Origin of the sequence: Chitinibacter sp. ZOR0017, assembly GCF_000799095.1 — a bacterium.
Classification (GTDB): domain Bacteria; phylum Pseudomonadota; class Gammaproteobacteria; order Burkholderiales; family Chitinibacteraceae; genus Chitinibacter; species Chitinibacter tainanensis.
Map to the genome: position 1 here is coordinate 1 of NZ_JTLG01000044.1, position 56775 is coordinate 56775.

The 56775-nt window shown below is 53.6% G+C and carries 55 protein-coding genes and 1 tRNA gene (1 of these 56 only partly in view); 33 read left to right on the forward strand and 23 right to left on the reverse strand.

Translation table 11 applies throughout. The features are described 5' to 3' along the window. Positions 1 to 2: 2 nt before the first annotated feature. Both L991_RS13090 and L991_RS13095 read right to left on the reverse strand, forming a co-directional pair. A tRNA-Val gene (locus tag L991_RS13090) sits at positions 3 to 75 on the reverse strand. 191 nt (positions 76 to 266) lie between these two features. Beyond that, complete coding sequence (locus tag L991_RS13095) at positions 267 to 485, reverse strand: hypothetical protein (RefSeq protein ID WP_028450859.1); 219 nt, start codon at positions 483 to 485, stop codon at positions 267 to 269. 150 nt (positions 486 to 635) lie between these two features. Here L991_RS13095 and L991_RS13100 point away from each other — a divergent pair, with 150 nt between their 5' ends. Together L991_RS13100 and L991_RS13105 are read left to right on the forward strand one after the other, a co-directional pair. Further along, positions 636 to 953, forward strand: a complete 318-nt coding sequence (locus L991_RS13100; RefSeq protein WP_047396364.1) for a PilZ domain-containing protein — start codon at positions 636 to 638, stop codon at positions 951 to 953. 61 nt (positions 954 to 1014) lie between these two features. After that, entirely contained in the window at positions 1015 to 1908 is an 894-nt protein-coding gene (locus L991_RS13105) for a hypothetical protein (RefSeq protein ID WP_028450858.1), read from the forward strand. Between the two features lie 99 nt (positions 1909 to 2007). Here L991_RS13105 and L991_RS13110 read toward each other — a convergent pair whose 3' ends face one another. The 3 genes from L991_RS13110 to nadB form a co-directional block, all read right to left on the reverse strand. Continuing rightward, complete coding sequence (locus L991_RS13110) at positions 2008 to 2940, reverse strand: exopolyphosphatase (RefSeq protein WP_028450857.1); 933 nt, start codon at positions 2938 to 2940, stop codon at positions 2008 to 2010. A gap of 213 nt (positions 2941 to 3153) precedes the next feature. Further along, positions 3154 to 4428, reverse strand: a complete 1275-nt coding sequence (gene serS / locus L991_RS13115) for a serine--tRNA ligase (protein ID WP_028450856.1) — start codon at positions 4426 to 4428, stop codon at positions 3154 to 3156. Positions 4429 to 4588: 160 nt separating this feature from the next. Further along, entirely contained in the window at positions 4589 to 6181 is a 1593-nt protein-coding gene (gene nadB, locus L991_RS13120; protein WP_047396368.1) for an L-aspartate oxidase, read from the reverse strand. Between the two features lie 190 nt (positions 6182 to 6371). Between nadB and rpoE the strand changes: the two genes are divergently transcribed. The 14 genes from rpoE (at position 6372) to L991_RS13190 (ending at position 18620) form a co-directional block, all read left to right on the forward strand. Continuing rightward, positions 6372 to 6995, forward strand: coding sequence for an RNA polymerase sigma factor RpoE (rpoE, locus tag L991_RS13125; RefSeq protein ID WP_028450854.1), 624 nt, complete (start codon positions 6372 to 6374; stop codon positions 6993 to 6995). Positions 6996 to 7016: 21 nt separating this feature from the next. Then, the gene (locus L991_RS16620) at positions 7017 to 7505 is read left to right on the forward strand and encodes a sigma-E factor negative regulatory protein (RefSeq protein WP_052190878.1); all 489 of its coding nucleotides are present in this window, start codon (positions 7017 to 7019) and stop codon (positions 7503 to 7505) included. 40 nt (positions 7506 to 7545) lie between these two features. Continuing rightward, complete coding sequence (locus tag L991_RS13135; RefSeq protein ID WP_197053894.1) at positions 7546 to 8484, forward strand: MucB/RseB C-terminal domain-containing protein; 939 nt, start codon at positions 7546 to 7548, stop codon at positions 8482 to 8484. Between the two features lie 32 nt (positions 8485 to 8516). Further along, positions 8517 to 8987, forward strand: a complete 471-nt coding sequence (locus L991_RS13140; RefSeq protein WP_052190879.1) for a SoxR reducing system RseC family protein — start codon at positions 8517 to 8519, stop codon at positions 8985 to 8987. 18 nt (positions 8988 to 9005) lie between these two features. After that, complete coding sequence (locus tag L991_RS13145; protein WP_047396372.1) at positions 9006 to 10427, forward strand: DegQ family serine endoprotease; 1422 nt, start codon at positions 9006 to 9008, stop codon at positions 10425 to 10427. Then, positions 10424 to 10666, forward strand: a complete 243-nt coding sequence (locus tag L991_RS13150) for a glutaredoxin family protein (protein WP_047396375.1) — start codon at positions 10424 to 10426, stop codon at positions 10664 to 10666. The genes L991_RS13145 and L991_RS13150 overlap by 4 nt, the downstream gene beginning before the upstream one ends. Positions 10667 to 10750: 84 nt before the next feature. After that, positions 10751 to 12544 (forward strand): translation elongation factor 4, encoded by a 1794-nt coding sequence (lepA, locus tag L991_RS13155; protein WP_028450850.1) that lies wholly within the window; start codon positions 10751 to 10753, stop codon positions 12542 to 12544. A gap of 21 nt (positions 12545 to 12565) precedes the next feature. Beyond that, the gene (lepB, locus tag L991_RS13160; protein ID WP_028450849.1) at positions 12566 to 13525 is read left to right on the forward strand and encodes a signal peptidase I; all 960 of its coding nucleotides are present in this window, start codon (positions 12566 to 12568) and stop codon (positions 13523 to 13525) included. 14 nt (positions 13526 to 13539) lie between these two features. Continuing rightward, on the forward strand, positions 13540 to 13905 hold the full coding sequence (locus tag L991_RS13165) for a DUF4845 domain-containing protein (RefSeq protein ID WP_047396379.1): 366 nt from the start codon (positions 13540 to 13542) through the stop codon (positions 13903 to 13905). A 22-nt stretch (positions 13906 to 13927) separates the two neighbouring features. Next, entirely contained in the window at positions 13928 to 14638 is a 711-nt protein-coding gene (gene rnc / locus L991_RS13170; RefSeq protein ID WP_047396383.1) for a ribonuclease III, read from the forward strand. Beyond that, positions 14635 to 15576, forward strand: a complete 942-nt coding sequence (gene era, locus L991_RS13175; protein ID WP_052190880.1) for a GTPase Era — start codon at positions 14635 to 14637, stop codon at positions 15574 to 15576. Before rnc ends, era begins: the two co-directional genes overlap by 4 nt. 3 nt (positions 15577 to 15579) lie before the next feature. Then, a complete protein-coding gene (recO, locus tag L991_RS13180) occupies positions 15580 to 16314 on the forward strand; it encodes a DNA repair protein RecO (RefSeq protein WP_047396388.1) in 735 nt (244 codons plus the stop codon). A 200-nt stretch (positions 16315 to 16514) separates the two neighbouring features. Next, on the forward strand, positions 16515 to 16880 hold the full coding sequence (locus L991_RS13185; RefSeq protein WP_028450845.1) for an STAS/SEC14 domain-containing protein: 366 nt from the start codon (positions 16515 to 16517) through the stop codon (positions 16878 to 16880). A gap of 27 nt (positions 16881 to 16907) precedes the next feature. Next, positions 16908 to 18620 carry a hypothetical protein gene (locus tag L991_RS13190; protein ID WP_047396390.1) on the forward strand — a complete coding sequence of 571 codons (1713 nt, stop codon included), beginning with the start codon at positions 16908 to 16910 and terminating at the stop codon, positions 18618 to 18620. Positions 18621 to 18698: 78 nt separating this feature from the next. On the opposite strand, the gene L991_RS13195 is transcribed toward L991_RS13190, so the two are convergent. The 4 genes from L991_RS13195 to yjgA are packed head-to-tail and all read right to left on the reverse strand — an operon-like array spanning position 18699 to position 21241. Then, complete coding sequence (locus L991_RS13195; protein WP_047396393.1) at positions 18699 to 19367, reverse strand: alpha/beta hydrolase; 669 nt, start codon at positions 19365 to 19367, stop codon at positions 18699 to 18701. Beyond that, positions 19367 to 19990 (reverse strand): molybdopterin adenylyltransferase, encoded by a 624-nt coding sequence (gene mog, locus L991_RS13200; protein ID WP_052190881.1) that lies wholly within the window; start codon positions 19988 to 19990, stop codon positions 19367 to 19369. Before mog ends, L991_RS13195 begins: the two co-directional genes overlap by 1 nt. Positions 19991 to 20011: 21 nt before the next feature. Then, positions 20012 to 20659: an HAD-IA family hydrolase gene (locus tag L991_RS13205; RefSeq protein ID WP_047396397.1), complete on the reverse strand. Its 648-nt coding sequence runs from the start codon at positions 20657 to 20659 to the stop codon at positions 20012 to 20014. 3 nt (positions 20660 to 20662) lie between these two features. After that, entirely contained in the window at positions 20663 to 21241 is a 579-nt protein-coding gene (gene yjgA / locus L991_RS13210; RefSeq protein WP_028450840.1) for a ribosome biogenesis factor YjgA, read from the reverse strand. A 95-nt stretch (positions 21242 to 21336) separates the two neighbouring features. Here yjgA and pmbA point away from each other — a divergent pair, with 95 nt between their 5' ends. From pmbA to L991_RS13225, 3 genes are read left to right on the forward strand one after another with little or no spacing between them, the layout of a single operon-like run. Next, entirely contained in the window at positions 21337 to 22668 is a 1332-nt protein-coding gene (gene pmbA, locus L991_RS13215; protein ID WP_047396717.1) for a metalloprotease PmbA, read from the forward strand. Then, positions 22668 to 23303, forward strand: a complete 636-nt coding sequence (locus L991_RS13220) for a DNA-3-methyladenine glycosylase (RefSeq protein WP_047396399.1) — start codon at positions 22668 to 22670, stop codon at positions 23301 to 23303. The genes pmbA and L991_RS13220 overlap by 1 nt, the downstream gene beginning before the upstream one ends. 27 nt (positions 23304 to 23330) lie before the next feature. Continuing rightward, positions 23331 to 23846, forward strand: a complete 516-nt coding sequence (locus L991_RS13225) for a hypothetical protein (protein ID WP_156129082.1) — start codon at positions 23331 to 23333, stop codon at positions 23844 to 23846. A gap of 83 nt (positions 23847 to 23929) precedes the next feature. Here L991_RS13225 and L991_RS13230 read toward each other — a convergent pair whose 3' ends face one another. Further along, on the reverse strand, positions 23930 to 24880 hold the full coding sequence (locus L991_RS13230; RefSeq protein ID WP_047396405.1) for a dihydroorotate oxidase: 951 nt from the start codon (positions 24878 to 24880) through the stop codon (positions 23930 to 23932). A gap of 346 nt (positions 24881 to 25226) precedes the next feature. Here L991_RS13230 and thiM point away from each other — a divergent pair, with 346 nt between their 5' ends. From thiM to L991_RS13250, 4 genes are all read left to right on the forward strand, one after another. After that, positions 25227 to 26033, forward strand: coding sequence for a hydroxyethylthiazole kinase (gene thiM, locus L991_RS13235; protein WP_047396407.1), 807 nt, complete (start codon positions 25227 to 25229; stop codon positions 26031 to 26033). Then, positions 26030 to 26725 carry a thiamine phosphate synthase gene (gene thiE / locus L991_RS13240; protein WP_052190882.1) on the forward strand — a complete coding sequence of 232 codons (696 nt, stop codon included), beginning with the start codon at positions 26030 to 26032 and terminating at the stop codon, positions 26723 to 26725. The genes thiM and thiE overlap by 4 nt, the downstream gene beginning before the upstream one ends. 23 nt (positions 26726 to 26748) lie before the next feature. Further along, positions 26749 to 27567 carry a bifunctional hydroxymethylpyrimidine kinase/phosphomethylpyrimidine kinase gene (gene thiD / locus L991_RS13245; RefSeq protein WP_304413149.1) on the forward strand — a complete coding sequence of 273 codons (819 nt, stop codon included), beginning with the start codon at positions 26749 to 26751 and terminating at the stop codon, positions 27565 to 27567. Between the two features lie 91 nt (positions 27568 to 27658). After that, a complete protein-coding gene (locus L991_RS13250) occupies positions 27659 to 29275 on the forward strand; it encodes a methyl-accepting chemotaxis protein (protein WP_028450833.1) in 1617 nt (538 codons plus the stop codon). 16 nt (positions 29276 to 29291) lie between these two features. On the opposite strand, the gene modB is transcribed toward L991_RS13250, so the two are convergent. From modB to L991_RS13265, 3 genes are all read right to left on the reverse strand, one after another. Further along, complete coding sequence (gene modB, locus L991_RS13255; RefSeq protein ID WP_028450832.1) at positions 29292 to 29966, reverse strand: molybdate ABC transporter permease subunit; 675 nt, start codon at positions 29964 to 29966, stop codon at positions 29292 to 29294. Next, a complete protein-coding gene (gene modA / locus L991_RS13260) occupies positions 29966 to 30709 on the reverse strand; it encodes a molybdate ABC transporter substrate-binding protein (protein WP_047396409.1) in 744 nt (247 codons plus the stop codon). Before modA ends, modB begins: the two co-directional genes overlap by 1 nt. A 244-nt stretch (positions 30710 to 30953) precedes the next feature. Then, positions 30954 to 31163, reverse strand: coding sequence for an FmdB family zinc ribbon protein (locus L991_RS13265; protein WP_047396412.1), 210 nt, complete (start codon positions 31161 to 31163; stop codon positions 30954 to 30956). A gap of 130 nt (positions 31164 to 31293) precedes the next feature. Here L991_RS13265 and L991_RS13270 point away from each other — a divergent pair, with 130 nt between their 5' ends. From L991_RS13270 to L991_RS16625, 5 genes are all read left to right on the forward strand, one after another. Then, the gene (locus tag L991_RS13270; RefSeq protein WP_304413150.1) at positions 31294 to 33000 is read left to right on the forward strand and encodes a sensor histidine kinase; all 1707 of its coding nucleotides are present in this window, start codon (positions 31294 to 31296) and stop codon (positions 32998 to 33000) included. Then, positions 33000 to 33713, forward strand: a complete 714-nt coding sequence (gene btsR / locus L991_RS13275) for a two-component system response regulator BtsR (protein WP_047396415.1) — start codon at positions 33000 to 33002, stop codon at positions 33711 to 33713. Before L991_RS13270 ends, btsR begins: the two co-directional genes overlap by 1 nt. A gap of 294 nt (positions 33714 to 34007) precedes the next feature. Next, positions 34008 to 36071 (forward strand): carbon starvation CstA family protein, encoded by a 2064-nt coding sequence (locus L991_RS13280; protein ID WP_028450827.1) that lies wholly within the window; start codon positions 34008 to 34010, stop codon positions 36069 to 36071. Further along, complete coding sequence (locus L991_RS18065; RefSeq protein ID WP_028450826.1) at positions 36064 to 36447, forward strand: YbdD/YjiX family protein; 384 nt, start codon at positions 36064 to 36066, stop codon at positions 36445 to 36447. Before L991_RS13280 ends, L991_RS18065 begins: the two co-directional genes overlap by 8 nt. 138 nt (positions 36448 to 36585) lie before the next feature. Beyond that, entirely contained in the window at positions 36586 to 37650 is a 1065-nt protein-coding gene (locus L991_RS16625) for a GyrI-like domain-containing protein (protein ID WP_052190883.1), read from the forward strand. A 436-nt stretch (positions 37651 to 38086) separates the two neighbouring features. Here L991_RS16625 and L991_RS13295 read toward each other — a convergent pair whose 3' ends face one another. After that, positions 38087 to 38728, reverse strand: coding sequence for an SRPBCC family protein (locus tag L991_RS13295; protein WP_047396417.1), 642 nt, complete (start codon positions 38726 to 38728; stop codon positions 38087 to 38089). Positions 38729 to 38903: 175 nt separating this feature from the next. On the opposite strand from L991_RS13295, the gene L991_RS13300 reads away from it, so the two are divergent. Further along, positions 38904 to 39362 carry a cache domain-containing protein gene (locus tag L991_RS13300; protein ID WP_047396420.1) on the forward strand — a complete coding sequence of 153 codons (459 nt, stop codon included), beginning with the start codon at positions 38904 to 38906 and terminating at the stop codon, positions 39360 to 39362. Between the two features lie 76 nt (positions 39363 to 39438). After that, entirely contained in the window at positions 39439 to 41055 is a 1617-nt protein-coding gene (locus L991_RS13305; protein ID WP_197053895.1) for a methyl-accepting chemotaxis protein, read from the forward strand. A 47-nt stretch (positions 41056 to 41102) separates the two neighbouring features. Here L991_RS13305 and L991_RS13310 read toward each other — a convergent pair whose 3' ends face one another. From L991_RS13310 to L991_RS13320, 3 genes are all read right to left on the reverse strand, one after another. After that, a complete protein-coding gene (locus tag L991_RS13310; protein WP_047396427.1) occupies positions 41103 to 41996 on the reverse strand; it encodes a cation diffusion facilitator family transporter in 894 nt (297 codons plus the stop codon). A gap of 232 nt (positions 41997 to 42228) precedes the next feature. Next, positions 42229 to 42477, reverse strand: a complete 249-nt coding sequence (locus L991_RS13315) for a hypothetical protein (RefSeq protein ID WP_047396430.1) — start codon at positions 42475 to 42477, stop codon at positions 42229 to 42231. After that, positions 42461 to 43027: a sigma-70 family RNA polymerase sigma factor gene (locus L991_RS13320; RefSeq protein ID WP_047396722.1), complete on the reverse strand. Its 567-nt coding sequence runs from the start codon at positions 43025 to 43027 to the stop codon at positions 42461 to 42463. Before L991_RS13320 ends, L991_RS13315 begins: the two co-directional genes overlap by 17 nt. Before the next feature lie 867 nt (positions 43028 to 43894). Here L991_RS13320 and L991_RS13325 point away from each other — a divergent pair. Continuing rightward, positions 43895 to 45127, forward strand: a complete 1233-nt coding sequence (locus L991_RS13325) for a hypothetical protein (protein ID WP_047396433.1) — start codon at positions 43895 to 43897, stop codon at positions 45125 to 45127. A 324-nt stretch (positions 45128 to 45451) separates the two neighbouring features. Here L991_RS13325 and L991_RS13330 read toward each other — a convergent pair whose 3' ends face one another. The 6 genes from L991_RS13330 to L991_RS13350 all read right to left on the reverse strand — a co-directional run bounded on the left by L991_RS13330 (position 45452) and on the right by L991_RS13350 (position 54805). Further along, the gene (locus L991_RS13330) at positions 45452 to 46510 is read right to left on the reverse strand and encodes a hypothetical protein (RefSeq protein WP_047396438.1); all 1059 of its coding nucleotides are present in this window, start codon (positions 46508 to 46510) and stop codon (positions 45452 to 45454) included. 834 nt (positions 46511 to 47344) lie between these two features. Further along, positions 47345 to 47683, reverse strand: coding sequence for a hypothetical protein (locus L991_RS13335; protein ID WP_047396442.1), 339 nt, complete (start codon positions 47681 to 47683; stop codon positions 47345 to 47347). 122 nt (positions 47684 to 47805) lie between these two features. Beyond that, positions 47806 to 52719, reverse strand: coding sequence for an AAA domain-containing protein (locus L991_RS13340; protein WP_052190885.1), 4914 nt, complete (start codon positions 52717 to 52719; stop codon positions 47806 to 47808). Further along, positions 52703 to 53245, reverse strand: a complete 543-nt coding sequence (locus tag L991_RS17360; RefSeq protein ID WP_156129084.1) for a hypothetical protein — start codon at positions 53243 to 53245, stop codon at positions 52703 to 52705. The genes L991_RS13340 and L991_RS17360 overlap by 17 nt, the downstream gene beginning before the upstream one ends. 215 nt (positions 53246 to 53460) lie before the next feature. Then, the gene (locus L991_RS13345; RefSeq protein ID WP_052190919.1) at positions 53461 to 53793 is read right to left on the reverse strand and encodes a helix-turn-helix domain-containing protein; all 333 of its coding nucleotides are present in this window, start codon (positions 53791 to 53793) and stop codon (positions 53461 to 53463) included. Between the two features lie 163 nt (positions 53794 to 53956). Then, positions 53957 to 54805 (reverse strand): YafY family protein, encoded by an 849-nt coding sequence (locus L991_RS13350; protein WP_197053896.1) that lies wholly within the window; start codon positions 54803 to 54805, stop codon positions 53957 to 53959. 74 nt (positions 54806 to 54879) lie between these two features. On the opposite strand from L991_RS13350, the gene L991_RS13355 reads away from it, so the two are divergent. Both L991_RS13355 and L991_RS13360 read left to right on the forward strand, forming a co-directional pair. Next, entirely contained in the window at positions 54880 to 56349 is a 1470-nt protein-coding gene (locus L991_RS13355; RefSeq protein WP_052190886.1) for a Wadjet anti-phage system protein JetA family protein, read from the forward strand. After that, positions 56346 to 56775, forward strand: the 5' portion of a protein-coding gene (locus L991_RS13360) for a DUF4194 domain-containing protein (RefSeq protein WP_047396449.1). The gene runs 242 nt beyond the window's last position; 430 of the gene's 672 nt are visible here — the first part of the coding sequence; the start codon lies at positions 56346 to 56348; its stop codon lies off the right edge, out of view. Before L991_RS13355 ends, L991_RS13360 begins: the two co-directional genes overlap by 4 nt.

Consider the following 56775-nt stretch of genomic DNA (forward strand, 5'->3'; position numbering starts at 1 on the left):
GGTGGGTCGTGACGGGATCGAACCGCCGACATTCTGCTTGTAAGGCAGACGCTCTACCAACTGAGCTAACGACCCTTTCGCTGCAGAGCTATTCGCCCCTCGCTTGAAAGAGGCAGCATTAAAACATGCCCCTAATTTTGCGTCAACACCTTTTCTGGCGAAAACCTAAGAAAAAAGCGCCTTGGCCGGCGCTTTTTGGCTAAACCTATGAATCAAAAAGAAAACAAAAATACAGTTTTTTGCGATCTTTTGCTGCTCAGTGGGCTTTAGGCGTAGGTGTCGATCTTGTTGCGGGTTTCATCCATGCGCTGGGCGGTAGCTTGGCGCTCCTGCATGGCTTGCAAACCTTGCTGCGAGATATTCTCTTTTTTGCGGTCTAGCCGCTCCGCGCCTTCATTAATGGCTTTGGCCGCTTGCTGGGAGCCCTGAAACATGGTTTGTGAAACGGTGGTGCTGAAATTCATTGCAGCGCTGATGGATGACATGATGGCAACTCCTGCGGCAAAACGGTTTATTAATTCAACTATATAGCTGACTATAACATCAATCACACTTTGGCTGATGGTCGGTACTTTGCGCAGTAGGGGCAAGCAGTTAAGATGACCGCGGTTTATTAGCATTTGATGGAACAGGTCATGGGTGTGGGTTTGCGCGAGCAGGATCAGCGGGGTGCCTTGCGGGTGCCTGTGAATTGCAAAGTTAAAATTCGCCCAATGGATCTGGGTTTGCCATTTTATGGTGAATGCACCGATCTCAGCGTGACCGGCATGACGGTACAAACTAGCTATGTGCCGCGCCCGGAAGAAGAATTCGATATCTATGTGATGCCGGCCAAAACGGCGGGGCGGCCGCAGGCTCCCTTTGCGGCGCGAGTGAGAGTGCGACGCAGTCATCAACTGAAGATGCACGCTTTATACGAATTGGGCCTCGAGATTATTCAGGTTCACAATTAATCCAGTAAAATAGCGGCTTTATGCCCACCGCCGGTGGGTGTTTCCTGTTTCAAGTGGATTCATGAAGCTGCTTGCCCTCAAGATTGACGTCGATACGGCCAAGGCCGTGGCGGCTGTACCCCATCTGGCTGAACTCCTGCGTAGCCATCAGGCTGGCGCCACTTTTTTCTGGTCTCTGGGTGAAGAACGCAATGGCGTCTGGCTGCGGCCAGGCTATGGTTTGCGTCAGATGCCCGGTTCTAGCTATATACCGTTGCGTGAACGCTACGCTCGTAGCGAGCTGATTCTGGGTAGTCTGCAACCGGTGCGCGGGCTATTTAAATTGGCCAAACGCTATCAGGATGAGCTGACCGAAGCCGGGTTTGAGCATGCACTGCGCCCGCTCTCGCGTTATCACTGGCAACTGGAAATCGCTCGCTGGGATGCCGAAACCACCAAGGTTGAGATGTATCGTGCACGCGATGCGCATACGCGCTGCTTTGGTGTGCCGGCGCGCGGGCATTCGGCGTTTGGCGGGCAGATGAATCGCCAGGCCTTCCGTTATTTGCAAATGGCCGGCTATGCCTATAGCTGCGATACGCGTGGCGTGGGGCCGTACTGGCCGATTGTCGAGGGGGAATATGTGCGCGTGCCGCAATTGCCAGTGACCCTGCCGATGCTGGAAGAGCTGGTGCAGCGCATGTCGGCCGAAGATGCGGTTTTACATATTCTTCATTTGAGCGAACAAGCCCAGCAGCCACAGGTGTTTAATTTTGCCGCGGATTTTGATAGCCGTTATCCCGAGGCGATCGCCGCCTTGCTCACCGGATGGTTGCTGCAAGGCTATCAGCTCGTGGGCCTGGATCAGCTTTTGCTGCAACTGGATGTCAGCAAACTACCTTATCACCATGTGGTGAAGGGCGAGGTATCGGGCCGGAAAGGTCAAATGGCCTTGCAGGGGGCTGTATACCCATAGAGGGTATTTCGAGCAGGGTGTATGGGTTAGTCCTAGCTACTCTCAGCAAATTAAAAAAGCCGACTTCGGTCGGCTTTTTTGTTGGGCGCTCGGCGCTGTTTAACCATCCGAGGTGATTTTTAGGGTGAGCTCGCGCAATACTTCATCAACCTGATCGTTCTCCACCTGGCAGGTGCCGGCATTTTCATGCCCGCCACCACCGTATTCCAGCATTAGCGCGCCGATATTGGTTTGAGATGAACGATTAATAATCGACTTGCCTGTGGCAAACACGGTATTGCGCTTTTGTACGCCCCACATCACGTGGATGGAAATATTGCACTGGGGAAACAGCGCGTAAATCATAAAGCGGTTGGTGGCGAAGATGGTTTCTTCTTCACGCAAATCCAGAATCACCAAGTTATCGTAGAGGCGGCTGCAACGTTTGAGCTGTTCTTTGGCCAGCGCCGCATGCTCTTGGTATAACTCGATCCGCTCTTTCACATCGGGCAGGGCTAAGATTTCCTCGATGCCATGATTGCGACAATACTGGATCAGATCCATCATCAGCTGGTAATTGGAGATGCGGAAATTGCGAAAGCGCCCCAAGCCGGTGCGCGCATCCATCAGGTAATTTAAGAGCACCCAGCCATCCGGGTGCAGAATTTCATCGCGGGTAAATTCGGCGGCGTCGGCTTTATCCACCGCCAACATCATGTCTTCGCCAATATTCGGAAAGCGCTCTTTGCCACCGTAATATTCATACACCACTCGCGCGGCCGAAGGGGCATCGGGGACGATGATGTGGTTATCGCGCTCGCCCGTGTTGCGAATGGTTTCGGAGAGGTGGTGGTCAAAAGCCAGATAGGCGCCGGGCACATAAGGCAGATTGGTGGTGATATCGCGGGCGCTAATTTCGATCTTGCCATCCTGCATGTCTTTGGGGTGCACAAACAGAATCTCATCGATCATTTCCAGCTCATTGAGTAGCACCGCGCACACCAAGCCATCGAAATCACTGCGGGTAACCAAGCGGTATTTGTTTTCAGCCATGACAAACTCCTAGAAGACCTGATTCAGCTTAGGCGTTTTTCGGCATTTTGCCGGCTGGCGGGGCGATTTATTTCTGGGTGACCCTATGCTGGAAATGGCCGTGACGTGCGCCATATTAAGCTAGGACAAACGCTGGGAAGTGCGGCGAATTTTGATCGATCTGACAATAAAAAAGCGCACCCGCAGGTGCGCTTTGGCTGTCGCCGTATGAGCTTAGGCCGCCAGTTTTTCCAGCCCGCCCAGATAGGGGCGCAACACCGTCGGTACGGTGATGGAGCCATCGGCGTTTTGATAGTTTTCCAGCACTGCTACCAAGGTGCGACCCACGGCAAGGCCGGAACCATTCAGCGTATGCACCAGCTCGTTTTTACCGGCTTCATTTTTGAAGCGGGCTTGCATGCGGCGAGCCTGGAAGCTGCCCATATTCGAGCAGCTGGAAATCTCGCGATAAGTATTCTGTGCCGGCAGCCAGACTTCCAGGTCGTAAGTCATTTGGCTGGAAAAGCCCATGTCGCCGGTGCACAGCAGCACTTTGCGGTACGGCAGCTCTAAGAGCTGCAGAATGCGCTCGGCGTGGCCGGTGAGCTCTTCCAGTGCGGCCACCGATTGCTCGGGGTGGACGATCTGGACCAGCTCCACTTTGTCGAACTGGTGTTGGCGAATCATGCCGCGCACATCGCGCCCATACGAGCCGGCTTCGGAGCGGAAGCACGGCGTATGGGCGGTGAATTTCAGTGGCAGCTCGTCAGCTTTGAGCAGCGTATCGCGCACGAAATTAGTCACTGATACTTCGGCGGTAGGGATCAGGTACAGCGAATCATCGTTGTGTGGCACTTTGAAGAGGTCTTCTTCAAACTTAGGCAGCTGGCCGGTGCCGTGCATGCTGGCCGCGTTCACTAGGTAAGGGGTGTAGACCTCTTCGTAGCCATGCTCATTGCTATGGGTGTTGAGCATGAATTGCGCCAGCGCGCGATGCAGCTTGGCGATATGGCTTTTCAGTACGGTAAAACGCGCGCCAGAGAGCTTGGCGCCCGTTTCAAAATCCAGGCCCAGTGGCGCGCCCAGATCCACGTGATCTTTCACTTCGAAATCAAACTGCCGCGGAGTGCCCCAGCGCAGGATTTCTTTATTTTCGCTTTCATCTTTGCCCACCGGTACAGATTCCAGCGGCAGATTGGGAATGCCGGCCAGCAGGGCTTCCATTTTGCCTTGCAGCTCGCTCAGTGCCGTTTCACTGGCGGCCAGCTCGGCTTTCAGGTTTTCAACTTCGGCCATGATGGGCGCGACATCTTCGCCGCGGGCTTTAGCCTGACCGATTGATTTGGAGACGCTATTGCGTTTGGCCTGCAGATCTTGCGTGGTGGTTTGCAGGGTTTTGCGCTCGGCTTCCAGCGCGGCAAAGGCGGCGGTGTCGAGGTCGTATTTGCGGGTTTTCAGGCGTTGGGCAACGGCATCAAGGTCGTTGCGGAGCAATTGGATATCAAGCATCGTGGCTCAGCAGCAAAGGCAATAAAAAGAATAGCCCGATTCTAACATCAAGCGCCGCAGCTGGCGCGCTTGCGGCGGGATTGTGCTTCGGGCGCTCGAGATGGTATGGGGTATTGGGCTGTAGGCTTTGTTTGATAATGCCTTTGGCCCTATACCTCGCTTATTTTTTCAATGGGCGTTCCGGCGTGAGTAGGGTTGGGCGTGATTCGGTCTCAATGCCCGGATAGTCGCGGCTGTAGTGCAGGCCACGGCTTTCCTTGCGCGCCATCGCGCAGCGCACAATCAGCTCGGCAGTGATGACCAGATTGCGTAGCTCTAGCAAATCGTTGGAAACGCGGAAGTTGCGATAAAACTCGTGGATTTCGCTTTTGAGCAGCTCGATGCGGTGCAGAGCACGTTCTAGCCGTTTATTGGTGCGCACAATCCCGACGTAATCCCACATAAAGCGGCGCAATTCATCCCAGTTGTGCGAGATCACGACTTCTTCATCCGGGTCGGTAACGCGGCTTTCGTCCCATTCCGGCACCTGCGGCAGGGCTTGCGGCGCTTGCTGCAAAATGTCTTCGGCGGCTGCTTTGCCTAGTACCATGCATTCCAGCAGAGAGTTTGAGGCGAGGCGGTTGGCGCCGTGCAGCCCGGTGCAGGCCACTTCGCCCACTGCATAGAGGTTGGCTAGGTCAGTGCGGCCATCCAGATCGGTGACCAGTCCGCCGCAGGTGTAGTGGGCAGCAGGGACGACTGGAATGGGCTCTTTGGTAATGTCGATGCCCAGCTCCAGGCAGCGCTGATAGATATTGGGGAAATGCTCTTTCACAAACGCCGCAGGTTTGTAGCTGATATCGAGGTACACGCAATCATAGCCGCCACGCTTCATTTCAAAGTCGATCGCGCGGGCCACGACATCGCGGGGTGCTAGTTCGGCGCGCTCATCGTGATGCGGCATAAAGCGGGTGCCATCAGGGAGGCGCAAAATCCCACCTTCACCCCGCACGGCTTCGGTAATCAGGAAAGACTTGGCATGCGGGTGATACAGGCAAGTGGGGTGGAACTGGATAAATTCCATATTCGACACCCGGCAACCAGCACGCCAGCCCATCGCGATCCCGTCGCCGGTAGCGACGTCAGGGTTGGTGGTGTAGAGGTACACCTTGCCCGCGCCGCCGGTGGCGAGCACGGTAAACGGCGCCAGAATGGTTTCGACCCGATCAGTAAGTTTGTCGTACACATAGGCGCCGACGCAGCGCGCTCTTTCGCCTTGGCGCTCGGTGATCAGGTCAACCGCAATATGGTCTTCTAATAGCGTGATATTCGGGTGCGCAGCGACCTTGATGGCCAGCGTGTCGATCACGGCAGCGCCGGTGGCATCGGCCGCGTGGATAATCCGCCGGTGGCTATGCCCGCCTTCGCGGGTGAGGTGATAACCCTGATAGCTGGTGTCGCCCGATTCATCTTTGGTGAACGGCACGCCCATGCTGATCAGCCAGTCGATAGCGTCTTTCGAGTTTTCGACGATAAACCGTGTGGCGGCCGGATCGCACAAGCCAGCGCCCGCGACGTGCGTGTCTTTGATGTGCAGTTCGATGCTATCGGCATCATCCAGTACGGCGGCAATGCCGCCTTGCGCCCAGCCACTGCCGCCGTCGCGCAATTCCCGCTTGGTAATCAGACCCACTTTCAGTTTTTCGGCCAGCTGCAGGGCAATCGTCATCCCGCCCAGGCCACTTCCTAAAATCAGCACATCAAACTTTTGCATCCGGCGTGGTTCCTATCCAGTGTTGCTACGCTATCCATTTCAGAGCGCCAATACTAGCAGAGCTCAAATGCTTATGCCGATAGGCAAATCAAAGCGCGGCGCGAAATCTGGCGCTGGGCTTGTAATTGCCTAGACCGCCCATAGCTAATCAACCTAGAATCCATGTTCCATCCGCAAAGGAAGAGTAGGCTTGAAAACCGGTGTAACCCAGGGTAGTGATCGCGAACTCGATCAGGAGCTCGTACGGCGGGCGCAGGCCGGGGATCAGCGTGCTTTCGAATTGCTGGTCATGAAGTATCAACGCCGGATTGCCCGACTACTGTCGCGCATGATTCGCGATCCGGCCGAGCTCGAAGACGTCAGCCAAGAGGCGTTTATCAAGGCTTATCGCGCCTTGCCCTCGTTTCGCGGCGAGAGCGCGTTTTATACTTGGCTGTATCGCATCGCGATTAATACGGCGAAAAATTACTTAGCTTCCCTAGGGCGCCGGCCGCTGATGGCCAGTGATTTCGAGGATGAAGACGGCGAAACCCTTGATGCGGTGGCACAAGTACCAGATTATCACACGCCGGAAACTGAACTATCCAACCGGCAGATTGTCAGTACTGTGAACGAGGCGGTAGAAGCGCTACCGCCCGATTTGCGCGAAGCAATCACCTTGCGCGAAATGGAAGGGCTGAGCTACGAAGACATCGCCGCAGCGATGGATTGTCCGATCGGAACTGTGCGCAGCCGCATTTTTCGCGCCCGCGAGGCCATCGCCAACCGCTTGCGTCCGCTCTTGAATGGCGTGGGCAAGGATAAGCGCTGGTAGGCCGTATGGGAGTACATCCAAATGAATGAAAAACTATCTGCATTGCTTGATAACGAGCTCGACCCGGCCGAATGGGCCGCGGTGCTGGATGCCGTCAAGCAAGATCCGCAACTGCAGCAGCAATGGCAGGAGTGGTACATTGCCCGGGATGCTTTAAGCGGACATGTGCCGCTGTCGGGCGACTTTATGCAGCGCTTCTCGGCGCGGCTCAGTGCCGAGCCGGTGGTGATAGCGCCGCAACGGCTGGCTGCGCCTAAAGGCAAGCGCTGGCTGGTGCCGATGGCGACGGCAGCTTCGGTGGCCTTTGTGGGCCTTGCCGTGTGGCAATTCTCGTTCCGCCCAGCGGCCCAGTCGCTGCCGCAAATGGCCAGTGTGAGTGTGCCGGCGCATGCGCAGGTGAATGCGGCCGAAGTGCGAGCGTATTTGGCGGCGCATCGCAATGGGGTGGCTGATCCACTGGGCGGCGACCATTTGACTACCGTATCGTTTGAAGTCGGAGAGCAACGCTAGCATGCGGCGATGGAGTGTGAATCAAGTCAGTCGGTGGGCTGTGTCGTTACTGCTGATGCTGGGTGGCGCGGCCCACGCTGCCGAGCAGCTAGATCGAGATAGTGCGCAAAAACTTCTGGAGCGTGCAGCGGCGGCGGCCAAACAGGAAAACTATGCCGGTACCTATGTGTATCAGTATGGGGATGAAGTTGCCACGTATCGGATGATTCACCTCAATGATGGTCAGCTCGATGCCGAGCGGCGCGAATCGCTCGATGGCCCGCCGCGCGAGTATTACCGCGCTGGCACGCAGGTGAGTATTTATCCAGCCGATCAGGCCGGCGGCTCGCTCGATCGGCGCTACACCGCCAAGCTATTCCCACGCCAGCTGCCAGAGCAGCCCGAAAAACTCTTGAATGTGTATGGCATTAAACGCCTAGGCCATGAGCGCGTGGCCGGCTTGCAGTCCACCGTGTATCAGCTTGAGCCGCTTGATCAGTACCGCTATCCACATCGTTTCTGGATGGATGATCAATCGGGGCTGCTTTTGAAGTGGATTGTAATGGGTATGCGCACCGAGGCTATGCAGACCTTTGCGTTTACCAATATACAGCAGGGGAGTAATGTGGATCGCCGCTGGTTGAAACCGACCCGCACCCTGCAGCCCGTCACGATTGATTCCAGCGTGGGTACCGCCAAAGTGGCGCAAGAGCCTGGTTGGGATATCAAAGCACTGCCCAATGGTTTTCGTTTGCTCAAGCAAACCAGCAAAACCTTGCCCGGTAAAAACCGCACGGTGATTCATCATTTGTATAGCGATGGCCTCACCACGGTGTCGGTGTTTATTGAGCCTTACCATCAGCGTTTGCCGCTGGGGCTGGCGCACCAAGGCGCAACGCATTTATTTGTGCGCCAAAGTGGTGGCGCGCTGGTGATGGCGCTGGGTGAAGTGCCGGCAGTCACGGTCGAGGCATTTGCCACTGCCTACAATGCGCGGTAAGGTGGCGCATCGTTTAACCCGCAGCTTTTATCATGATCGAAACTCAAGCCCAAGTGGTGCGCACTGACGGCGATTACGCCTGGATTAAAATCCGCCCCCATACCCCCTGTGGCAATTGTGACTCGGAAAAAGGCTGTAAGTCGGTCGCGATCACTCGCTTATTTGGTCAGGCGCAGGATCAATACCGGGTGCGCAACCCGCTGGCAGCGCAGGCGGGCGAGCTGGTGACCGTGGGTTTGGCTGAGCAGGCTTTGCTCAGCTCGGCCTTATGGGCCTATGGCTTGCCGATGTTGCTGTTGCTGCTCGGCGCCTTTCTGGGTAGCTGGTTGCCGCTGGCTGGTGAGGCGGGCACCTTGGCCGGCGCCGCGCTTGGTTTTATTACCGGTTTTCTGTGCTTGAAAAAGCAGGCGAAGAACCCCATTCACAGCAACGAACCGGCGATTATCGCCAAATTGCCAGCCAGTGCGGCTGGTTCTTCCTGTCCTTCATCACGCACTATTTGATCTCGGGAGCTCTGTCCGATGTTGAATTCCAAACTGAACCGTTTCTTGCTCGGTAGCGTACTGCTGGGCGCCAGCTGGGCTGCGCAAGCTGCGCCGGCGGGCTTGCCCGATTTCACCACCATTGTGGAAAAAGAAGGCAAAGCGGTGGTAAATATCTCGACCACCGCCACTGTGCGCGACGATGAAGGCCCTGCCGCCAATGGCTTTGACCCTGATACCCTCGAATTTCTGCGCCGCTTTGGCTTCCCGGTGCCACCCGGTGGTGGGCGCGGCATGCAGCCACGCCAGCATCAGGCGCAATCGCTGGGCTCAGGTTTTATCATCGATAGCAATGGTTATATTTTGACCAATGCCCACGTGGTGGCCAAGGCGGATGAAATTACCGTCAAGATGGTCGATAAGCGTACGTTCAAGGCCAAAGTTGTGGGTGCTGATGCTCGCACCGATGTGGCGCTGTTGAAAGTCGAGGCCAGTAATCTGCCCAAAGTGGCGCTTGGAGATGTGAATAAACTCAAGCAAGGCGAGTGGGTGCTGGCGATTGGGCAACCATTTGGTCTGGATAACACTGTGACCGCGGGCATTGTCTCAGCCAAAGGGCGCAATCTGCCGGATGAAAATTTTGTGCCGTTTATTCAGACCGATGTGGCGATTAACCCCGGTAACTCGGGCGGGCCACTATTTAATCTGAACGGCGAAGTGGTGGGGATTAACTCCCAGATCTATAGCCGCTCTGGTGGCTATATGGGCCTATCATTCTCGATCCCGATTGATGTGGCCATGAAAGTAGCCGATGAGCTCAAGGCCACGGGTAAAGTGACTCGCGGCCGGATTGGGGTGGCCATTCAGGATGTGAATGAAGAGCTGGCCAAGAGCTTTGGCCTGAGCAAGCCGACCGGAGCGCTCCTGAGCTCGGTGGAAAAAGATGGCCCTGCTGACAAAGCCGGCCTGCGTGCCGGCGATATTCTGTTGAAATTTAATGGCCAGAGCATTGCCAATTCGGGCGAGTTGCCACGGGTGGTGAGTGCGGTGAAGCCGGGGAGCAAAGTGCCGGTGCAAGTTTGGCGCGACAAGGCTAGCCGTGAGCTGATGATTACCGTGGGTGAGCTTGAATCAAGCGATAAAGCTAGCGAAGCTCGCGAGTACAAAGGCAAAGCGGATGACAGCGGCAAATTTGGGCTGGTGGTGCGCGAACTGAACCCGCGTGAGCTCAAGCAGCTGGGCATTACCGCCGGGCTCTTGGTGCGTGATGTGCAAGGCGAGGCGGCCAAGGCGGGTCTGCAGCCGGGCGATGTGATTGCCGGTGTGGGCGGACAAGAGCTGACTTCGGCGGCGCAACTGCGCAAAGCACTCAACGAGGTGAAAGCGGGGCAAAGTATCGCGCTGCGGATCATTCGCAATGGTAACTCGGCCTTTATCGTGCTGAAGGCGCCGGCGCAATGAGGCAGTTAACGCTGTATGGCCGCGAATATTGCGGCCTTTGCCATGTGATGCGGGATGCGCTCTTGGCCCAATCGGCCGGGCGCTTCACCGTGCAATGGATTGATATTGAAGATATTGATGAGTTGGAAGCGCGCTATGGCGAGTTGGTGCCGGTATTGACCGACGAAGCCGGGCAGGAAATCTGCCATTATCATCTCGACCAAGCTGCGCTGGATGCTAGGCTGGCCAATTTAGGCTAAAATCGCGCACCAACGCAATTCTCGGGCACGCGTAACGTGCCCGATTTTTTATAGAATTGCCCTGAAACACGATTGGCTGGACACATGGATCATATTCGTAATTTTTCTATCATTGCCCACATTGACCACGGCAAGAGCACCTTGGCTGACCGCTTTATTCAATTTTGCGGTGGCCTGGAGATGCGCGAGATGAGTGAGCAAGTGCTCGACTCGATGGATATCGAGAAAGAGCGCGGAATTACCATCAAGGCGCAAACCGCTGCGCTCAATTACAAGGCGCGTGATGGCAAAGTCTACAACCTGAATCTGATCGACACCCCAGGGCATGTGGATTTCAGCTATGAAGTGAGTCGCTCGCTCGCTGCCTGCGAAGGCGCGCTGCTGGTGGTGGATGCCTCGCAAGGGGTGGAAGCCCAGACCGTCGCCAATTGCTACACGGCCATCGAGCAAGGCGTAGAAGTGCGCCCGGTACTTAATAAAATCGATCTGCCTGCGGCTGAGCCAGAGCGGGTAGCGCAAGAAATCGAAGACATTATCGGGATTGAGTCCACCGGTGCCGTGCATGCCTCGGCGAAGTCGGGTATTGGCATCGAAGACATTCTGGAAGAGGTGGTCACCAAGATACCCCCCCCGAAAGGTAATCCAGACGGCCCGCTGAAAGCGTTGATTATCGACTCATGGTTTGATAACTATGTGGGCGTCATCATGCTGGTTCGGGTGGTGGATGGCGAGCTGCGCCCGAAAGACAAAATTCTGTTTATGTCGTCCAAAGCCCAGCATCTGTGTGAGCAGGTTGGGGTGTTTACGCCTAAATCGGTGCAGCGTGAAGTCTTGCGCGCGGGTGAAGTGGGCTTTGTGATCGCCGGGATTAAAGAGCTGGCCAGTGCCAAGGTGGGCGACACCATCACCAGTGCCAAAGAGCCTGCCGCCGAGCCGCTGCCTGGTTTTAAAGATGTGAAATCCCAGGTATTTGCCGGTTTGTACCCGGTAGAAAGCCATGATTATGAAAAGCTGCGCGATAGTTTGGAAAAACTGCAGCTCAATGATGCATCGCTGCATTTCGAGCCGGAAGTGTCTTCCGCGCTGGGTTTTGGTTTCCGTTGTGGTTTCTTGGGCTTATTGCACCTGGAAATCGTGCAGGAGCGCCTAGAGCGCGAGTTTGATATGGACCTCATCACCACCGCGCCGACGGTGGTCTATGAGCTGGTGCTGCGCAACGGCGAAGTAGTGCAGATCGAAAACCCGTCCAAACTGCCTGATCCATCAAAATACGACGAAGTGCGTGAGCCGATCATCACTGCCACCATCCTGGTGCCGCAAGATTACGTGGGACCTGTGATGACGCTGTGTAATCAAAAGCGTGGCGCGCAAGTCAATATGCAGTATCTGGGTCGGCAAGTGATGTTGACTTACGATTTGCCGATGGCCGAAGTGGTGATGGATTTCTTCGATAAGCTCAAGTCGGTATCGCGTGGCTATGCCTCGCTGGATTACGAGTTTAAAGAATTCCGCACCGGTGACTTGGTGAAGCTGGATGTGCTGGTGAATGGCGAGCGAGTGGATGCCTTGAGCTTGATCGTACACCGAGCTAATAGCGTGTATCGCGGTCGTGAGCTGATTGCCAAAATGCGTGAGCTGATTCCGCGGCAGATGTTTGATATTGCGGTACAAGCCGCAATCGGTAGCCAGATTATTGCCCGCGAAACGGTGAAGGCCATGCGTAAAGACGTATTGGCCAAGTGTTACGGTGGTGATATCACCCGGAAACGCAAACTGCTGGAAAAACAAAAAGCAGGTAAGAAACGCATGAAGCAGGTGGGCAATGTGGAGATTCCACAAGAAGCCTTCCTGGCCATTTTGCAAGTGTCAGACAAATAACATCATCGGTTGGGGTAAAGCATGAACTGGCTGTTGCTAGGGGTAGCGCTGTTGATTTTGGGCCCGGTACTGATCGGGGCTGGCGCCAAGCATGAGCGCAAAGGCAAGGAGCCGCCACAATTGGTGCAGTATGGCTACCTCGCCTTGGTGGTGGGCTTGTTTGTGCTGATGGTGCAGTTTTTGTCGATCTCCACCGCCATGCTGTTGTTTGTGCTGATTACCGGCGTGGTGTGGGCGCTGGATAAATTTGTGCTGCAAAAGAAACGCGGCGATGCACAGGTGGAAGACTGGGTTGAGTATGGCCGTGGTTTTTTTCCGGTGATCTTGGTGGTGTTTTTGCTGCGCTCGTTCTTAATCGAGCCGTTCCAGATTCCATCTTCATCGATGCGCCCTGGTCTGATTGTCGGCGACTTTATTCTGGTGAATAAATACGCTTATGGCTTGCGCCTGCCGGTTACCAATTCCGTCGTTGTGCCTGTGGGCACGCCGCAGCATGGCGATGTGATGGTGTTTAATTATCCAGTCAACCCTAGCGTGAACTACATTAAACGCGTCATTGGTTTGCCGGGCGACACCATCGAATATCGCAATAAAAAATTGACCGTTAACGGCGTGGCCGTGCCGACCGACAGTGTGGGTGAGCATACTTACGTTGAGCAGGGCGTTTATCAGATCAAAAATGCGCAGTTCACTGAAAAATTAGGTGAACACGTGTACGCTACTTTAAATATGCCCGAAGCACCGGTGCTGAGCCTGAGCGAAGTGGCTGACTTCCCTGGGCGCGAAAATTGCCGCTATGATGAGAGCGGATTTACCTGCAAAGTACCCGCAGGGCAGTATTTTGCCATGGGTGATAATCGGGATCACAGTGCAGATAGCCGTTATTGGGGCTTTGTGGATGACAAATACATCGTCGGTAAGGCTTTCCTGATCTGGATGAACTTCGGGCATCTGAATCGGATTGGTTCGCTGATTAAATAAAGAGGGAGATCAGGATGCATAAGCAGCGTGGATTGTCTTTTTTCGGTTTTATCATCGTGGCCATGGCCGTGGCGATGGCGATGATTACTGCGTTCAAGGTGGTGCCCGCATATATTGAATATTTCAATATCAAGCAGGCTGTGACGACGATTGCAAAACAAAATACGGGTTCTACACCAGCGGCGATCAGAGATGCCTATGCTCGTCATGCGGATATCAGTAACATCAAAGCGGTGACTCCTGCTGATTTAGTTATTAATCAAGTAGGAGGCAGTACAGTTATCCGTGCCGACTATGAGAAAGTAGTGCCGCTGGTGGCAAATGTGAGTTTTCTGTTCCAGTTTCAAGTGGAGCAAAGTTCTGGTGCTGCTGCACCCTAATCCCAGATAGTAAGGATTTATTTTGGCGGTTGTACTTCCTGCCGAGCGCCTGCAACAGGCGCTCGGTTATGTTTTTTCTGAGCCTAAGTTATTAAAGCAGGCGCTGACCCATCGTTCATTCTCCAGTACTCACAACGAACGTCTGGAGTTTGTGGGTGATGGTATTCTCAATTCGCTGGTGGCCCGGCAGCTGTTTTTTGCTTTTCCACAATTCAGTGAAGGCGATTTGTCGCGGGTACGTGCGCATTTCGTGCGGCAAGATTCATTGGCGGTGATCGCCAATGAGCTGCAGCTTGGCGATTACCTGTGGCTGGGTGAGGGCGAGCTCAAAAGTGGCGGTCATCGCCGCCCTAGTATTCTGGCCGATGCACTTGAAGCGGTACTGGGCGCCATCTGGCTGGATGGTGGCTTTCCTGAAGTTGAGCGCGTGGTCACGCAGTTATTTGCGGCGCGGATCGCGGCGGTTGATCCGACTAGTGCCATGAAAGACGCCAAAACCGCATTGCAAGAGTGGCTGCAAGCGCGCAAGTTGGCCTTGCCGCAATATGAAGTGATTCGCCAAGTGGGTGAATCACCCGACCAGATTTTTGAAGTGGCCTGTACCTGTGTTGAGTTAAAAACTGCCACACGGGCAGAGGGCGCAAGCCGGCGAGCGGCCGAACAGGAAGCCGCTGGCAAATTATTACATCTGCTGCGCGAGCAGCACCCGGGCAAAAAGGTGGTCCGCAAATGAAAGAACTTGAACTGAATGATCTGCTGACCCCGACTGTACCCGATGATTACCGCTGTGGGTTTGTGGCGATCGTGGGCCAGCCCAATGTCGGTAAATCCACACTGATGAACCATCTAATTGGCCAGAAGCTCAGTATCACCTCGCGCAAAGCCCAGACCACCCGCCATCGGATTAATGGCGTTTTAACTCGCGAGGACGCTCAGTTTGTTTTTGTGGATACCCCAGGCTTTCAAACCAAGTATCGCAATGCGCTGAATCAGGCCATGAATCGCAGTGTGACCACCACGCTTGCTGATGTGGATGCGATTTTGTTTGTGGTTGAAGCGGGCCGTTATGGCCCGGCTGACGAAGCGGTACTGAAACTCTTGCCCAAAGATCGCCCGGTGATTCTGGTCATCAATAAAGTCGATTTATTGGCCGATCCTGCGCGTTTGCTGCCGTTTATGGAGCAAGTAGCGGCGCAGTTTGAATTTAGCGCCATCGTGCCGGTGGCCGCGAAGAAAAATCAAAAGCTTGATGTGCTGCTGGATGCGATTTTGCCGCTGTTGCCAGAGTCGGTGCCGATGTTTTCGGCTGAGCACCTCACCGATCGGAATGAGCGCTTTTTAGCTGCCGAACTGATCCGTGAGAAGATCTTCCGTTTGATGGGCGAAGAATTGCCCTATGTGATGGCGGTAGAAATTGAAAAGTTTGACGACGAAATTCGCAAAGACGGGAGCGAGCTGCGCCGGATTTACGCCGCCATTATGGTCGAGCGTGAAAACCAGAAGGCCATCCTGATCGGGAAAAATGGCGAAAAACTTAAGCGCATCGCCACCGAAGCCCGGGTGGATATGGAGCAGTTGTTTGATGCCAAAGTTTTCCTGCAGGTGTTTGTGAAAGTGAAGAGTGGTTGGGCGGATGACACCCGCTTGGTACGGCAACTCGGCTACGAATAAGGCATGGCGCGCAGTACGCCCAAACAGAAAATCAATGCGCAGCCGGCCTTTGTGCTGCACCAGCACCCCTATCGGGAAACCAGCCGCTTACTGGATGTGTTCACCCGTGATTATGGCCGTCTGACCATCTATGCCCGGGGGGTGCAACGCCCCGGCTCACAGGTGCGCAGTGTGTTGCTGGGGTTTCAGCCGCTGCTGCTGTCCTGGTTCGGTACGGGCGAAGTCAAAACCTTACACGCGGCGGATTGGCAGCCGGGGCTGCCGCAGCTGAGTGGTTTGCCCTTGCTGTGCGGCTTTTACCTGAATGAATTGCTGCAACAGCTGCTGGTGCGGGACGAGCCGCACCCGGCGCTGTTTGTGGCCTATTTTGATGCCATCAAGGCATTGGCGCGCTTACAACAGCAAAGTGCCCCCGATGTGGAGCCGATTTTGCGCCGATTTGAGCGGCACTTACTGCAAGAATTAGGCTTAAGCCCGGCTTGGCATGTGCAGGCCGACAGTGGTGAGGCTTTGGCTGCGGATGGCTATTACCACTTCGTCCCGCAGCAGGGCTTTGTAGCCAGTACGGCGACAGAGGGCTGCCCCAGCCACTTGATCCATGCCTTTGCGCGCGATGATTGGCAAGATGAAGCGCTCAAGCCATGGGCCAAGCTGTGGATGCGACAATCATTGGCGCATGTGTTGGGCGAGCGGCCCTTGCATACTCGGCAACTGTTGATCGATTTGCAGCGTATCTAGGGTATATCCCGCGTTATTAGATCAATAAACGCTCTGGTACATATACCCGCAATGGGTATGTTGCGTGGGTGACTTCTTCACGAAGCTGCAACGAATGGCGAGGTGTTTCGGTCTAACTACTGGTGGAGAAATCAGCAAAAAGGCGGGTTTCACACTATGTTGACAGAAAGCAGGCGCGTCAGTGCGCGCGGGGAGGCCTTATGATCAGTATTTCACACGAAAGCCAGTATATTCATGTGGTGATTTTTGGTGATTTCACCCTGCAGGATTATCGGGAGTTTGAAGAGAATGTCTTGTATGACATTCGTTTTCATGGCCCCAGCCGTTTATTGTTCGATTTAAGCGAAATGACTGGCTATACGTTGGATATGGCGCTTGAAGAACTTGATTTCAGCATCAAGCACAAGCAAGATTTCGAAAAAGTCGGTATCGTCACACATGATCAGTGGATTGTCTGGTCAGTCTGGATCAATCGCGCCCTGAGCGATGCGAATGTGATGGTATTTGATACCCTTGATGGGGCGATTGCTTGGCTGACCGAGCCCACGGCAGAAATGGTTGGATGACTACAATAACAACAGGCTGGATGAAGCATGCTTGATCGGATTACTGCACTTTTTGCCAAAGATAAATCACCGCTGGCCAATGTCAAAATGGCCTCACAGTGGTGCAAGAATCTGGATCTGGTCGATCCGGCCACCCGCAGCTCGCGCGTGCACGGGATTGTCAGTGATTTTATTGCGGGCAATCAGCCGCCCTCGCTCGATAGCCTGCAAGCCTTGATGCTGATCGATGAGCATGTGCAGGAAGCTTACGATGCCGTGCGCTACCAGTACATTGCAAATCCACGTATGTCCAAAGAGATTGAGCAAAAACTCTGGAAAGACATCGTTTCTTATGCACAGGATATGGTGGCGGCCTACCAGCGTTTTGTCCAAGCCGAATCGAATGAAGCCTTGCAGGCACAATTCGCGCCACTGATGCCGCTGGTTTTGGCCCGCAGTCTGCGTTATCTGGCCATTCAGGCCAAATGGCATTACTTCCGCTTTGAAAAAGTGCCGCCTAAGCTTTGGACCAGTGCCCATCAGCTTTATCGTCTGTCGGAAATTGGCGGGTTTGATAGCAATCCATTTGCGGTGTACCCATCGGATGGCAGTGAAGTTTCATCCTGTGCCGATGAATATATCCAGATGCTGATGCTCAATACCTTGGCGAACAATAATCTCTCTGTTCGCCAGCTTGATCTTGTTGATCAGTGGCTGGAGAAATGGTCCAAACTAATCCAGATTTCACGCAAATATGTGATCGAGCGGCATCATTTCTGTGTCAATTTACAAGAGCCGCATGGTGCGCAGAAACTCAACCCCGAATTAATGGGGGAGCCATATCGCTATTGGGGCTTGAATGAGCTAGTGAATCAGGTGCAGGAGATTTTGGGCCGCCTGATGACTGGCGCCAGTCATGCTTCGCTTGATCTGGGCCCAGATGCGCGTGGCCCAGCAGTCACTGAGCTTTTGAAGCACTTGGACGTGTTCTGGACCATGTGCATGCGCAATAGCCAGGTAAAGCGCAGCGAGCGCACCAAGGTCACCAAGGCGGCGGATGTGATCTACGGTCTGGATCGTATTTGCGGCTTTATCAAGGAAGACAACGACAAATTCATGCGCCAAAGCCGAGATGCCAAAGAGCAAATCGATTACGACGAAATCATGGATATGCGCCTGTACGGTTTTGTGTCATCTCGCACCAAGCAAAAAACCATGGGTGGCAATCCGTATGCGGTGAATAAAAAACAAAACGATTGGCATACTTGGGCGATTGATAATGAGAGTAACGGCGGCTTTGGCGCCGTGCTGCGCTTCTCCGAAAATGAATGGATACGCCCCAATCTATTACTCGGTTTGCGGCTCAATACAGGCGAAAACTGGCAAATTGGCGTGCTGCGCCGGATTGCGCGCCTAAGCGATGATGAAATTTCCGCCGGGATTCAGATTATTACTACCACCCCGGTGATGGTGGGGATGCATTCCGAGCAAAATGACCGCATTGAAAACATGACCGTCACCGAACTGGGTTTCACGGGCGGGCTGGAGTTACCAAATGTGAAAACGGCGTTGTATGTGCCGCATCAGATTGATGGCAAAAGCGTAAATACGCTGATCATGCATTCGGCAGACTATGGTTTGGATAAAATTTATCAAATCCGCGCGCGGGATAAGAAATTTTCGGTGAGTTTGGGCCTGGTGCTAGAGAAAGGCGTCGACTGGATCTGGGTGGCGGTGAATGTGCTGCGGCAGGATAATTAAGCTTAGGTCCTTGAACTAGTTAGCAATAAAAAACGGCGCAATGAGCGCCGTTTTTTATTGCTGCATGTCACTCCACCATCAGACCAGCCGGGCGGTTAAAAATGCACCAATCCGCTGAATTTCCGGTAAGCACACCGAATGCTGAATCGGGTAGGTGTGCCATTCGACGTTCACGCCCAATTGCGTGACTGCCGCGCGTGCTTGTTCACCCAGCGTGAGGCCAACTACCGGGTCATGACTGCCATGTGCGGCTAGCACCGGCGTGGCCTGATTGGCGGCGATGCTCTGCGGCGTGAGTAATTCCGGCGTTGGCAGGTAGGTGGACAAAGCCACAATGCCAGCCAGCGCTTCAGGGTGGGTTAAACCCGCGGTGTAGGCAATCGCCCCACCTTGCGAAAAGCCCGCCAGCACGATGCGCTCGCACGCAATGCCTAGCGCATTTTGTTCCGCAATCAGCGCGCGGATGTGGCCCACACTGGCCTCCACACCGGCGCGGTCAGCCTGGCGGCTAATCTGGTCAAAATGCACGATGTCATACCACGCGCGCATCACATAACCGTTATTGCAGGTGATGGGCATGGCGGGAGCGTGCGGAAAAATAAAGCGGACAGCCAGCCCTTCGGGTAGGCCTAATTCGGGTACCACCGGGGCAAAATCATTGCCATCGGCGCCCAGACCATGTAGCCAGATTACGGTGGCGGTGGGGTTCGGGCCCGTTTCAAGGGTGACGCAGGGTAGGGTGCTCATTAGCTTTCCTTAGGCGGGCGGCGGGCAGCTTTGGGGCGAAAAGCTTCAACCACCGCGGGGTCAGTTTCAATATACGGGCCATCCAGCAATTGAATACAGTAGGGAACGGCGGCAAAAATGCCGGGTACTAGCACTTTACCGCTGGCATCTTGCAAGCCGGCCAGTGTTTCGCTAATCGCTTTGGGTTGGCCCGGTAAATTTAAAATCAGGCTCTGGCCGCGAATGCCGGCCAGCTGGCGCGATAAAATCGCAGTGGGCACAAATTGCAAGCTAATTTGCCGCATTTGCTCGCCAAAACCCGGCATTTCCCGGTCGATCACTGCACGAGTGGCTTCCGGGGTGACATCGCGTTTGGCTGGCCCAGTCCCGCCGGTGGTCAGTACCAATTGGCAGCCCTGCTGATCAATCAAGTCAATCAGCGTGGTTTCGATCAGCGCCTGCTCGTCGGGGATCAGCCGCTCGATAAAATTCACCGGGCTCGTGATAGCGCGCGCGAGCCAGTCGCGCAGGGCTGGCAAGCCTTGGTCGGGATACACCCCGCCACTGGCGCGATCGGAGATTGACACGAGGCCAATGGTGCAAAGGTCTGGGGTGTCGCTGGGGTGAAGTGCTAGATCATTCATCTCTATCAGGGCTTTGATTAATCAAGCATCCGCAAATGTCAGCCGCAACTGAGCATGCTCTTGAGTAATGCCCAGCAGGGTATAGTCTGCAATCGTCCATTGATGGAGGCTTTGATCGCAATACCCACCGGCCGCAGTGACTAAGCAGACCGCTGCGCCTGCGTGATGCGCACTGGCAATACCTGCGCCGGCGTCTTCAAAGGCAATGCAGTCGCTGGCCGCCAGCCCCAAGAGGGCCGCGCCATGCTGATAAGGCGCCGGATGCGGCTTGCCCTCGCGGACATCGTCTGCGCCAATCAGGTATTTGGGCAGGGGCAAGCCAGCATAGGCTAGCTTGGACAGTGCCAGCTCGCGCGGGGCCGAGGTGACCACTGCCCACTGCTCGGGGGCCAGCTGCTGCAATAATTCCGCCGCGCCTGCAATGGCCACTGTGCCATCGAGCTGGCGCATTTCCTTGGCGATCAGGGCGGCTACTTCGGCGTTGGCATCCAGATGGGGCGCCACAATGCTAATGGTTTCAATGCCGCGCCGGCCGTGCATCACCTGCACAATCTGCTGGTAATCAACCCCGCGCTCGGCCGCCCAATCCTGCCAGAGCTTTTCAATGCAGGGGCGGGAATCCACCAGGGTGCCATCCATATCAAACAGCAGGCCGCGCGCGAAAGGCATGGTTTATTCCTCGTCGCTCGCGTCGGCCGCGTCGTCTGCGGCGTCATTCAGGCTAGGCAGTTTCGGCTCAGGAATGTATTGCTTAATCAGCTGAAACAGCTCGCGATACGCTTTGGGCGCCACTTGCTTGCCTTCCTGCTGTTGCTGCTTTTCTTTATTGGCGTTGCGAATCAGCTGGCGCAGCTGCTGAATATCCACCGCAGGAAAATCCGCAATAAACTGCTCGGTGGCTTTGGGGTCGAGCAGCATTTTTTCACGCAGGCGCTCGATCTGGTGCAGCCAGGCGGTATGCTGATCCGAATCGCCATTCATGGCATCCAGAAACGCCTGAATCGGGGCGGGATCAACATCGCGCATCAGCTTGCCGATATATTGCTTATGCCGCGCGATGGCGCCATTCGCGGTGATTTTTTTCGCTTCACGGATGGCATCGATCAGCTTTTCGGGCAGGTTGAGCGGTTCGAGCTGCTTGGGGGAGTAGGCCAGCAGGCTGGCGCCGAGGTCTTTAAGGGCTTCGGCTTCGCGTTTGAGTTGCGATTTACTGACGATTTCGATTTCGTCATCATGATCATGCTTCGCCATGGTATCTCACGTCAGTGCAAAAGCAGTATGATAGCAAATTTGGTTCGCCCAAGGCGGCGGGCCTGGTTTTCACCTTAGCTACGGAAGCTCACTACGTGTCGGAATTTACCTACAGCGAAGCGGCATTGCGCGATCTGGCCTCCCAAGTACTGGCTCTGGCCAAGGCGCAGGGCGCCACGGCTTGCGATGTCGAAGTCTCGGAAGGCGCCGGGCAAAATATCTCGGTGCGGCTGGATGAAGTGGAAACCATCGAATACAACCGCGATAAAGGCGTGAGCGTATCGGTGTATCTGGGCCAGCGCAAAGGCCATGCCAGCACCAGTGATTTTTCGCCCACGGCGCTGGCCGATACCGTGCAAGCTGCGCTGGCGATTGCCCGCTACACCGCGGCCGATGAATTTGCCGGCCCGGCTGATCCGGCGCTGTTGTGCACCGAGTTTCCCGATTTAGATCTCTATCACCCCTGGGATTTGCCCGTAGAGCAAGCCATTGCGCTAGCGCAGGAATGCGAGCAAGCCGGCCGCCAAGTGGATGCGCGGATTAATAATTCGGATGGGGCGACCGTCTCCACCAGCAGCGCGCGCTGGGTCTATGGCAATTCCCAAGGCTTTCTGGGCGCCGGCACCAGCACCCGCTATAGCGTCTCCGCTGCGCTGATCGCCGAAGACGACGTCGGTATGCAGCGCGATTATTGGTATACCGCTGCGCGCGCGCCCGCTGATCTGGAAGCCGCCGCCGCCGTGGGCCGTAAAGCCGGCGAACGCACGGTGCGCCGTCTGGGCGCTCGTCGCCTGAAAACCGGCGAATATCCGGTGCTATTCGAGCCGGCGGTAGCCAGCTCGCTGATTGGCCACTGGGTGAGCGCGGTGTCGGGCAGTAGCCTGTATCGCAAATCCAGCTTCTTGCTCGATAGCCTGGGGCAAAGCGTGTTTGCGCCCTGCGTGACCATTACCGAAGATCCTTTCACCTTGCGGGGCTTTGCCAGCGGCGCTTTTGATGGCGAAGGGGTGGCCACCAAGGCGCGCACGCTGGTCGATGCTGGCGTGCAGCAAGGGTATTTCCTTTCCAGCTATTCGGCGCGCAAGCTGGGGATGCAAACCACAGGTAATGCGGGCGGCCCACACAATCTATTTGTGGCGCCTACACTGCCCGCCAGCCAAATGCTGGCTGAGCTGGGCACCGGCTTGCTGGTGACCGAGCTGTTGGGTCATGGCATTAATCTGGTGACCGGCGATTATTCGCGCGGCGCGGCGGGTTTCTGGGTGGAAAACGGCGTGATTCAGTATCCGGTGGAGGAAATCACCATCGCCGGCAATCTGCGCGAGATGTATCGCCAGATCGTGGCCATTGGTGATGATGCGCTGGCATCCAGCAGCCGCAAGGTTGGCTCGATACTGCTGGAGCGCATGACGGTCGCGGGGGACTAATGCCGGCCCCGGCCATTCATCGCCCGCCGTATTGGGATCAGGCCGTGGCCGAGCTGGCCGCCGCCGATCCGGTGATGGCCGAGCTGGTTGAGCGCTATCCGGCCGTCAGCTTGCTAACCCGTGGCGATGCTTTTCACACATTGGCGCGCTCGATCGTTGGCCAGCAAATTTCGGTCAAGGCGGCGGATTCGATCTGGGCCCGGCTGCTGCAGGCGCTGGGCGATGTGACCGCTCCAGCGGTGCTGGCCAGCAGCGTAGAGGCTTTACGCGGCTGCGGCCTGACCCAGCGCAAAACCGAATACCTGCTTGATCTGGCCCGCCATCAACAAGCTGGCCGGCTGGAGCCGAGCGACTGGCATAGCTGGGACGACGAAGCGGTGATCAAAGAATTGGTCTCGATTCGCGGCATTGGCCGCTGGACGGCCGAGATGTTCCTGATTTTTTATCTGGCCCGCCCCAACGTCTTGCCGCTGGATGATATTGGCCTGATTCGCGCGATTGCCCAGTTTTATCACGGCGATGAGCGCCGCCCGCGCGCCGAGCTGGTTGCCTTGGCCGAGCGCTGGCAGCCTTGGCGCTCGGTCGCCACGTGGTATCTGTGGCGCAGCCTGGATCCGGTGCCGGTTGAATATTAATTTTTGAACTTTATGGGGAATGGGTGGGTGAAAAATAGAATTTATCTCGGGATTTGTCTTTATCTTGGGATTTTTATTCTATTATTCTTGCCCGCGCTATTTAAGATTTACCTTCTAGAATATCCTCCCAGAGAATCATGGGAAGTGAAAGAAGGAAAGATTGATGTATTTATGGGCGTGGTCGGTCATCGTGGAAAGGGCTCTGGTCGCGCAGTTTCATATCGCCTTCAAAAAAGTAAAGAAAAAACCCCAGCGTTAGGTTGTATTGCACCTTTATTAATGTTTAATTGTGGATTGTCAGATTCGGAAGTGTCGAGATTGGATGGGCAAGATGCAAAAATCTATTTCCTTTATGAGTCCAGTATTGCGGAGCTTATTATCGGCGGGAAAAAGATCATATCCGAGCAAGATACGAGGCGGCTTTTTGCTTTAAAAAAGAGAGCTGAGCTGCTGGATATTTCAAGGAAAATTTTTATCTATTCAGTTCTTTTTATTTTGGTGTGGGTTTTACTGAATAAGGCAAAAATTGGCTATAAGTCGTGAAATATTGACTCTATTTTTTCGCTGATATAAATAATAAGCCGCCGCAGAATACTGCGACGGCTTATCGTTTATTGCAGAGCAAATTAAGCGATGGTTTTGAGCTTGCCATGGAACTCAGCAATCGTTTGATAGCCTTTATCATCCATAATCGCCGCCAATTCGTCGAGCACGCGCGGGAAAATGCCGGGGCCTTCTTCATACAGCGCGGTACCCAGTTGCACCAGCGTGGCGCCGGAGAGGATATGCAGGAAGGCTTCGCGGCCTGATTTCACCCCGCCACAGCCGATAATGGCTTTGTCCGGGCAGCGGCGGTAAAACGCGTTCACATTCGCCAGCGCCGTCGGCAAGACATAATCACCCCCCAGCCCGCCAAAGCCGTCTTTGGGCTTGATCAGCGTGGTTTCGCTGTCCAGATCAATCATCAGCGCATTGCCAACCGAGTTGATGCAGGTAATAAACGCCACCAGCGGATAGCGGTTCAGAATCTCGGCCGCTTCATCAAAATGCGCCATATCGAAATACGGCGGCAGTTTGACGCCAAATGGGCGTTGGTAGCCTGACGATACCTCGGCCAGCAGCGTATCCATCGCTTCAAAGTCATAGCCGATTTGCGATTTGCCGGGCACATTCGGGCAGGATAGATTCACTTCCAGAATGGTGGGGGTGACCGCATCTTTCAGGCTGTCGATCATGGTGAGATTGTCGTCCAGCGTCAGACCCGAGAGCGACATAAACAGCGGCTTGGCTTCATGATCGTGGCGCTGGGCGTAATGCAGATAATAGGCAAAGCCCTCATTGGGCAGGCCCATTGAATTGATACTGCCAAACAGCTGGCCGGCATCGGCCAGCACCCGATAGCGGGGCTCCGGGTTGCCATCGCGCGGTTGCAGCGTGCAGCTTTTGGTCACCATTGCACCCGAAGTCGATTCGGCCAGCGCCTCAAGCTGCGAGGCCACACTGCACCAAACACCGGAGGCATTCATCAAGGGGTTGGCAACGGGCAGATCAAGAAAATGCGTGCTCAGCTTGGCCATGGCGGGCCCTCCTGTATTCATCATTGACAACCATTGTAGGGATTGCCGCCAGGCGGCAATGTGAGCAGCGTCAAACATTACGCAGATGCGCGCCGGCCCGAAGCGCGCCCGGTGCGGGTACTGCATACGCGGTGGCGCTGCCGCGAGCGCCGCCGCTGGGTGAACAGGAAATGGTCTTAGATCAAGAAGTCAGACCCGATCAACGGTAGAATAGTCGGCATGATACTGTCTTGGGCTGACCAGACTTTGCGCTGGATCAGTCCATAGTGTGAATATTCCCGAAAGTAGGGGCGGCGCGTCGGCCCCTGCCACAGACTAAGCCCTCAACCCTTCGTGCGAGATGCCCATGACCAGCACTGCCATCGAGTTTTCTTTTACCCAGCTTGCCACCGAACTAGAACGGGTTCGCACCAATACCCCCCTGGTGCATGTGCTGACCAATGAAGTAGTGCAATGCTTTACCGCCAATACCCTCTTGGCCGTTGGTGCTTCACCCGCCATGGTGGTGGCGCAGGAAGAAGTTGCTGATTTTGCGGCGCTGGCCGACGCCGTGCTGATCAATATCGGCACGCTCTACCCGGAGCGGCTGGCGGCAATGCAAGCGGCGATTGCTAGCGCCAATGCGGCAGGCACGCCGTGGGTGCTGGATCCGGTGGCGGTGGGCGCATTGCGCTATCGCACCGACGCAGCCAAAGCCATGCTGGCCAGCCGGCCAGCGGCGATTCGTGGCAATGGCTCGGAAATTATCGCGCTGGCCGGTGGGCTGGGCGGGGGCAAAGGTGTCGACAGTACGGCCAGCTCCGCCTCGGCGGTGGATGCTGCACTGGCCTTGGCGCGCAGTACCGGGGCGATTGTGGCGGTGACCGGGGCGATTGATTACATCACTGATGGTGAAACGGTGTACTCGGTCGAGCTGGGCCACCCACTGATGACCAAGGTGGTGGGTACCGGTTGTGCGCTGTCGGCCGTGGTGGCGGCCTTTCTGGCCGATGCACCGGATCGCTTGCAAGCGGTGGCGGCGGCGTGCGCCCTGATGGCGCTGGCGGGTGAGCGGGCAGTGGAGTGCTCGGATGGCCCGGGCACGTTTGTGGCGCCATTTCTCGATGCTTTGCACATTATTCACCCCAATCAACTGCGGCAGGTGGCGGCATGACGGGCGCAGAAACCACGCTGCGCGCGCGCAATCCGATTGATGTGAGCCTGTATCTGGTGCTCGATCCTGAGCTGTGTGGCGGGGAAGCTGGCATGGTCGCCACCGCTCAAGCCGCTGCTGCGGCTGGCGCCACCGTGGTGCAATTGCGCGCGCCGCAGTGGAAAAAAGGCCAATGGCTGCGTTGTGCACAGGCTTTGCAGACAGTATTACATCCGCTGGGCGTGCCGCTCATCATTAATGATCATGCCGATGTGGCGCTGGCCGTGGATGCCGCCGGTGTGCATGTGGGGCAAAGTGATTTGCCGGTGGCGGCGGTGCGTGCGCTGCTGGGGCCGCATAAAATCGTCGGTTTATCGACCAATAATCTGGACAATGTTGCCGCGCTGCTCACCCCAGAAGTTGCCGCGTGTATTGATTACATTGGCGTGGGGCCGGTGTACCCAACTACCACCAAGCTGGATGCCTCGCCGGTGATTGCGCCGGCCGAAATGCAGGCGATGTTTGCCGCCTGCCCGATGCCGGCAGTGGCCATCGGCGGGATTAAAACCGGCCGCGTGGCGCCGCTGCTGGCTGCCGGGGCGAATGGGGTAGCAGTGATTTCGGCGATTTGTGGCCAGCCTGATGTTACGCAGGCTACCCACACTTTGCTGGCCGAAATTAAAGCCGCCCGCGCTGAGCGCTCAGATAATTAATCCAAAAAAACCAAGGAAGCACTATGACTGCAATGCGATGCCCTCATGCCTTAACTATTGCCGGCTCGGATTCGGGTGGCGGCGCGGGGATTCAGGCTGATTTGAAAACCTTTAGCGCGCTGGGCGCTTACGGCATGAGTGTGGTCACTGCACTCACTGCGCAAAACACCTGCGGTGTCAGCGCGGTGGAGCTGGTATCGCCCGAATTTGTACGCGCACAGTGTGATGCGGTGTTTCGCGATATTCGCGTTGATGCGGTGAAAATGGGCATGCTGGCCAATGCCGGCATTATCCATGCCGTGGCTGCCGCGCTGCGCGAATATCAGCCGCAGTTTGTGGTGCTGGATACGGTGATGATCGCCAAGGGTGGCCATGCCTTGCTCGACCCGGCAGCGGTGAGTGCCTTGCGCGATGAGCTATTGCCCTTGGCCAGCCTGATTACGCCCAATCTGCCTGAAGCTGCGGCGCTACTCGGGTGCGAAGAAGCGCGCACAGAAGCAGACATGCTGGCGCAGGGGCGGGCGTTGCTGGCGGCGGGCGCGCAGGCGGTGCTAATGAAAGGCGGGCATTTGGGGCAGGCGCAAAGCGCAGAATGTCCAGATTGGCTGATTACCTCCGCAGGCGAGGTGAATTTTCCGGCCAAGCGGATCGCCACCCGCCACACCCACGGCACCGGCTGCACTTTGTCGGCCGCACTGACTGCCTTGCGCCCACAGCGGCCGGATTGGGCCAGCACCGTGCAGGATGCCAAAGCCTGGTTGCTGGAAGCGATTGCTCAGGCCGAACGCCTGCAAGTGGGGCAGGGCATCGGCCCTGTGCATCATTTCCACCGCTGGTGGTAAGCAGCGCCGCCGCGCGATAACCGGACTGGTAGCGCGCGGTTGATTGGCTATGATGAACCATCTGCGCGTCTGAGCATAACAAGGGTTCATCATGAATATCTCGCAGCGTTTGCTGGCCATGCTGGCCATTGCCCTAGCGGCCTTGCTGGTGCTGGCCGGGTTTGGCACCTATAAGTTGCGGGTGGATGCCCGTAGCTTTACCGAGCTGGATGCCAATATTATTCCCAGTCTGGTGGTGATCAATTCGCTGGATCACGCCATCAATGAAAACCGGATTGCGCTGTACGCGCATATTCTGGCGCCCAATGATCAGCAAAAAAGTGAAATCACCCAGCAAATTGCTGAGCGGAACAAGAGCATTGAGCAACTGTTTGCCCAGTATGAGCAATTGGTGCTCAGCGAAGAAGAACGCACCCTATTTGCTGGCCTGAAAGAAAGCCACGCCGCCTATCAAGCGGTGGCGCAGCAGGTGATTCAACGCTCAACCAATCGCGACCAGACCGGTGCCTATGCGCTGGCTGATGGCATGTCTTCTTCCTTGTATCGCAAGCTGGGTGTGGCACTGGGCAAAGAGATTGACTTTAACCGCCAGCATTCCAATGCTTCGGTCGAGGAGTCGGTTGCCAGCGCTAATCGGGCGGTCATGCTGTTTATTGGTGTGGCTTTGGCCGCCATGGTTGTGGTGGCGGCTTTAGGGGTGTGGATTTTGCGTGCCATCCGTGGGCCGCTGCAGCGCTCTTTGCAGGCCTTGTCGCACATCGAGAGCGAGCTGGATTTCACCCGCCGGATTCCGGCGGCAGGGAAAGATGAAATTGGCGAGCTGGTGGGTGCGTTTAATCGCCTGCTCGATACCGTGCAAAAAAGTTTTCGCACCATTAACGAACACATCGTGCAGATGACCCATGCCGCACACACCATGGCCGAAACCTCGCATGGGCTCTCGGGGGTGGCAAATAATGCCAGCGAAGCATCCGCGCATATGGCCGCTACCGTGGAGGAAGTGACCGTCAGTATCAGCCATGTGGCCGAGCGGGCGCGCGATGCCGAGCAACACGCGCAATCTTCCGGCCATCAGGCGGCGGAAGGGGAGCAGGTGATTCAGGCCTCGGTGAGCGAGATTAATAGTATTTCCGGCTCGGTGAATCAGGCGGCCGATGAAATCAATGCGCTGCGTGAGCAAAGCCAGCAGATTCATACTGTGCTGGGGGTGATTAAAGACATCGCCGATCAAACCAACCTATTGGCGCTCAATGCAGCGATTGAAGCGGCGCGTGCGGGCGAGCAAGGGCGCGGTTTTGCGGTGGTGGCCGACGAAGTGCGTAAATTGGCCGAGCGCACCAGTAATTCCACTTTTGAAATCACCCATACGGTGCAGCAAATTCAGGATGGGGCCAATCGGGCTGTGACGCGGATGAATCAGGTGGTGGAATCGGTTGAGCAAGGGGTAGGCTATGCGCGCGATGCCGGGGAAGAAATTGGCCTGATCCGCCATGCTTCTGAAAATGTGGTGCAGTATGTGAGCGATATTTCCGAATCGATCGCCGAGCAAAGCATGGCCAGTACGGCGATTGCCCAGCAGGTTGAGCATATTGCGCAAATGGCCGAGGAAACCAGCTCCGCCGCCCGCAAAGCGGCCGAATCGGCAGCGGAATTACGCCAGCTGGCCGATGCGGTACAGCAAACCATCGCACACTATCGCATCAGCTAATGGCAGGCATCGTTGCTTAGCGTATCCAGGCCCGCTGCCAGAGGCGCAGCACCAGCAGCAGGCTAAAACTCAGCACTAGCAACGTGAGTGCCAGCGCATGGGCTTGCGGGTAATTGAGTGCTTCCACATGATCGTAAAGCTGGATCGCCACTACCCGCGTTTGCCCCGGGATATTGCCGCCGATCATCAATACCACCCCAAATTCGCCCAGCGTATGGGCAAAACTCATGATCCCCGCGGTGTAAAGTCCCGGTTTGGCCAGCGGCAAGACCACCCGCCAAAAAGTCTCCAGCGGGCCGGCACCGAGGGTGGCAGCCACTTCCAGTGGGCGTGGGCCTATGCTGATAAAGGCCTGCTGCAAGGGCTGTACAGCAAAGGGCAGCGAATAAATCAGCGACGCCACCACCAGGCCACTAAAGCTGAACGACAGCAGCCCCCAGCCCAGCCATTGTGTGAATTGCCCGAGTGGGCTATTGGGCCCGAGCGCCAGCAAGAGATAAAAGCCAATCACCGTCGGCGGCAACACCAAGGGCAGCGTCACGATGGCCCCCAGCAGGCTTGCCCAGCGGCTTTGGCTGCGCGCCAGCCACCATGCCAGCGGCGTGCCCAGCAAGAGCAAAAGGGCCGTGGTGATGCTGGCCAATTGCAGGCTCAGCATCAGTGCGCTCCAGTCTTCGCTACCCCAGTGCATTATTGATAACCGTAGCGTTGCAGCGTGGCGCGGGCGGCTGGGCTGCGTAAAAAGGCTAGCCATTCGCGTGCGGCGGCTTGGTTTGCCCCTGCGCGCAGCAGCACCGCATCTTGCTGAAGTGGTGCATGCCAGTCGCTGGGCACCCACCAGCCGTGGCCACTAAGCCAGCGCCCATCGCGCCAGACTAGCGAGGCGGCCAGCAGCCCATATTCGGCGTGGCCCGTGGCCACAAATTGCTGGGTCTGGCTAATGTTCTCGCCATACACCAGTTTGGGCCGCACTTGTGCGGCGATGCCCAGCCGTTGCAAGACGGCCATAGCCGCTTGCCCGTAGGGCGCAACAGCGGGGTTGGCAATGGCCAGATGCGCAAATTGGCCGGCACTTAGTGTTTTCTCATTGGGGGTATTGCCTGCTGAGCTCCACAAAACAAGGCGGCCAGTTGCATACGTAAACTGGGTATCTGCAAGCGCCAAACCTTCTTGCCCCAAACGAGTCGGCATGGCCGTATCGGCCGCCAGCAAGATCGCAAACGGTGCGCCCTGGCTGATCTGGGCGTAGAGCTTGCCCGTGGCCGCGCTACTGAACGTAATGCGATGGCCACTTTGGGCACTAAACTGGCGGGCGAGTTCTTTGGCAGGTTCAGCCATATTGCTGGCGACGGCCACCAGCACTTCGGCGGCGTGCGCCGGCGCGTGCAATAGACACAAGGCGGCGAGGGTAAGGTGAGTGAGCAGGCGATGCATGCGATGGCGTTTCTGACTGAGTAGCGGTTTGAATGCGCGGCTAGCAGTCTAGTTATGCAGGTGCACAGCTGCCGCGTGTGGTGCGCCAATACTAGCAGCTGTTACGTCTTGATGCTGTGTTGCGTCAGCCTGCGCTGCATCTAGTGTACCCGCTGTTCGCGACGGCGATGTTGCCGAATTGCAGGCTGCCATCCCACCCGATGCGGTAGTCCGCAGCGCATAGGTAAATACTGTGCAGGCCAACTTAATGCTGGCAGCCCGGTCCGCATTGATGTGGCGTAGCCGGCCCCGTGCTGCTGGTTTTCTGGCTGGGCTTGAGCGCGGCGGCGCTGAGCTGCTTCTGGTATTGCGCGGCTTGGCACACCGGGCAAGTGGTGAGCGGGGCATCGGCCAGTTTTTGCAGATGTTCGCCCTGGTGCTGGCAAGCGCTGCAGCGATAAACATACAGTGGCATTGGCGTAAATCTCCTGTGGATGAGGCTTTGCAGGATAGAATACGCCAACCTCGCGGTCAGCCGCGGGAAAGTATCAATAGCCGTCGCTCGGTGGGTGCGGTAAAACCAGCGCATCTTCAGGAGAGACGCAATGATGTTCGGACAGCAGCTGCAGCTAGTCCTGCAGCTTTTGCAGCAAACCTGCATTTTTCTGGTCATCGCCTGGCTACTGGCGCGCACGCCGCTGTTTCGCCCGCTGATGCAGGTCACCATTCGCCTACCGCATAAGCTCACCTGCTATCTGGTGTTTTCCGGCTTTTGTATTCTGGGCACCTATCTGGGCCTCAAGGTCGACGATTCGATTGCCAATATCCGCGCCATCGGGGCTGTGCTGGGCGGCTTGCTCGGCGGGCCCTCAGTCGGGCTGGCCGTAGGCTTTACCGGCGGGCTGCATCGCTATTCCTTGGGTGGGCCCACCGATGTGGCCTGCATGATTTCCACTGTCTGCGAAGGCTTGCTGGGCGGGCTGATTCACCGGGCGCTGCTAGCGCGTGGGCGAGTGGATTTGTTATTTCAGCCCATGCTGGCCGCCGGGGTGGCGCTGGTAGCCGAAATGCTGCAAATGCTGATTATTTTGCTGGTTACCCGGCCGTATCACGTGGCATTTAGCGTGGTGGATCATGTGGCGCTGCCGATGCTGATAGCCAATAGTATTGGCGCGGCGATGTTTATGCGTCTGCTGCTCGATCGGCGCGCGCTGGCCGAGCAATATTCCACCGCGTTTTCGGCGCATGCGCTGCGGATTGCGGCTCGCACCGAAGGGGTCTTGCGCGCTGGGTTTAACGAAGCCAATTCGATGAAAGTGGCGCAGATTATTTTTGAAGAAACCGGCGTGGGCGCGGTGGCCATTACCGACCGCGAAAAGCTGCTGGCCTTTATCGGCACGGGCGCCGATCACCATCTGCCCGGTACGCCGATTACCTCGCAGCATACGCAGGAAGCGCTGCGCGATAATCGGGTGGTGTATGCCGATGGCAATGAAGTCGCCTATACCTGCTCGATTCATGCCGATTGCAAGTTGGGTTCGACCTTGGTGATACCGCTGCAAGATGCCGACGATCAGGTGATCGGCACCATCAAGCTGTATGAACCCAAAGGGCGGCTGTTTGCCAAGCTGAATCGCACGCTGGGCGAGGGCATTGCCAAGCTATTGTCGCGGCAGATTCTCACCGGGCGCATTGAGGCGCAGCGGGCTTTGCTCGCGCAAGCGGAAATCAAGCTCTTGCATGCGCAGGTCAATCCGCATTTTCTGTTTAATGCGCTCAATACCCTTAATGCGGTGATCCGGCTCGACCCGGAACGCGCCCGCGCGCTCGTTCAGCATTTGTCGACGTTCTTCCGCAAAAATCTGAAACGCCCGGATGAAATGGCCACGCTCGCTGATGAAATCGAACATGTGAATGCCTATCTGCAGATCGAGCTGGCGCGTTTTGGCGAGCGCTTGCAGGTGGACGTGCAACTGGACGGCATTGATACCCGCCAACGATTGCCGGCGTTTTCTTTGCAACCGCTGGTCGAAAACGCGATCAAGCATGGCACCGCCCAGCTCTTGGGCATTGGACGGGTCCGGTTGTTTGCCGAGGTAGATAATGGCCAGCTGCTGGTGCATGTGGAAGACAATGCTGGCCTCTATGAGCCGGCGCGCAAAAGCAGCGATGGCATGGGCATGGGCTTGGTGGATCGGCGCTTGAAAGTCAGCTTCGGGCCGGAATACGGGCTGCGGGTTAGCCGCATTCCTGATCGCTTTACCCGCGTCACGCTGGCCGTACCGCATCAGCCGGCGCTGGAGGGGATGTAATGCGCATACTGTTGGTGGATGACGAGCCGCTGGCGCGGGCCGAATTACGCAGCTTGCTGGCCGAGGCCGGCGAGTACGAGATCATTGGCGAAGCGGGCAACGCCATCGAGGCTATGCAGCAAATCAATGCGCTGCGCCCTGAGGTGGTGTTTCTGGATATCCAGATGCCGCGGTTGTCGGGGCTGGAGCTGGTGGCCATGCTGGATGTCGAGCGCATGCCGCTGATCGTGTTTGTGACCGCCTTTGATGAACACGCGGTGCAAGCATTTGAAGAGCATGCCTTTGATTATCTGCTCAAGCCCGTTGAGCCCGAGCGGCTGGCCAAAACGCTGCGCCGTTTGCATAAGCAATTGCAGCCGCCCGATTACCAGCTCCTCACCGCCTGCCAGCAGCTCAAACAGCTGCCCTGCCATCGCCACGACCGGATTGTCTTGCTGCCGCTGGCGGAGGTGGAAGCGGTGACGGCCAAGCTCTCGGGGGTGTATTTGCTGGATCAGGCAGGGCAGGCCCACTTTACCGAGCTGACCCTCAAAACGCTGGAAGCCCGCACGCCGCTGCTACGCTGTCATCGCCAGCATCTGATTCACCCCGAGCGCATTGCCGAGATTATTTTGCTGGATAACGGCGCCGGTGAAATCATCACCCGAGGTGGCCAGCAGGTACCGGTAAGCCGGCGCTATCTGAAAAGCCTGAAAGAAATGCTAGGGGTATAGCTCGCTAATCAAATTAATGTTTGATTCTGGTGGCTATACATGCCTAGGTATATTGTAGTGGCTCTGTGCCGCGTGGCCAGCTAGGGGCTAGCTTTGCTGTGTCTGAAAATGAGGGGGCAGCGCACAGCCAAACGGCGGCGGTCATTTCCTCACCTATTGCCCTGTCATGTAGTCGCCGCTCAGTCGCTACATCAACCGCTTAATCCTGCCCATCACCGCTCACTGAAGTGAGCCGCCGCAACGCCCGCCCGGCGATTTAGTCTTAGCCCGTCAAAAATCCGTTTGAGGTGTGTCATGCCCAATCCCAAGCAGTGGTTAAGCTGGCTGGTGGTGGCGCTGGTGGGCGCGTTTTCGTTCGCCATGCTGGCCCTGTCGCGCGGCGAGCATGTGAATGCGGTCTGGCTGGTGCTGGCTGCGGTGAGCTGCTACAGCATCGCCTATCGTTTTTATTCCAAATTTATCGCCGAAAAGGTGTTCGAGCTGGATGATCGCCGGCTTACCCCGGCGGTACGGCGCAATGATGGTCTGGATTATGTGCCAACCAATAAATGGGTGCTGTTTGGCCACCACTTTGCCGCGATTGCCGGTGCGGGCCCGCTGGTGGGGCCGATTCTGGCGGCGCAAATGGGTTTCTTGCCGGGCACGATCTGGATTTTGGTCGGCGTAATGCTGGCGGGCGCGGTGCAAGACTTCTTGGTGCTGTTTATTTCGACTCGCCGCGATGGCCGCAGCCTGGGTGAAATGGCCAAGCAGGAATTAGGCGCGATCCCCGGCTTTATTGTGATGGTGGGCGCCTTGGGCGTGATGATTATCATCTTGTCAGCCTTGGCGCTGGTGGTGATCAAAGCCTTGGCCGAAAGCCCATGGGGCGTGTTCTCGATCGCGATGACGATCCCGATTGCGCTGTTTATGGGCGTGTATATGCGCTATCTGCGCCCGGGCCGGATTATGGAAATCTCCATCATCGGCTTTGTGCTGATGATGGCAGCGATTATCTTTGGGGGTGATATTGCGGCCGACCCATACTGGGGCCCGCTGTTTACCCTGACTGGCCCGCAGCTGACGGTGGCGCTGGTGATTTACGGCTTTGTGGCCTCTGCACTGCCGGTGTGGCTGCTGCTGGCGCCGCGCGATTATCTGTCTACTTTCCTGAAAATCGGTGTGATTGCCGGCTTGGCGGTGGGAATTGTGTTTGCCGCGCCGGAGCTGAAAATGCCCGCAGTAACGCGCTTTATTGATGGCTCTGGCCCAGTGTTCTCAGGCTCGCTGTTCCCGTTCCTGTTTATCACCATCGCCTGCGGCGCGATTTCTGGTTTCCACGCGCTGGTGTCATCGGGTACGACGCCCAAACTGGTGGAAAAAGAAAGCCATATGCGCATGATTGGCTATGGCTCGATGCTGTGCGAATCCTTTGTGGCCATCATGGCGCTGATTTGTGCTTCGGTGCTGGATCCGGGCGTGTATTTCGCCATGAATTCGCCCGCGGCGGTGATTGGTAAAACCGTAGAGAGCGCTTCCACGGTGATCAATGGCTGGGGCTTTGTGATTAGCCCGGAAATCCTCACCCAGATCGCCAAAGATGTGGGCGAGCACTCGATTCTGTCCCGGGCCGGTGGGGCGCCGACGTTTGCGGTGGGCATGGCGCATATCATCAGCGAGATTTTCAATAGCACGGCCATGATGGCGTTCTGGTATCACTTTGCCATTCTGTTTGAGGCGTTGTTTATCCTGACTGCGGTCGATGCCGGTACGCGGGCTTGCCGCTTTATGGTGCAGGATACCGCCGGGGTGTTTATCCCTGGAATGGCCAAAAGCCAATCGTGGGCCGGCAATATGCTGGGTACCGCGGTGGCCGTATCGGGCTGGGGCTTCTTTGTGTATCAGGGCGTGACCGACCCATTGGGCGGCATTAATACGCTGTGGCCGCTATTCGGGATCGGTAACCAGATGCTGGCCTCGATGGCCTTGCTACTGGGCACGGTGATTCTGTTCAAAATGAAAAAAGAGCGCTATGCCTGGGTAACGCTGGTGCCAACCGCTTGGTTGTTTGTCACCTCAATGACCGCCGGCTGGCAGAAAATCTTCCATGAAAATCCGAAGATCGGCTTCCTGGCCCAAGCGCAGCGCATTCAAAACGCGCTGGCCGAGGGCACGGTGCTGGCGCCGGCCAAATCATTGGCGGATATGGAGCGCATTGTGTTCAATAACCAGATCAATGCCGTGTTGTGCGGCTTCTTTATGCTGGTGGCGCTGACCATGCTGATTGCTACTATCGTGCATGTGCGCAAAGCCCTGGCCAACCCGCAGCCGAGTGTGCATGAAGCCACGCCCGCGCTGAATGAGGCCAGCCATGCTTGATCTGAGCTTTTTGCTACCCAAGCCACCTGCCGCGCCGCCCACCAGCGCCGCGGCGCGTGAAGAAGGGCTCAGCGCCGCCTACGCCCGCTATTTGGCCGAGCAAAAAGCCGCCAGCCCGCAAGGGCAGGCGATGAGCGCGGCCGATTTCGAGCGCTACAGCCTGGGCTCGGGCTGGCTCACCGGGCTAAAAGACACGGCGCAAAAAGTGGTGCAAACCTGCCGGCTGATGGTCGGGATTCATGATTATGAATACTACCTCGACCATATGCGCAGCCAGCACCCCGAGGCCACGCCCTTAAGCCGTGAGGCGTTTTATCGCTATTGCCTGGATGCGCGCTTTCCCGGCGCCGGTAACGTCAACAAATGCCCGTGTTGAAGCGCGGTTAGGACCAACAAAGCAGCGCTGGGCGCTGCTTTGTTGTTGATTGTGGGTGTTGCTACCGGGGTATAGCTTCGTAGTCTAGAAATGCTGTTGTGTTAACGGCAATACGGCCGGTGGTATAGTGGGCCAATTATGTCCAGCCACTACTCGCGCCGGATTCATCTGGCGCAAAACTATATTCGCCAGCATTTTGAAGATGAGATTGTCTTGGCCGACGTTGCCAAGGCGGCTCATCTGTCTCCCTATCATTTTCATCGCGTTTTTACCGCCTGCACCCAAGAAACCCCGATTGATTTTCTGCGCCGAATCCGCGTCGAGCATGCCGCCCAGTTGCTGCTGGTTCAACCACCTATTCGCTTAATCGATATTGCTGTGCGCTGCGGTTTTAAATCGCAGGCGCTATTGGCGCGCGCATTTCGGGCGCATTTTGGCATGACGGCGAGCGAATGGCGGCGTGGAGCCTTCTGGCAACATGATGGACATTACTGGCGCTGGAAAGCTGAGGGGCGTCAGCAAAACAGCAAGCATTGCAAAAACAGCCAGCGGGCTCAGCCGGTACTATCAACGCTGTTTCAAATGCGGACAGCCGAATTTGTGGCGGTACGGCAGGGCCGGCAACCCAGCTATGTTCGTGCCTTACGGATCGAACACAAAGCCCCCATTCAGCGGATTTTTCTCTGGCAGCAGGGCATTGGGCGAGAGCAGATGCTGGCATTGTGGCAAGTGTTATTGCGTTGGGGAATTGCCCAGGGGTGGCTGCAAGCTGTCGTTGATACGCCGGGGGCTTTAGGGCTGACCCCTACTGCGCCAGCTTTGCTGGGGATTTCGCGTACGGTGGACAACCCCAACATCACCGAGCCGACCCGCTGTCGTTATGAAGCTGGCTTTGTTTTACCGCCGGGCTTAAGCCTTTCAGTTGCGCAGTGCCGGTGTGGGGATAATGAATTACTCCGGGATGAGTTGCCCGGTGGGCCATGTGTGGTGATCGACTTTGTGGGGCGTCTGGCGGATGAGCCCCTGATGGTGGAGTACTTTTATAACGTCTGGTTGCCGCAAAGTGATTGGGTGCTCGCAGACAGGCCCGCTTATCTCGAAGTGCCACTCAGTAATGCTGGGCAAGTTTTACATCCAGATATGCTGCTAGAAACGCGCTGGTGTATTCCTGTGCGTAAAAGAAGGAGCAGCGCAAACGAATAGGGCGGTGATGATGACGCAAGCAAACTGTGGTAGAGCGAACCCTGCAATATCGATACACAAGCCAGCGTCATTAGTGCCTTGTTGCTCTCTGCTTGCAGTACTTCTCACGTTGTTCTGTAGCACCCAAGTGCAGGCGGCCAAGCCGACAATCCAGCCTAAGCGTGAATACTGTCGCCCAGCGTGCGAGCAGCCCCCGATGGGCGGTACGGAACGCCAGCTAGGCGAGCCGCTGCGTTGCACGCCTTGCGCGCAATAGGGCTTGCTGCTGAGGTGTTGGCCTAGGTGCAGTCCGCCACGCGGCTCAGCGCGGCGGCGAGAGTACTCAAGCTATTGAATTTGAGGCATCCGCAGCCAAGATCATGCGTTTAACTGAATATACCCAGGTGGGGTAGTTGGATTTACGCTTTATGATTAGGCTAATTTGAAGCTATACCCATTAGGGCGCTTTAGCCTGTAGCTGGCTCAGCGGTGGGTAGCGGCGCTGGATTTCCTGCTGCATGCTGGCCAATTGCTCCTGCACCCGCGCGCGCACGGCGCTGCTGCCCAGATTGAGCAACACGCTATTCGTCGGGCGCCAGCTGGCTTCAAAAATCACTTCGCTGCGCTCCCCCAGCCCCTGAATGCGGGTACTGCTATTGAATTCACCCTGCGAATTCTGCAGCGATTGGCAGAGGATTTCCTCGGGGGCGCGTAACTCAATGCGGGAAATCGAATCGGCCACAACGCTAAAGGGTCCCAGTTGATGACGCGATTGTTGTTGCAGACGCAGCACTTTGCCTTCTCGCGCCAGTACCTTGCTGCTAAGCAGCCCGGGGACAAACTGCTGCATCCGCTCGTAATCCGTCAGCACCGCAAACACCTGATCTGGGTTGGCGGCCACTTGATAGCGGCCACGGATTTGCAGGGTTTGCTCTTGCCGGCTGACTTCTACTTTGACGCTGGCCAGCTCCGTGCCCCAGCTATAGCCCGTGAACATCAGGCTCAGCACTGCAAAGCTTAAGCGGTGCCAGATGTTGGAGCTTAGGCGGCGAGGGGGCTGCGATGGGCAGATCGTTGTTGGGCGCTGAACTAAGAGCATGGCCGGGTTCCTCCTGCCGACAGACTAGGGGGAAACAAATGTCGAAATGATGACAGGCCGCGGTGCGGTGGGTGGATGAAACACTTCGAGTGTCGATGGCTGTCCCATTGTTTGAACTTGTATTTCGAGTTTAGTAAGCAATAATTGAAACTCTTGTTTGCATTGGGGAAGGATCATGACATTGAAGCGTGTACTGGTGCTGTTGGGGGCCTTGGTTTGGTCAGTGGCTGTGACTGCGGTGGCTGAAGATTTCGCGACCGCCAAAGAGGCTGAGGCGATGGTGGTCAAAGCGGTTGCCGCCATCAAAGTCAATAAGGCCAAAACATTGGAAGAAATCACCAATAAAGACAGCAAATGGGTCGTGGGTGATTTGTATCCGGTGGTGTATGACTTGCAGGGCAAAGTGTTAGCGCATGGCCAAAATGCCAAGCAGGTGGGGAAAGATCTCCTGGAGCTGAAAGACCCCGATGGCAAGCTCTTTGTGAAAGAGCGGGTTGAACTGGCCAATAGCAAAGGTAAGTTCTGGCAAGACTATAAATTCACCGATCCGGTTACCAAGAAAATTCTGCCCAAGCAAATGTATTGCGAAAAACTGGATGCGATGGTGGTGTGCGCCGGTATTTATAAGCGCTAAGTTGCGCGTTTGGGGTCTCCCTGCGGCGGGGTGACGACCCGCCGCGATTCTTTGTGCAGCTTAGTGGATCATGATCATGCGTCTGCTCTATCGTTTGCTCTTGCCCCCCTTGGTGACCTTGGTGATGCTGCTGGCTTTTGCGGGCCTCATGCTGCTGGCCGGCAAGTATGTCCGCACCGGCATGGATGAAATCAGTAATACCCGCTTTGCGAATCTGGCGGCGGTTAACTCACTCGGCTTGGGTTTGCAGCAGGCGCAGGTGCAAACCTACCGCACCTTAACCTGGACAGGTACCTTGGGCGCGGAGTATTTCGCGCGTGAATCCAAGGGGCTGGTAGCCGGCTTAGGCGAAGCCCTAGCCAAATTCAAACAATGGCAAGAACAAGCCCAGCTCTCTACCGCCGAAAAAGAGCAGGCCGCGGCTATCTTGAAAACCGCAACGCAATATCAGAAATCAGTCAGTGAAGTGCTGGATATGGCCTCGGATGACATCAATATGGGTGTCACCATGATGCAGTCAACGGACAAACTGTTTGCCGATCTAAGCGCTCAAGTGCATGAACTGAAAGCGCTGGAAACCACGCTAAGCCATACCGCGCGAGATGAAGTGGATCAGCAGTTGCGGCGCATACAGTGGCTGATGATGATCGGTACACTTGTGGCCGCCGCGTTGGCGGCGCTGCTCAGTATTGCGGTGCTGCGGCGGATTTCGAGCCAGATTTATTCCGCCAGTCGTATTGCCAATGCCGTAGCGAAAGGGGATTTGCGCCAAGAGATCAAGCCGCAGGGCGAGGATGAGCTGGGGCAACTACTCAAAGCCTTGGCCCAGATGCAGCAGCAGCTGCGCGAAATGGTGGTCCAGATTCATACGCATACCGAACACCTGGAAAAATCAGCCAGTGAACTGGATCATGCCTCGGGCACGATTACTCAGGCGGTTCGGCAGCAAAATGAATCTATTGGCACCGCCGCGGTTGATCTGGAGGAAATGGCCGGTAATTTACATCAGGCGGGTGAGCACGCAGATGCTGCGCAGCAGGTGGCGCAGCGTACGGCCGAGATTGCCGATACAGGCCAGCAATTGGTCAATGCGGCAGCAGATGAAATCCAGAAAATTGCTGCACTGGTGCAGTCTAGTAGTGCAGGCATGCAACATTTACAGGCTAGCTCGGACGCGATTAGCAATTTTGCCAATGTGATTGCCGAGATCGCCGCGCAAACTAATCTACTGGCGCTGAATGCCGCCATTGAGGCGGCCCGCGCCGGTGAAGCCGGGCGGGGCTTTGCCGTGGTGGCGGATGAAGTGCGCAAACTGGCGGAAAACACATCGACCGCTACCAGTGAAATCAAAAAAATGCTGGAGCAAATTCAGCAGCAAAGTGGTGAGGCCAGCCAGCAAATGCAGTCGGCCAGCACTCAGGTGAGCACCGGCGTCGAGCATATTTGCGCGCTGAAAGAGCCGCTATCCGAGCTCAATCAATGCTCGCATTCCGCACTGGCGGCCTTGGTGGAGCTGGTGGGAATTGTCCAAGATCAGCGCCAGCATGGGGATCATTTGGTGCAAATGACCGAGCAGATTGCCCAAGCAAGCAATGCCAATGTGCATAGTTCGGACGAAGCACACCGCGGGGCGAAAAGCATTCATCAAACTGCCGGCCAGCTGCAGCGTTTGATTGGTCATTTTCGGGTGTGATCTTTACTTGCGACTTGCGTTAACGCTTTTTGCCAAGCAGATGCACACTACACCGGATCAACATGTGTCATCACATCCAGCACGGGTAATTTGGCCATGGCATTGGTGCGTGCCGCCACGGCGATGGCGTGGCCTTGCTGCACGGTAAGCTGCCCATCGATTTCCAGATGCACATCCACCAACACCATATCCCCCATTTTGCGGGTGCGCAGATCATGCAAGCCTTGCACCCCCGGCGTGTTGCGGAGCGCCTGTTCGATTTGCTGCACGGTAGCTTCATCGGCCGCGCGATCCATCAGATCACTCAGTGCATTCCAGGCAAATTCGAGCCCCGATTTACCGATCATAAAGCCGACCAATATCGCTGCAATGGGGTCTAGCCACGGATAGCCCAGCAGATTACCGGCAATCCCCAGCGCCACGACTAGGGAAGAGGCGGCATCGGCCCGGGCATGCCAGGCATTGGCCACCAACATGCTTGAGCGCACGCGCTCGGCAATGGCCAGCATATAGCGAAACAGCAGCTCTTTGCTTAGCAAGGCAATGAGCGCCACCACAAGGGCGGCAGGATGCACTGTTTGCAAGGGGCTCGCGCCGCTGATCTTGGTGGCGGCACCCCACAGCATGCCCGCCCCAGCGGCGATCAGCAGCAGGCCCAAGACAAGGGCTGCTGCTGTTTCGTAACGATGATGACCGTAGTGGTGATCATCGTCCGCCGCCTTCTGGCTGTGGTGGCCAGCCAGCATGGCCACAAAATCAGCGAGCAAATCCGAGAAAGAATGCAGCGCATCGGCCACCAGGGCCTGCGAGCCTGCCCACAGCCCAACGATGCCTTGTATGGTGGTTAGCGCCAGATTGACTGCCACGCTGACCCAGAGGCTGCGTTTGGCGGCGGTTTTTTCTGCGGGGGAAACTGGGTTTAATTCGGTTTGATCATGCATGGTGGTGGCGTATCGCGATAGAAACGAGAGCTTAGTGTGTGAAGCTTAACTGAAGATGAAGTACCGATTGCATCTTTGCGATGTGCACTAGCGTGGGGATGATGGATGACTCATTCTGAGCGGGGACAGGCTGGGGGTAAACCATGTTCGTGGGCAGTTTCGAGCCGGCTGCTAACGGACTAGATAAGCAGGGTTGCTTAGCCAATCCGCTAGCTGACCATACCAGCGTGGTTTAGTCTTTGTTTGCCGCTTCGAGTTTGGCCCGCAGGCGTGCTTTGGCTGGCTCGGGTAAGCTTGGCGCGTGATCTGTAGTTTGCGCTTCGCTTGCGAGTAAGGCGTTAAGCGCTTGCAGCTGGCGGCGATTGCGACGGCAGTGGTGGCAAATCAGTAAATGCAGCCGGATTTGTAGCTGCCGATACAAAGTAGGTGGTGTTTCAGTTTGCAGGGTGAGGCTGCTGCTAACTTCACGACAGGTGAGCATGCTGACCTCCTTCACTCAGACATACCCGCAAAGTTTGGCGGGCGCGTAACAAGAGTTGATACAAATTCGCCTGACTAATGCCCAAGCTTTGGCATACCAGCTCGGCGGGCTCATCCTGCAATTGGCGTAGCCAGATCAGCTGCGCCATTCGTCGCGGCAGGCGCGCCAAGCAGCGCTCTAGTCGCTGTTGCAATTGCTTGCGATCCAGTAGCTGCGCGGGGTCGCTCCATTCCACGGGCTCATGCGCCCAGTGGCCATCGGCGCTAAAAAGGTCATCTTCCCCCACACTTTGCTCGATTTCATCCTGACTGATCGGCGCATGCCAGCGCCGTTGCTCACGGATTTGGTCAATAATCTTGTATTTCAATATCCCAACCAGCCAAGTGCTGACACTGGCGCGCCCTGCGTAGCCGCTGGCATTTTCCAGAGCGGCCAATAGCGTGTTTTGTACCGCTTCCTCGGCCTGATGTGCATCACCCAAGCGGCGTAGTGCATAGGCATACAGCATATCGCCGTGTTCTTCCAGCCACAGCAAAGCCTGCTGACTCATCATCGATCCTTTAGTTTTAATTTCGAAGCCGTGCAACAAACCCGCGGGGCTGCCGCTATCGCCCAAGATAGCTCAACAATGGCCACCACAGCTAAAACAGTAGCGAGTGCGTCTACAATTGTCGCAATCGATTACACCTCGGCGTACACCCACGCAGTATTCACGCTCAAATTTGGACAGATCTGGCCACGGTACGGCATGGCGAGTTTTTGGCTGGAATCCAAGCTGGTAGCCGACCTGAGGCACCCACCCATTATTCACTGCACGACCAAGACTAAAGATTAGTCGAGCGAATCATCTGAATCTGACAGCGATTTGGGAGTGCTAGAGCTTTGCATGGACTGCATGAGTGGTTGATTCATGCGCTTATGGTAATGGCAAATAAAAAAGCCCTGAATTGTGCCGTTAAGTAATTAATGGCACAGAATAAAGCATAAAATGGCGGTTTTATTGGTTTTTTAGCTTTTTTTGAAGTTTGGAATAAAGCATAAAGTGGCAGAACGATAAAAAATAAAGCATAAAGTGTCATTAAAAAATGGCCATATTTTAAGCGGACTTTTTGTCATAAAAAGGCACTTGAGCCTTCATTCACGTCCAGCGCAGAAGGAGTTGAACCCAAATCCTAATCAGACTCATCACTGCGCGTAAGCTTGGACGTGAAGTTCACGCATCTTGACTTCCTTCATGTCGATAGAGTAAATTTTGCTCTGGTGCCAACCCTACTTGCACACGAGTAAAAAACGGCCTGCAGTACCGAATTCTGTAAGCATCCTATTTGCATAAATTACTCTCCTTTTGGAGCCTCATCGTCGAGGTCTTAAACGTGTGCCTTCACTCGAATCGACAGGGCTTATTTAGGAAGTAACTATGACAATCAAACAGTTTGCGTTCACCGCCCAGCAGCACATCCAAACCACCACAAATACCCAGTTCAAACGTGCTCATATCTATGAGCTGATTTCGGCCTCGTTCGGCTACAAATCATTTGCTGCTTTTAGCTCGGAAGCTATTTTTGTGGACTCGACTATTGGCAGTGCTGCAAATAACAGTACTGCCAACCTCGTTGGCCGAGTTATTCAACTAGGTTATCCAGGTGAGCATGCATCTAACGTTGCAAAGTGCTTTGCCGACAAACTAGCCGAGTGCAGCATCACGTTTATTAAAATACGAGATTTGCTTGCTCTGCTTGACCCTCCTAACACTGAGAAATCTAGAGACCCATATTACGACGAGTATGAAGATGATGACTTCTATGACGATATCGATGAGGATGAGGATGAGGATGAGGCTAAAGTAGAAGTCGATACCAGTATTGATTTTGTTAATTCACCAGTTTTGATGGAGAGTTTGCAACAATTAGCGGTGCAGAATCATCCTGATGCCAATTATGCTCTGGCAATCATCTATCGTATTCCTGAGCCTAGTAGCTACTTGTATGAAGAGTCGTTGCGGGGTAGAAAACTTACGTCTATAGAGCGCCAATGGGTTGATGAATACTTGGTGCAAAAACCAATTTACGAAAAATATCAGCATCATTTGAAAGTCGCGGCACTGAATGGTTGCCGTGCTGCTGCACTTGAATATGCGGCAACATTTAATGACGACGAGTTCTTTACTCTGGCAGAGAAGATGAATGGCGACATAAACGCATTGCGAATGTCTGAAGTTGCCGACAGCTTAGGGTTTTACGAATCAAGCCAAATTTGGCTCAAAAGAGCAGCAGAGGAAGGCTCTTATGATGCACTTGAAGAGCTGGCTGAATCAGGTGAATACTGGGCATTGAAACGACTTGGAGAGCTGGGTGATTTGGCTGCAATCCGGGCTTTAATTGAACGTGAGCTTGACGCGAACCACCAAGAAGCTTGGACTTGGCACCATTTAGCGTTGCTGCTTGGTAAAGATTTTACTGAGTCTACGCTTAGAGCCTATCACGATGGTGGCATGTACGATGGTCAAGAATATGATGATGACTACGGCGGCGCACTTTATGTTGCAGGCGACGAGGGCGTTTACATGCCGAGTATTGAGGGGGAACTGAACAAACAAGCGCTCGAGGCAGCAGAAGTTATGTTTGCCAACATCCAGAAGAGGCAAGAATAGTACGATGAAAAAGCCCGCAAACGCGGGCTTTTTCATTGGTGTGCTATTGAGCATCCGGCTGAAGTCCCATTTCCATCGATGTTCGCTTAATTGTTAGGGAACATGGTCGCCTCTGTGTTCCAAACTGTGCCACCGACTAAGACTAGTGACTCAAGTAACCTCTGTCTTGTCGAAATTGTTCGACATTCTTTGGAGATAGATATGCAGACTTTTATGAGTTCCAACCCCCCCGTGAATGGTCCTAGTCAAACCGGAAATCCATCCGGCAGAGGTCGTGGTAACAATCCACCACGCGGTCGTTAAGTTTGAATGAAGCTGGGCATATTAAATATGCTCAGCTTCATATCTAGTTTTATGAAATTGATACCAATATGGATAGCGAAGGTTAACCCAATCTTCGAATGTATTCTGCTCATAGGGTAAGTGAGCATTTTCCGATGTGCATGTTTGCAGCTTATGCCAATAATACCCTATAAAATTCATGTAAAGCATTCCAACATAAATGGCATAAATTTCATTCCTTTCTTCTTCTGTGTCCCAGTGTTCGGCAATTTTAATTATTAAATTTTTATCAGGAATTCCTTTGCCACTGCTCCAGCGTTTTACTGTTGATTCATCAATCTCAAGCCTTCGTAATGCCTCGTGATTCAATAGTTCGCTCAATGTTTTCGCATGAAGTTGTTTCTTAAGCCAAAAAGTGAAGCAAGATATTGGGTTGCGCTGTTTTTTTTGGGTGGGGAGAAGTTTCAAGAATAGCATTCCAGTCTTAGCTTTCCCATTTTGAATTTCAATTGCGGAAAACAAGCTGATTGCAATTTCAAGAGTAATAGCTAGTTGTGCGATTTTAAGTTCGTTCTCGCTGTTTGATTTAATTATCAGCTCAATAATAGATGGCCATAAAAATGGCGATAGCGACTCGTTCGCTACGAAATTTTTTGTTGCGCCCACTCGGTCACCCTGAAACCATATCTTGATGCCAGAACGAAACTCATCCTCAATTCTTGTCATGAACTTCAAGTGGTAATACTCTTCACCATGGTAGTGTTTGGAGCCAATTGCAGCCATCTTCCATGTAGAAGAAATTAGCTGTAAGAATGCCTCGGCGTCACCGCTGTTCGCTTTGGTGATACACTCTAAGAAGTGATTTTTTTCTGAGTGAGGGAAGTCTTCAAGAATTTTGGCGAATAACTCAATGTTGGGTTTTCGGCGGCCGGCCCGAATATGTTCTAGAGTTTTTAGCTCAGAACTCATACCTGCATCAGTAAATAACTTGCTAACAGGCATTCCGACAAGCTTCATCAAAACTTCGGGACTAATAAGAAATAGACCAACAACTTGGAGTGGCTTTGGTTTTCCTTGAAAGGGATTTAGATAGCGATTCATTATGCTTTTTAATATATGGCTTTATTATTTATTACTTACTCGATGGACTCAGCTTTGCTGAGACACCTATTTCACAATTTGGCTTCACTGATTATTATCATCGCGTGAATATTTCGCACTGTGATATCCTTATCTTCTGTAATTGCTCTAGATGACTAACGCCAATGACCAGTGCATTGATGTCACCACAAGTGAGTACGAAGAAAGCAAGTTTCTTGTGGATATGCACCTGACGTTTGCTAGGTTTGTTGAGATTGGATTCGATGAAATTATTCAATTGGACTATACGAGCAGCAACGACTAGCAAGATTGATTTTTTACTGCTAAATATTTTTAATGGAATTTAAAACTTGCATCATACCTGAATAATTATTTGGTTTGATAATCCAAAAACCAACAGGATTATCCATCTAGTTTGAGATGCTCAAGTTTGAAAACTTAAGCATATGCTCAAACAATGCTCCTTTGAGAGGATGAGCCTAGCCATCCTAACCGGGAAGTTAAGAGGCCTTCATCATCCACCTCAGAAGAGATATGCCCCCCCAAGCCGGTTTCACCCGTCAGCCGTTCGTCTGGAAGCGCTAACTTCGCCACTTCCCCCTGTATCTCAAGACTTTCCCACAGTGCAGAGTTTCCCTAGGTCGCTGTCGTTTTCAAACCGACCAACCCAGCGGCAATGCCTTTAAATGCGAGGCTTGCAATCAGTATAGCCTCGAGGGGCCGCATGATTTATAGGAGTAAAAAAAATTTCCAGTTGAAGGCATCGATTGAGGATTACGAACTCTTGCATACTTGGAGAGAATGGGGCCTCAGTAGTGGAGCCTGCAGCATCTATTACACCACCAACATATTATCCAGTTCCTGGTTAGCCGGGTGTTCAGGAAGAGGTATGTGAGCAATTGCTGCAGTGGCAAGCCCTAGAAAAATTGCCTCAGAACCTTCCTGTAGTCCCGTTCCCCAAAAGGCTTTTAAGATGAACTCAAGGCGCTGCTGTACCGCCCAATTATTGGGGGCACGAAACGTTGTAGTTTGCTCGCAGTGACGGATATGGGCTCTAACAGTGTCTTGCTCAAAATGATGGATTGTGCTGAACACTGCGTCAGTGAATCCACCATAAGACAGCAATTTTTCGAGCAAATAGATGGTGTTTTTTGGATTTGTGTAATCACTCATTTTGTGTTTCCTTTCTTAATTGCTTGAAGATTATTGTGATAACACTAAAAAATTACTTCTTATTTATCATCTCAACTCAAAGGGTAATCGGCACCAGAGTCGCCGCAATTATTAACTAGGTGCTAAAGTACAGTCGCGTTGGCAGTTCGTTTGATATCAATAATTCGCAGTTTTTTTCCACTATTGCCGACAAGGTGCAGAGATACCTCTTCACCGACTCCAGCACCCAATAATGCCTGAGCTAGTGGTCGGCTTTCATTGACTATGCCATTAACAATGTCATCTTTGGCCCGAGTTATTTGAACCGTAACGACATCATCAGGCTTAGACATATCAATGTATTGAATTACGTCACCAACTTCTACTTCATCTGCAGATAGCGTAGTTTCTTTGGTTACTAGTGTTTCATTTTTTTCGACTAATTCATCCTCCCGTGGCAATTCGAAGGCTGTTTCATTTTCAGGGGATGAAAATGACTGAACTTTCCGAGATTCAACGTGAATACTAGTGATGTTACTTTCTGGGCTAGTTGGGTGGATGCCGAATGAGTTCAATGTTTCAATGAGGTCATTGATTACATCTTGCTTATGCAGTACAAACGTAGATGCAAAACATCTCCAAAAGCGCCATCCAGCGCGTTCAAGGATTCTTTGACGTCGCATGTCACTGTCCCATTGGTCAGGGCCATGATACCTGTCGCCATCACACTCGATAGCAAGCCGACTATCAGAGTCACCCTCAACAACCATGTCGATGCGGTAGGCTCCAACAGGGACTTGTGGGGTTACTCGGTATCCACGTTCAATCAAAATGTCGAAAACTTCTCGCTCGAATGGCGATTCACACAGGTCTCTTAAATTTACAATTTCATCTTCAGATTGTAAAAATGGAGCTTGGAAGTGTTGAATCAATTTTGCGCGCAGATGGTCTGCAGGGCTAAGTTCTTCAAGTCCAATACTCCGAACCAAATACATTCTGTCACGTGCTCGCGATGCCGCTACGTTAAAACGTTGAGCCACCATTTCTTGGGTTTGCGCATGCGCATGGCCAATTGAAGCCACCATGGTAAGGAACATGATGTCACGTTCCTTACCTTGGAATGTTCTAGCGTCACCACAAGTGATTTTGTATCGGGTAATGATTTGCTCGCCTAATTCATCGGTCAGCATTTGCATGACCTTATAAGCTTGCTCATTTCCTAGTAGAGAAACAACACCAATCGTTCGACCGTCAAAAGCAGGATTTGAGACGATGGCTTTTATTTCATCAACAATGAATTTAGCTTCTGGTAGATTCACATCTTTGTTGCGATAGCCATCTACGACATGCACATCTACTAAAGGAGGGTCTAGGCGCTCAGATGCTTTTGGAATACGAAGCGGTTTTAATTCGTGACCATAGAACTCACGTTTCGAATACTCAATGATAGGGGCGATGCAGCGGAAATGCTCTCGTAGCATGACCGCACTATTGGCAAAGACCGTTTTAAATAAGTCGTAAATCGAGCGGTCTGGACTCATTTGTGGTTTAAAAATGTCCACTTGCTGAGCAAGAAATCGACTCATTAAACTTCTTATCTTTTCTTCTTCAAGCCCAACACCTTCTGGTGAAACTTGTTTGTCATCGCCAACAATCAGCACTTTTTGGGCACGTAGAATTGCCGGTAGAGCAGTCAAATCGGATTGTGATGCCTCATCAATAATCACTAAGTCGAAACTACCCAGAGATGAAGGTAGTGACTCACAAATCCGGTAGTGCGGCATAATCCAGCAAGGAATAGCACTATTTGCCCTGTTCGCGGCTATTTGTGCATCATGACGATAACGTCCCGCACGAATGCCTGTTCCTTTGCCAATTTTCTTGATTGCCGCTCGATAAGCTTCAAGTGCTGACCGAACATCTGGAGTTGCGTTTTCAGCTAGTTTTAGCCATGTCCGTTTGTTTACAGCCTCTTGGTACAGCTTTGATAGGTCATGTTCCAGTTCTGTTCTAAGCACAGACAATCGTTTTAATTCATGACGTCCATCTATCTGGTCAACAAAATTAACCAGCCGACACAAGCGCCAAACCTCACTCCAGTTGTCTGGAAGTAAAGCATCTGTTGGGCCTGAATGAGATTCAGTCCGTAATTTCTCAGCCCATTCAGCTGCGCCTGAACTTTCAATTAACTGGGTTACTGAACTAACCGTATTTAAGTGAATAGTTTGCCCGTGGACATGGCGTAATTGTTCTAGTAATTGAGACCAATGCTCCTGAATTTGAGCCTCGTTATATTCGGGATTTCCAAGGTATTGATTGAGGAATGTATGAATTTTGCTGGTGATTTCCCCCTCGCAAGCGAAGAGAGCTTTCATAAATGACTCTTTCACTAGCCAAGTTTCAGCCAAGCGCTGGCGTGTCAAATGGTGCTGAAGAATTGACTCTGCTTCAATAAGCGTTTGTTGCGTGTAAGGTGTTTGGCTTGCAGCTAACCACGACGGTAGTAATTGCTTGAGAGCAATAACTGTTTCTACCTCTTCACTAAGGCTCTTTGCTATCTTTTCGTACAAGCTGATTGCGTTGCAGGCCGATAGTAATTGCTCAGACTTAACTTCAAAGCGTGGAATTGAAATTTCGTCAGCCAATGCATTCCAGCGTACCAGTAGTGATTTGCAATGCTGTTGAAATTGAACGAAATTGAGTATGTGTTTCCAGTCATCATCCGATGCGGCACTCACGCCAACAATCGTTATCGTGTCGAGCTGTTTTTTTTGTTCTGATTTGCCAAATAATCCAGCGAACCCAAATGGTTTTTTCCCATTTGCAAGATTCGTGATGGCTTCAATGAGCTCATTGCTTGAGTCAACACCCTCTGGTACTTTGACTGGGCGTGCTAGGAATTTTTTCCTGCTCTCTGAGGCAGATAGAACTTCGACAGTAAGAGCTTTAAATAACTCTAAGACTTCGTAACTATTGTTTCGACGTAGATATTGCCGAAGGCCGGGTTCCCATGGCTCCTGCGCATTTTCAATTTCTTGTAATAAGAGACGAAGATTTGAGACTTTTGATGCAATGGACATTGCAATTTGAATAGTCTCAGGTTTTGTATTAATTAAGGATGGAACTTGCCCTTTGGACTCTTGGTCTTTGAGCTCAGACAGTTTTGATAAGTCTTGATGAACCTGTAATAGTTTTTCGGTTTCTGGAAAGCTCGGGATGGAAGGTATTTTTTTGCCGAGGTAAGCTAAATCAGTACCTAATGCTGCTCTTGCATCACGTAACGCACAAATATCATTGTTGCTAAACTGTGGTCGGTGCTCATTTGCTATGCTCAGGGTATCAGGAAACCACTCAATTTCATTTCTTTGGCGCGCAACTTCTTCAGCCACTTCAACGGGTATTAAGGTCTCATCATCAATTTTAACTTTATCAATGTTGAGTCTGGCCCACGTTGCAATGTCTTTGTCGGCTTTAGAGATGCGGCCATGTAATGAATCTATTTGTCCATCAATTTGTTCAATTTCACGCCGATAAGCAATTCGGTCTATTCGCGTAACTTCGCTGGAGATTTTATTAATTGCATATTCAAACTGCTTCATACCTTCTGCTTCGCTGGTGAGCAGGCTTATTGCTAGCGGGCGAATTGAGTCAGGTAATTTCTCTTGAAGTACCGATAATGCAGGGTCTTTCATCGACGTAACCAATACTCGCTTTCCTAATGCGAGATAATGGCAAATGACATTGGCAATAGTGTGGGTTTTACCTGTTCCTGGAGGTCCTTGAACAACTACGCCATCGTGGACTTCAAGCATTTGAATGATTTGGACTTGCTCATCATTGTATGCTTTAGGGAAATATAGCTCAGAAACTTTACCCCTAACTGCAGCGTCCCCTTGGCTACCACTAACAACGGATAGGCCTCGATAGGACGGAAGAATGACCTCTTGAATGGTGGAGGCAGGCTCCGTGACTAGAGCCTTTACAGCACCAGGTAAAGAGTCCAAATCATCTTGTGAAAGAATTGATTCAAAGCGTTCTAGGTCTTGGACGAGAAGATTATTTGTTCTTGGACGTGCCAGTAAGACCCAAGTATCAGTTAAAACTAGGTTCTCACCTGGCTTTGGAAGTTTTCGGTCGTCTGCAGTTGTTTGTGTTGGCCAATACACTCCTGATGCATCCAAAAATGCCGCCGCAGACTGTAACAAGGGCTCGAATGTACTAGGTTGAAATGGGTTAAGGTTGCTGCCTAGCTCTTCAAAAAAACGCTTACTCGTCTCAACAAGTTTTGCTACACCTGGGTTGTCCATTGAGGCGTAAATGTCGACTTCAAGTCTGGGTTCTGTTTGACGAGGACGAATCTCAATCGCCATCGTTTGCTCATTCAGTGAAATCTCCACCAATTGAGTTAAAAGTGGGTAAGTGATATTTCCTAATGGGCTGGCCCAAACTGCGATACCAACACCCCAGACTAATTCAAGTTGTGAATCTAGCAAGTTGCCCTGCATTTTTTGAGAAAGCAGGAAAAGTTCAGAATAAAGAGCAATACTCTTTCGTATTTCTTTTTCTTTTTCGGCCCAAGGCTTCCAAACAACTTCAATGTATGATTTAAGTTGCGTCTTGACTATTTCTTGCTGAGGATAATCTTCAAGTGCAATTACTATGGAGTCATTAAGTTGATTATCTATTGCTCCATCAATTGCTGCTGAATTTGAACTCTCTGCGGATAAAGCTCCGATATCAATCAGGGTTTTCTTAATTGCGTGCGATTTTAGAGATGGCTCTTTGCTTGGATTGCGTGGTAGCTCAATCCACGCCTCGAGGAGTTTATTTTCGGGTTGTGGTGGCGCACTTTCATGCAGCCTGTCGAGTTTGAGCCAGACTTCGCCATACTCAGAATCATCACCATTGAAAGCGAGCCCAGGAACTCCTAGTACACGTTCTTCCAGCCGACTGAAATCCTTGTGCTGACTTATGTTCTGCAGAGGTGTTTTCTTGAGTTGAGTGGTTTGCTTTGCAAATTCAATAAGTGCAACTAGTCGTTCAGTGTGAATTGTCATTTTTTAGATTCTTATTTAAAATCAAAACTAGCACTATCAAGGTAATGACCACAATCGCAATCCATTTGGCTGCTGAGTTGCCTTGAGTTTTTTGTTGTAAAGCTTGGAATTGGGTCCGCAGAATCCCATGCTTATAAACGGCATCATATGCAACGTGACAATTTGAGCATGACAAATGCTGAACCACCTCTTCAAGGGGGGTTACAAAATTAGCTGTTTTGCAATGCGGGCACTCAACGACTAGACGGTCAGGAATCACTGATTGTGGACTATTTTGTTTCTCTGGTTGAACGGGAGACTTTCTCGGCTCTATAGCAAGTGCGCTAATGAGTTTTTCTACTTCTTTTTTTAGCTCTCGAGCTTTGGGCCTGTTGCGATGCGTCAACTCGTGGTTAATCGAATTTAGTTTGACTAAATCCTCTTGTGATTGAGCAACTAAACTGGTCAATTCATCAATGTTGTGGCGAAAAAAAGGTCTAGAGTTCATTTTATAAATAAATGCGTTAAGTATGCTTTGTCTACGCATGCCTATTCATTAGTCTGAAGGCGTTATGCGATATCAATTTTTGCGTAGCTTGGGGTAAATGATATCTGAAGAAAATGTAAATTATGTTGAGGTTACTCATTATTCCTCTGCTATGCTTCCGACATTTCTGACGCCTTGTCTTGTATTATTCAATCAAGTGGTGAAAGCTTGGCTTTGTCGACTTTGTATGTTTATTGCTGTGGTGATTTGCTGGCTCAAGTGAGTTTTTTCGTGCGCGGCTTGCTAGCTCGTTGGCGTGGCTGAGCGTCACGGGTCAGCATTAAGGGGTCTATTGTCGCGACTGGTGCAATCGTTGCTAGCCAACTCTCACGCCCGAGCACCCGCAGCACCTTGATAAGTGTATTCAGTGATGAGCCATTCCCCAGCTCTAAATTTCTGAGCGTGCGCAGACCAATTCCTGCACGCTCAGCAACGACTTTCTGCTCCCAGTTTTTGCTGATTCGCAAGCGTTTCAAATTTTCGCCCAACTGCTGCTCTAACTCTTCAGGCGTGTGAAGTCTAGAAGTTGCTCTGCTTATTATCTGCATTTTGCTTTCCATGATGAGTTAGGTAACCCATTTTTAATGGGCAGAATTATGCCTTTAGAAATGAAATATGCACTTAAGCGGCGTAAATGTGCCTTTTGTTACGAGGCAAGCTTTTAAGACGCATGGTTGGCAGACAATTATGTGCATATGCCTGGAAATGTTGTTAAGTACCCATGCCAAACTCGCCAAAAAAATCTCCTACATTTGAAAGCGCTAATTGGTACTCAGGTGGTTTTTGTTTTGTCAGCTGAGTTGCAATCCGTAAGTCTTGTACCATGTACCCGACCATGCAGCGGCGTACTTGTAATGTTCTGCTTCCTTCCCCGCCAAGGTACTCGTCCCGGAGAAGGGCAGCTTGATTATCCGGTAGGTCTGGGTGTGCTTGCACTACGAGTTTAACGAATTCAGACCAAGCCTTGTCTATCCGCGCTTCTACGGGGGCTGGGGCCGCATCGAGCGCTGTATGCACTATGCGTCCTAATGCGAAGTCGCGAAAGTCCTTACGCTGTGCACACCATGCACGAACGTGCCATCGACGAGCCGCTCGAACCAGTACATGTGGGTAGACAAGGCGGTCCTGTCCTTCTGGGCTGGCAAGTGAGCGATATCGGATGCGTAGTCCGATGTGTTTGCGACAGGCTTGATTGATGACCGCAAAGAGCTCTGGCGACGGTGGTGCTAAATCAAGTCTTGGGTCTTCTACGCTAGAGTTGATGTGTGAGAAGCCAAGCTTTTGCACAAGGTGCAAGTATTCGTCGGGACTATTGCCGGCCAGTCTTGGTTGAAACGACTCTGTGGCTGTGATGGGGGCGTACGGCGTCGCTCTCGTGACTGTATCCGTGAACTCAGCTAAGAACATAGCCAACATCCGGCTAGCCTGTACCGACTGAATGCCGAAGACTTCACGAAGTCTACTGTTATCTATTTCTCCTTCCCAACGAAGAAGCACTTCCATGTCCCTTAAGCGAAGTTGAGCCGGGGTGAGTGATGTTTGCATATTTTTATCTTGCAAGATAAGTTATCCTTCAAGATAATACTACAAAGCGTAAGATTTTGGTAAATTCAGAGATGAGGTAAATTAATTTTATGCTGTCTGAAAAATTGCCAAAGGCAATGAATACATCCGTTGAATTCCCTGTTTTCTTCGAGGCTGAGCGTCAGCGTTTCTTTCGGCCCCTGAATAATTCTCGCAGGGAGCTTGTTGCTGGGTGTCTAAGGGCTTTATATGACCGATTACACGGCCCCATTGCCGACTATGCTCACAACCTTACGCGGGATGCTCTAAGAGAGCTCCTTCTCCCTGTCGTTCGGCAGTATCAAAGCATCAAGGCACATGAGGATGGTGACGATGAGTTGAGTGGCGCTGAAGCAGATGACCCGCAGGTACTTGTTGGTATGGTCATCCGGCTACTGTTAACCGATGGCTGGTTGGAGCAGTTTGCTGACCGTGCCGGCCTCGTAACAGCTTTCCGATTTTCTCGTCCAGGGAAGTTGTTCGCAGAGGCGCTTTGGTCGTTGGACCGACCAAGCCGAAGTCGACAACGGAACATGCGAGGTTGTCGCAACGCTCTTGACGCGGCGTTGTCCGACAGAGGTGACGCGCACGACTTGGTTGATGCCTATGAGTATGCTGAGAAAGTCATCGAGGATTTGACCGATGGCATCGACTATTTTCAAGAATTAGTCCGGCATCTGATGCAAACTGCCTCGATGCAAACTCAGTGGAGTGAGTTTGTTGAGTTCCTAGACCGCTTCCAACGAGACTATTCAAAGCAACTCACTGCAGACAACGCAACGCTAAACCGACAAGCTATCGTGCAAAAGCTGGAGCGGCTTCGTCTTGTCCCCGAGGCCAAATTTAAGCGAATGGATGAGCAGTTGCGAGATGTTGCACATTGGGCCTTACAGGAGCACGTCGGGAGCTCAGTCTTTGACTGGCTCCTAAACCGCATCGAAGACATTGTTGATGCTGCGTGCCAATCTAAGCAGCCTGGCTTTCTGAAAGCGATGGAGACTTATCTCAAGCGGGTCAATGGCTTGGCATTGCAGTCAATGATGCTGCGCTCTGGCCAGAATCGCCATTCTTACCTTGCAGCTATACAGAAGGTTGCTGAAGCATCTAGGGAGCAACAGGACCTGCTGCTCTCTCACATAGGGCAGTTCTTGGCGCCTGCGGAAGTTCGGCTATTGGACCCTTCAAGTTTCAAACTCCGAACCGCTGCCCAACGTCGTAAGTCGGTCACCATTTCTGTTCGACCGCGTCCTTCCCGTGAAGAACGCTTGGCCGCAGCCATGGCCCGTGCCGAGGCGGAAGCTTTCTCCATCCCCAACGAAGAAGTGGCCCAATTGCTTCGGCGTGACCTACGTACTTTTCAGCAACCCATTCGTGTTTCTGCTCTACCAACAGCTACTGCCCGAGACATCATTCGAACCATGCAAGCTGTAGAGACTGTTAGAAGTGAGGTTGGCGCAGATATGTCCGTTATAAAACTCCACACCCGCTTGGATAATGAACTCTACAGCGGCAATGACTACGAGATTGATTTTAAAAAATGAGCCTTCTTTCTTGCCTCAACGAGCAACTCACCATTGCCAATATCAAGCCCGAGCGATTTCGAGAAATCATCAACCGCCTGATGGCCCAGGGCGCCATAGTCCGTGATGAGGACCGGATTGAGCAGCTACTGTATGACGATGCAAGGCGCGTCGAGGATGTGCTGGAAGACTATTTCGATATCGCCGGCTTCCGTTTGCACCACGACAGTAATAACCAGTTCTATCGACTCTATTTGGCGGGCGCTGTAGTAGATGGTTTACCTGAGGACACCCTAGAGCCAACACCATCGCTGCGGGCTCGAGTCTCGCCTGACTTTGTTGCTATGGCCCTTGCGCTGCGCTTCATGTACCAAAACAAGCTCAATTCAGGCGATATCCAGCCGCAGGGTGAGGCACTGGTGAGCTTTGAGGAAATCGCAGCTACCA

What these genes read in the sequence shown, in the direction of transcription:
- L991_RS13355 (WP_052190886.1), top strand. Translation starts at nt 54,880, where the DNA reads ATGCTGTCTGAAAAATTGCCAAAGGCAATGAATACATCCGTTGAATTC.
- btsR (WP_047396415.1), top strand. Translation starts at nt 33,000, where the DNA reads ATGCGCATACTGTTGGTGGATGACGAGCCGCTGGCGCGGGCCGAATTA.
- L991_RS17360 (WP_156129084.1), bottom strand. Translation starts at nt 53,245, where the DNA reads ATGCGTAGACAAAGCATACTTAACGCATTTATTTATAAAATGAACTCT.
- L991_RS13230 (WP_047396405.1), bottom strand. Translation starts at nt 24,880, where the DNA reads ATGGCCAAGCTGAGCACGCATTTTCTTGATCTGCCCGTTGCCAACCCC.
- L991_RS13305 (WP_197053895.1), top strand. Translation starts at nt 39,439, where the DNA reads ATGCGTCTGCTCTATCGTTTGCTCTTGCCCCCCTTGGTGACCTTGGTG.
- era (WP_052190880.1), top strand. Translation starts at nt 14,635, where the DNA reads ATGAAAGAACTTGAACTGAATGATCTGCTGACCCCGACTGTACCCGAT.
- L991_RS13100 (WP_047396364.1), top strand. Translation starts at nt 636, where the DNA reads ATGGGTGTGGGTTTGCGCGAGCAGGATCAGCGGGGTGCCTTGCGGGTG.
- L991_RS13185 (WP_028450845.1), top strand. Translation starts at nt 16,515, where the DNA reads ATGATCAGTATTTCACACGAAAGCCAGTATATTCATGTGGTGATTTTT.
- thiE (WP_052190882.1), top strand. Translation starts at nt 26,030, where the DNA reads ATGACGGGCGCAGAAACCACGCTGCGCGCGCGCAATCCGATTGATGTG.
- L991_RS16625 (WP_052190883.1), top strand. Translation starts at nt 36,586, where the DNA reads ATGTCCAGCCACTACTCGCGCCGGATTCATCTGGCGCAAAACTATATT.
- L991_RS13325 (WP_047396433.1), top strand. Translation starts at nt 43,895, where the DNA reads ATGACAATCAAACAGTTTGCGTTCACCGCCCAGCAGCACATCCAAACC.
- modA (WP_047396409.1), bottom strand. Translation starts at nt 30,709, where the DNA reads ATGCATCGCCTGCTCACTCACCTTACCCTCGCCGCCTTGTGTCTATTG.
- L991_RS18065 (WP_028450826.1), top strand. Translation starts at nt 36,064, where the DNA reads ATGCTTGATCTGAGCTTTTTGCTACCCAAGCCACCTGCCGCGCCGCCC.
- mog (WP_052190881.1), bottom strand. Translation starts at nt 19,990, where the DNA reads ATGAATGATCTAGCACTTCACCCCAGCGACACCCCAGACCTTTGCACC.
- recO (WP_047396388.1), top strand. Translation starts at nt 15,580, where the DNA reads ATGGCGCGCAGTACGCCCAAACAGAAAATCAATGCGCAGCCGGCCTTT.
- nadB (WP_047396368.1), bottom strand. Translation starts at nt 6,181, where the DNA reads ATGCAAAAGTTTGATGTGCTGATTTTAGGAAGTGGCCTGGGCGGGATG.
- L991_RS13150 (WP_047396375.1), top strand. Translation starts at nt 10,424, where the DNA reads ATGAGGCAGTTAACGCTGTATGGCCGCGAATATTGCGGCCTTTGCCAT.
- lepB (WP_028450849.1), top strand. Translation starts at nt 12,566, where the DNA reads ATGAACTGGCTGTTGCTAGGGGTAGCGCTGTTGATTTTGGGCCCGGTA.
- L991_RS16620 (WP_052190878.1), top strand. Translation starts at nt 7,017, where the DNA reads ATGAATGAAAAACTATCTGCATTGCTTGATAACGAGCTCGACCCGGCC.
- yjgA (WP_028450840.1), bottom strand. Translation starts at nt 21,241, where the DNA reads ATGGCGAAGCATGATCATGATGACGAAATCGAAATCGTCAGTAAATCG.
- L991_RS13265 (WP_047396412.1), bottom strand. Translation starts at nt 31,163, where the DNA reads ATGCCACTGTATGTTTATCGCTGCAGCGCTTGCCAGCACCAGGGCGAA.
- L991_RS13195 (WP_047396393.1), bottom strand. Translation starts at nt 19,367, where the DNA reads ATGAGCACCCTACCCTGCGTCACCCTTGAAACGGGCCCGAACCCCACC.
- L991_RS13220 (WP_047396399.1), top strand. Translation starts at nt 22,668, where the DNA reads ATGCCGGCCCCGGCCATTCATCGCCCGCCGTATTGGGATCAGGCCGTG.
- L991_RS13205 (WP_047396397.1), bottom strand. Translation starts at nt 20,659, where the DNA reads ATGCCTTTCGCGCGCGGCCTGCTGTTTGATATGGATGGCACCCTGGTG.
- thiD (WP_304413149.1), top strand. Translation starts at nt 26,749, where the DNA reads ATGACTGCAATGCGATGCCCTCATGCCTTAACTATTGCCGGCTCGGAT.
- thiM (WP_047396407.1), top strand. Translation starts at nt 25,227, where the DNA reads ATGACCAGCACTGCCATCGAGTTTTCTTTTACCCAGCTTGCCACCGAA.
- L991_RS13300 (WP_047396420.1), top strand. Translation starts at nt 38,904, where the DNA reads ATGACATTGAAGCGTGTACTGGTGCTGTTGGGGGCCTTGGTTTGGTCA.
- L991_RS13295 (WP_047396417.1), bottom strand. Translation starts at nt 38,728, where the DNA reads ATGCTCTTAGTTCAGCGCCCAACAACGATCTGCCCATCGCAGCCCCCT.
- L991_RS13110 (WP_028450857.1), bottom strand. Translation starts at nt 2,940, where the DNA reads ATGGCTGAAAACAAATACCGCTTGGTTACCCGCAGTGATTTCGATGGC.
- L991_RS13335 (WP_047396442.1), bottom strand. Translation starts at nt 47,683, where the DNA reads ATGAGTGATTACACAAATCCAAAAAACACCATCTATTTGCTCGAAAAA.
- L991_RS13140 (WP_052190879.1), top strand. Translation starts at nt 8,517, where the DNA reads ATGATCGAAACTCAAGCCCAAGTGGTGCGCACTGACGGCGATTACGCC.
- modB (WP_028450832.1), bottom strand. Translation starts at nt 29,966, where the DNA reads ATGCACTGGGGTAGCGAAGACTGGAGCGCACTGATGCTGAGCCTGCAA.
- L991_RS13165 (WP_047396379.1), top strand. Translation starts at nt 13,540, where the DNA reads ATGCATAAGCAGCGTGGATTGTCTTTTTTCGGTTTTATCATCGTGGCC.
- L991_RS13345 (WP_052190919.1), bottom strand. Translation starts at nt 53,793, where the DNA reads ATGCAGATAATAAGCAGAGCAACTTCTAGACTTCACACGCCTGAAGAG.
- L991_RS13250 (WP_028450833.1), top strand. Translation starts at nt 27,659, where the DNA reads ATGAATATCTCGCAGCGTTTGCTGGCCATGCTGGCCATTGCCCTAGCG.
- L991_RS13340 (WP_052190885.1), bottom strand. Translation starts at nt 52,719, where the DNA reads ATGACAATTCACACTGAACGACTAGTTGCACTTATTGAATTTGCAAAG.
- lepA (WP_028450850.1), top strand. Translation starts at nt 10,751, where the DNA reads ATGGATCATATTCGTAATTTTTCTATCATTGCCCACATTGACCACGGC.
- serS (WP_028450856.1), bottom strand. Translation starts at nt 4,428, where the DNA reads ATGCTTGATATCCAATTGCTCCGCAACGACCTTGATGCCGTTGCCCAA.
- L991_RS13095 (WP_028450859.1), bottom strand. Translation starts at nt 485, where the DNA reads ATGTCATCCATCAGCGCTGCAATGAATTTCAGCACCACCGTTTCACAA.
- L991_RS13315 (WP_047396430.1), bottom strand. Translation starts at nt 42,477, where the DNA reads ATGCTCACCTGTCGTGAAGTTAGCAGCAGCCTCACCCTGCAAACTGAA.
- L991_RS13190 (WP_047396390.1), top strand. Translation starts at nt 16,908, where the DNA reads ATGCTTGATCGGATTACTGCACTTTTTGCCAAAGATAAATCACCGCTG.
- L991_RS13145 (WP_047396372.1), top strand. Translation starts at nt 9,006, where the DNA reads ATGTTGAATTCCAAACTGAACCGTTTCTTGCTCGGTAGCGTACTGCTG.
- L991_RS13270 (WP_304413150.1), top strand. Translation starts at nt 31,294, where the DNA reads ATGATGTTCGGACAGCAGCTGCAGCTAGTCCTGCAGCTTTTGCAGCAA.
- L991_RS13280 (WP_028450827.1), top strand. Translation starts at nt 34,008, where the DNA reads ATGCCCAATCCCAAGCAGTGGTTAAGCTGGCTGGTGGTGGCGCTGGTG.
- L991_RS13320 (WP_047396722.1), bottom strand. Translation starts at nt 43,027, where the DNA reads ATGAGTCAGCAGGCTTTGCTGTGGCTGGAAGAACACGGCGATATGCTG.
- L991_RS13310 (WP_047396427.1), bottom strand. Translation starts at nt 41,996, where the DNA reads ATGCATGATCAAACCGAATTAAACCCAGTTTCCCCCGCAGAAAAAACC.
- L991_RS13330 (WP_047396438.1), bottom strand. Translation starts at nt 46,510, where the DNA reads ATGAATCGCTATCTAAATCCCTTTCAAGGAAAACCAAAGCCACTCCAA.
- L991_RS13105 (WP_028450858.1), top strand. Translation starts at nt 1,015, where the DNA reads ATGAAGCTGCTTGCCCTCAAGATTGACGTCGATACGGCCAAGGCCGTG.